At 71.4% G+C, this 44,879-nt stretch carries 43 protein-coding genes and 2 pseudogenes; 36 read left to right on the forward strand and 9 right to left on the reverse strand.

The genetic code is table 11. The features are described 5' to 3' along the window. A partial coding sequence (locus ACZ5SK_RS45585; RefSeq protein WP_361709609.1) for an RICIN domain-containing protein occupies positions 1 to 360 on the forward strand: 360 nt, incomplete at its 5' end. A 75-nt stretch (positions 361 to 435) separates the two neighbouring features. On the opposite strand, the gene ACZ5SK_RS45590 is transcribed toward ACZ5SK_RS45585, so the two are convergent. The 3 genes from ACZ5SK_RS45590 to ACZ5SK_RS45600 all read right to left on the reverse strand — a co-directional run bounded on the left by ACZ5SK_RS45590 (position 436) and on the right by ACZ5SK_RS45600 (position 4,450). Further along, positions 436 to 657, reverse strand: coding sequence for a hypothetical protein (locus ACZ5SK_RS45590; protein ID WP_334574568.1), 222 nt, complete (start codon positions 655 to 657; stop codon positions 436 to 438). A 206-nt stretch (positions 658 to 863) separates the two neighbouring features. Then, the gene (locus ACZ5SK_RS45595) at positions 864 to 3,974 is read right to left on the reverse strand and encodes a fibronectin type III domain-containing protein (protein ID WP_334574567.1); all 3,111 of its coding nucleotides are present in this window, start codon (positions 3,972 to 3,974) and stop codon (positions 864 to 866) included. Positions 3,975 to 3,982: 8 nt separating this feature from the next. After that, positions 3,983 to 4,450 (reverse strand): LysR substrate-binding domain-containing protein, encoded by a 468-nt coding sequence (locus tag ACZ5SK_RS45600; protein ID WP_443041186.1) that lies wholly within the window; start codon positions 4,448 to 4,450, stop codon positions 3,983 to 3,985. A 47-nt stretch (positions 4,451 to 4,497) separates the two neighbouring features. On the opposite strand from ACZ5SK_RS45600, the pseudogene ACZ5SK_RS45605 reads away from it, so the two are divergent. From ACZ5SK_RS45605 to hypE, 18 genes and pseudogenes are all read left to right on the forward strand, one after another. Next, positions 4,498 to 4,717 (forward strand): annotated as a pseudogene (locus ACZ5SK_RS45605) (Cif family virulence factor); the annotation flags it as partial. Positions 4,718 to 4,802: 85 nt separating this feature from the next. Then, on the forward strand, positions 4,803 to 5,117 hold the full coding sequence (locus tag ACZ5SK_RS45610) for a DUF6400 family protein (RefSeq protein WP_334574565.1): 315 nt from the start codon (positions 4,803 to 4,805) through the stop codon (positions 5,115 to 5,117). After that, positions 5,104 to 5,361, forward strand: a complete 258-nt coding sequence (locus ACZ5SK_RS45615; RefSeq protein ID WP_334574564.1) for a hypothetical protein — start codon at positions 5,104 to 5,106, stop codon at positions 5,359 to 5,361. The genes ACZ5SK_RS45610 and ACZ5SK_RS45615 overlap by 14 nt, the downstream gene beginning before the upstream one ends. A gap of 167 nt (positions 5,362 to 5,528) precedes the next feature. Beyond that, positions 5,529 to 7,310, forward strand: a complete 1,782-nt coding sequence (locus tag ACZ5SK_RS45620) for an enoyl-CoA hydratase-related protein (RefSeq protein WP_334574562.1) — start codon at positions 5,529 to 5,531, stop codon at positions 7,308 to 7,310. A gap of 62 nt (positions 7,311 to 7,372) precedes the next feature. Then, positions 7,373 to 8,461: an NADH-quinone oxidoreductase subunit B family protein gene (locus ACZ5SK_RS45625; protein ID WP_334574561.1), complete on the forward strand. Its 1,089-nt coding sequence runs from the start codon at positions 7,373 to 7,375 to the stop codon at positions 8,459 to 8,461. A gap of 85 nt (positions 8,462 to 8,546) precedes the next feature. After that, positions 8,547 to 10,331 (forward strand): nickel-dependent hydrogenase large subunit, encoded by a 1,785-nt coding sequence (locus ACZ5SK_RS45630; RefSeq protein WP_334574560.1) that lies wholly within the window; start codon positions 8,547 to 8,549, stop codon positions 10,329 to 10,331. After that, positions 10,328 to 10,840 carry a hypothetical protein gene (locus ACZ5SK_RS45635; RefSeq protein ID WP_334574558.1) on the forward strand — a complete coding sequence of 171 codons (513 nt, stop codon included), beginning with the start codon at positions 10,328 to 10,330 and terminating at the stop codon, positions 10,838 to 10,840. Before ACZ5SK_RS45630 ends, ACZ5SK_RS45635 begins: the two co-directional genes overlap by 4 nt. Further along, positions 10,837 to 11,469, forward strand: coding sequence for a DUF5947 family protein (locus ACZ5SK_RS45640; RefSeq protein WP_334574557.1), 633 nt, complete (start codon positions 10,837 to 10,839; stop codon positions 11,467 to 11,469). Before ACZ5SK_RS45635 ends, ACZ5SK_RS45640 begins: the two co-directional genes overlap by 4 nt. Next, positions 11,466 to 12,152, forward strand: a complete 687-nt coding sequence (locus tag ACZ5SK_RS45645) for a DUF6084 family protein (RefSeq protein WP_334574556.1) — start codon at positions 11,466 to 11,468, stop codon at positions 12,150 to 12,152. The genes ACZ5SK_RS45640 and ACZ5SK_RS45645 overlap by 4 nt, the downstream gene beginning before the upstream one ends. Continuing rightward, complete coding sequence (locus ACZ5SK_RS45650) at positions 12,149 to 13,594, forward strand: hypothetical protein (protein ID WP_334574555.1); 1,446 nt, start codon at positions 12,149 to 12,151, stop codon at positions 13,592 to 13,594. The genes ACZ5SK_RS45645 and ACZ5SK_RS45650 overlap by 4 nt, the downstream gene beginning before the upstream one ends. Next, on the forward strand, positions 13,591 to 14,133 hold the full coding sequence (locus tag ACZ5SK_RS45655; RefSeq protein WP_334574553.1) for a hydrogenase maturation protease: 543 nt from the start codon (positions 13,591 to 13,593) through the stop codon (positions 14,131 to 14,133). The genes ACZ5SK_RS45650 and ACZ5SK_RS45655 overlap by 4 nt, the downstream gene beginning before the upstream one ends. 11 nt (positions 14,134 to 14,144) lie before the next feature. Further along, positions 14,145 to 14,249 (forward strand): DUF6893 family small protein, encoded by a 105-nt coding sequence (locus tag ACZ5SK_RS45660; protein ID WP_443041185.1) that lies wholly within the window; start codon positions 14,145 to 14,147, stop codon positions 14,247 to 14,249. Positions 14,250 to 14,396: 147 nt separating this feature from the next. Continuing rightward, positions 14,397 to 14,792: a hydrogenase maturation nickel metallochaperone HypA/HybF gene (locus tag ACZ5SK_RS45665; protein WP_334574551.1), complete on the forward strand. Its 396-nt coding sequence runs from the start codon at positions 14,397 to 14,399 to the stop codon at positions 14,790 to 14,792. A gap of 3 nt (positions 14,793 to 14,795) precedes the next feature. Continuing rightward, the gene (hypB, locus tag ACZ5SK_RS45670) at positions 14,796 to 15,551 is read left to right on the forward strand and encodes a hydrogenase nickel incorporation protein HypB (RefSeq protein ID WP_334574549.1); all 756 of its coding nucleotides are present in this window, start codon (positions 14,796 to 14,798) and stop codon (positions 15,549 to 15,551) included. Then, entirely contained in the window at positions 15,548 to 17,938 is a 2,391-nt protein-coding gene (gene hypF, locus ACZ5SK_RS45675) for a carbamoyltransferase HypF (RefSeq protein WP_334574547.1), read from the forward strand. The genes hypB and hypF overlap by 4 nt, the downstream gene beginning before the upstream one ends. Positions 17,939 to 17,970: 32 nt before the next feature. After that, a complete protein-coding gene (locus ACZ5SK_RS45680) occupies positions 17,971 to 18,273 on the forward strand; it encodes a HypC/HybG/HupF family hydrogenase formation chaperone (RefSeq protein ID WP_079657814.1) in 303 nt (100 codons plus the stop codon). Beyond that, entirely contained in the window at positions 18,273 to 19,403 is a 1,131-nt protein-coding gene (gene hypD / locus ACZ5SK_RS45685) for a hydrogenase formation protein HypD (RefSeq protein ID WP_334574542.1), read from the forward strand. The genes ACZ5SK_RS45680 and hypD overlap by 1 nt, the downstream gene beginning before the upstream one ends. Then, positions 19,396 to 20,469, forward strand: coding sequence for a hydrogenase expression/formation protein HypE (hypE, locus tag ACZ5SK_RS45690; protein ID WP_334574541.1), 1,074 nt, complete (start codon positions 19,396 to 19,398; stop codon positions 20,467 to 20,469). The genes hypD and hypE overlap by 8 nt, the downstream gene beginning before the upstream one ends. 26 nt (positions 20,470 to 20,495) lie before the next feature. Here the strand turns inward: hypE and ACZ5SK_RS45695 are convergent, their stop codons facing one another. After that, positions 20,496 to 20,870, reverse strand: a complete 375-nt coding sequence (locus ACZ5SK_RS45695; RefSeq protein WP_361709660.1) for a hypothetical protein — start codon at positions 20,868 to 20,870, stop codon at positions 20,496 to 20,498. A gap of 159 nt (positions 20,871 to 21,029) precedes the next feature. Here ACZ5SK_RS45695 and ACZ5SK_RS45700 point away from each other — a divergent pair, with 159 nt between their 5' ends. The 3 genes from ACZ5SK_RS45700 to msrA all read left to right on the forward strand — a co-directional run bounded on the left by ACZ5SK_RS45700 (position 21,030) and on the right by msrA (position 23,696). After that, positions 21,030 to 21,743 (forward strand): GntR family transcriptional regulator, encoded by a 714-nt coding sequence (locus ACZ5SK_RS45700; RefSeq protein WP_334574537.1) that lies wholly within the window; start codon positions 21,030 to 21,032, stop codon positions 21,741 to 21,743. A 79-nt stretch (positions 21,744 to 21,822) separates the two neighbouring features. Next, a complete protein-coding gene (locus ACZ5SK_RS45705) occupies positions 21,823 to 22,989 on the forward strand; it encodes an NAD(P)/FAD-dependent oxidoreductase (RefSeq protein WP_468155858.1) in 1,167 nt (388 codons plus the stop codon). Between the two features lie 194 nt (positions 22,990 to 23,183). After that, positions 23,184 to 23,696 (forward strand): peptide-methionine (S)-S-oxide reductase MsrA, encoded by a 513-nt coding sequence (gene msrA / locus ACZ5SK_RS45710; RefSeq protein WP_334574534.1) that lies wholly within the window; start codon positions 23,184 to 23,186, stop codon positions 23,694 to 23,696. A 98-nt stretch (positions 23,697 to 23,794) separates the two neighbouring features. Here msrA and ACZ5SK_RS45715 read toward each other — a convergent pair whose 3' ends face one another. After that, positions 23,795 to 24,583: an IclR family transcriptional regulator gene (locus ACZ5SK_RS45715; protein WP_334574532.1), complete on the reverse strand. Its 789-nt coding sequence runs from the start codon at positions 24,581 to 24,583 to the stop codon at positions 23,795 to 23,797. 130 nt (positions 24,584 to 24,713) lie between these two features. Between ACZ5SK_RS45715 and ACZ5SK_RS45720 the strand changes: the two genes are divergently transcribed. From ACZ5SK_RS45720 to ACZ5SK_RS45730, 3 genes are all read left to right on the forward strand, one after another. Beyond that, on the forward strand, positions 24,714 to 25,673 hold the full coding sequence (locus ACZ5SK_RS45720; RefSeq protein ID WP_361709669.1) for a 5-dehydro-4-deoxyglucarate dehydratase: 960 nt from the start codon (positions 24,714 to 24,716) through the stop codon (positions 25,671 to 25,673). A gap of 144 nt (positions 25,674 to 25,817) precedes the next feature. Beyond that, entirely contained in the window at positions 25,818 to 27,155 is a 1,338-nt protein-coding gene (locus tag ACZ5SK_RS45725) for a gluconate:H+ symporter (RefSeq protein ID WP_334574528.1), read from the forward strand. Positions 27,156 to 27,205: 50 nt separating this feature from the next. Then, positions 27,206 to 28,537: an enolase C-terminal domain-like protein gene (locus ACZ5SK_RS45730; protein WP_334574526.1), complete on the forward strand. Its 1,332-nt coding sequence runs from the start codon at positions 27,206 to 27,208 to the stop codon at positions 28,535 to 28,537. On the opposite strand, the gene ACZ5SK_RS45735 is transcribed toward ACZ5SK_RS45730, so the two are convergent. Continuing rightward, entirely contained in the window at positions 28,534 to 29,415 is an 882-nt protein-coding gene (locus ACZ5SK_RS45735) for a LysR substrate-binding domain-containing protein (protein ID WP_334574524.1), read from the reverse strand. The genes ACZ5SK_RS45730 and ACZ5SK_RS45735 overlap by 4 nt on opposite strands. 71 nt (positions 29,416 to 29,486) lie before the next feature. Between ACZ5SK_RS45735 and ACZ5SK_RS45740 the strand changes: the two genes are divergently transcribed. From ACZ5SK_RS45740 to ACZ5SK_RS45750, 3 genes are read left to right on the forward strand one after another with little or no spacing between them, the layout of a single operon-like run. Beyond that, positions 29,487 to 30,692 carry a thiolase family protein gene (locus ACZ5SK_RS45740; RefSeq protein ID WP_334574522.1) on the forward strand — a complete coding sequence of 402 codons (1,206 nt, stop codon included), beginning with the start codon at positions 29,487 to 29,489 and terminating at the stop codon, positions 30,690 to 30,692. Beyond that, positions 30,689 to 31,384, forward strand: coding sequence for a 3-oxoacid CoA-transferase subunit A (locus tag ACZ5SK_RS45745; protein WP_334574520.1), 696 nt, complete (start codon positions 30,689 to 30,691; stop codon positions 31,382 to 31,384). Before ACZ5SK_RS45740 ends, ACZ5SK_RS45745 begins: the two co-directional genes overlap by 4 nt. Further along, positions 31,381 to 32,028, forward strand: coding sequence for a 3-oxoacid CoA-transferase subunit B (locus tag ACZ5SK_RS45750; protein WP_334574518.1), 648 nt, complete (start codon positions 31,381 to 31,383; stop codon positions 32,026 to 32,028). Before ACZ5SK_RS45745 ends, ACZ5SK_RS45750 begins: the two co-directional genes overlap by 4 nt. 128 nt (positions 32,029 to 32,156) lie before the next feature. On the opposite strand, the gene ACZ5SK_RS45755 is transcribed toward ACZ5SK_RS45750, so the two are convergent. Together ACZ5SK_RS45755 and ACZ5SK_RS45760 are read right to left on the reverse strand one after the other, a co-directional pair. Continuing rightward, a complete protein-coding gene (locus ACZ5SK_RS45755) occupies positions 32,157 to 32,897 on the reverse strand; it encodes a PDC sensor domain-containing protein (protein WP_334574517.1) in 741 nt (246 codons plus the stop codon). A gap of 43 nt (positions 32,898 to 32,940) precedes the next feature. After that, entirely contained in the window at positions 32,941 to 33,690 is a 750-nt protein-coding gene (locus ACZ5SK_RS45760) for a FadR/GntR family transcriptional regulator (RefSeq protein WP_361709679.1), read from the reverse strand. Between the two features lie 212 nt (positions 33,691 to 33,902). Here ACZ5SK_RS45760 and ACZ5SK_RS45765 point away from each other — a divergent pair, with 212 nt between their 5' ends. The 4 genes from ACZ5SK_RS45765 (at position 33,903) to ACZ5SK_RS45780 (ending at position 39,037) form a co-directional block, all read left to right on the forward strand. Continuing rightward, complete coding sequence (locus ACZ5SK_RS45765) at positions 33,903 to 35,420, forward strand: APC family permease (protein WP_334574515.1); 1,518 nt, start codon at positions 33,903 to 33,905, stop codon at positions 35,418 to 35,420. A gap of 79 nt (positions 35,421 to 35,499) precedes the next feature. Continuing rightward, positions 35,500 to 36,975, forward strand: coding sequence for an aldehyde dehydrogenase family protein (locus ACZ5SK_RS45770; RefSeq protein ID WP_334574514.1), 1,476 nt, complete (start codon positions 35,500 to 35,502; stop codon positions 36,973 to 36,975). Positions 36,976 to 36,977: 2 nt separating this feature from the next. Continuing rightward, positions 36,978 to 37,457, forward strand: a complete 480-nt coding sequence (locus ACZ5SK_RS45775) for a dirigent protein (RefSeq protein ID WP_334574513.1) — start codon at positions 36,978 to 36,980, stop codon at positions 37,455 to 37,457. Positions 37,458 to 37,486: 29 nt separating this feature from the next. Further along, positions 37,487 to 39,037, forward strand: a complete 1,551-nt coding sequence (locus ACZ5SK_RS45780) for a PucR family transcriptional regulator (RefSeq protein ID WP_468577909.1) — start codon at positions 37,487 to 37,489, stop codon at positions 39,035 to 39,037. 7 nt (positions 39,038 to 39,044) lie between these two features. Here ACZ5SK_RS45780 and gabT read toward each other — a convergent pair whose 3' ends face one another. Then, positions 39,045 to 40,421 (reverse strand): 4-aminobutyrate--2-oxoglutarate transaminase, encoded by a 1,377-nt coding sequence (gene gabT, locus ACZ5SK_RS45785; RefSeq protein ID WP_468577911.1) that lies wholly within the window; start codon positions 40,419 to 40,421, stop codon positions 39,045 to 39,047. Positions 40,422 to 40,627: 206 nt separating this feature from the next. Here gabT and ACZ5SK_RS45790 point away from each other — a divergent pair, with 206 nt between their 5' ends. From ACZ5SK_RS45790 to ACZ5SK_RS45805, 4 genes and pseudogenes are all read left to right on the forward strand, one after another. Then, entirely contained in the window at positions 40,628 to 42,133 is a 1,506-nt protein-coding gene (locus tag ACZ5SK_RS45790) for an aldehyde dehydrogenase family protein (protein ID WP_468417149.1), read from the forward strand. Further along, positions 42,130 to 43,275 carry a CaiB/BaiF CoA transferase family protein gene (locus ACZ5SK_RS45795; RefSeq protein ID WP_468577913.1) on the forward strand — a complete coding sequence of 382 codons (1,146 nt, stop codon included), beginning with the start codon at positions 42,130 to 42,132 and terminating at the stop codon, positions 43,273 to 43,275. The genes ACZ5SK_RS45790 and ACZ5SK_RS45795 overlap by 4 nt, the downstream gene beginning before the upstream one ends. A gap of 51 nt (positions 43,276 to 43,326) precedes the next feature. Beyond that, positions 43,327 to 44,505 carry an acyl-CoA dehydrogenase family protein gene (locus ACZ5SK_RS45800; RefSeq protein ID WP_334574504.1) on the forward strand — a complete coding sequence of 393 codons (1,179 nt, stop codon included), beginning with the start codon at positions 43,327 to 43,329 and terminating at the stop codon, positions 44,503 to 44,505. 94 nt (positions 44,506 to 44,599) lie between these two features. After that, positions 44,600 to 44,779: pseudogene (locus ACZ5SK_RS45805) on the forward strand (3-hydroxyacyl-CoA dehydrogenase NAD-binding domain-containing protein); the annotation flags it as partial. Positions 44,780 to 44,879 lie beyond the last annotated feature (100 nt).

A 44,879-nucleotide genomic window follows, 5' to 3' on the forward strand; every position in this document is an offset into this window, starting at 1 on the left:
GCGTCACGCGACGGCCCACCTCGAACGGCCCGAGGACATTACGGGCGAACTGCCGAGCAAGTCAGCCACCGAACCCCGCTGACGAATCGAGGCTACAGGCTGGTCAACCGCACGAACGGCATGGTCGCCGACGGCTGGGGCGCCACCGCCGACGGCTCCGCAGCCCGACAGGCCGCTTGGAACGGCGGCGCCAACCAGCAGTGGAAGATCACCCACCGGGGCGGCGGCAGCTACTCGATCGCCAACCGCACCACCGGCCTGGTCCTCGACGGCGGCGGCAACGTCGCCTCGGGTTCCGTCACCAAGCAGTGGACCTACGGCAGCAGCACCAACCTGCTGTGGACCTTCACGGCGCTCTGACGGTTCGAGCGGCGGGGTGACGCGGGGCAGACCACCGCGTCCCCTGCCCCTGCCGGCTCGTGCTCGGTCACTGCGCTACGGCATTTCCGTGGACACCACACCGCCGAGATTGCTGGGATCGGCTTCGAGAAACAGCTTCGCATTCTCAGCCGCCGAGCTCTCGGGTATCGGAGCCGGAGAGAAGACGGAAATGACTCCGACCCGCCCGTCGACTTCGGCGTTGAAGGTCCACCGGAACTGTCCCGATGCTTCGTCTATTCCCTTCTTCCCGGGCCTGAGTATGGTGACGGAAGGCATGTGATCTCCCAGAATAGACTTCAGGGAAAAACCGTACCCCCCATATCATTCGGCCGCCATTCGAGTTACGGCGAAACGATCCCCTGGGCCGGTTTCCGCGACTTCCGCAACCGGACCGCCCCGACCCATGAGGAACGGAAATCAAGGCCGAACTCGAAGAGGCGAACCAAGCCGGTGATCCCGAGACCGACAAGGTCGGTGCGCCGTCAGCTCGCGGCAGGCGCCGCCGGGCGGGCGCCGGGGACCGCCCCGTAACCCAACTGCTCGGGAGTGTCGCCGTCCGGGCCGTAGATCTGCACCCGGTAGTAGGAGGTGGCCCCGGCCGCCGCGGTGGTGTCCAGGTGGGACACGGCGGTGCCGGGCAGGGTCGAGGTGAGTTCGTCCCACACCTGGGTGGCGAGGTTCCAGCGCTCGATCGTGACCGAGGACGGCGCCGGGCACCAGTCGTTCTGGCAGGACCACGTCCAGGTGAGCAGCACACCGTCCGCGGAGCCGCTCGCGGCCAGGCTCATGGAGGCCGCGTAGCCGTCGCCCATCCACGGCAGCACCGCCGCCTCGGAACGCACCCCGGCGGCGTCCACGGCCACCACCGCGTAGTAGCCGTTGGAGGAGGGGTAGGGCGCGGCGGTGTCGGTCACGGTGGTGCCGGTCACGGGCTGGTCCTGGATCCGGGTGCCGGGGTTGGCGGCGTTGCCCCAGTACCGGTAGACCAGGTAGCCGGTGGCGCCCGGGACGGGCTGCCAGGACAGCACCGCGTGGTCGCCGTCCTGCCGCGCGCCGAGCCCCGCGGGCCGGTCGGGACGCGCGGTGCCTTCGGGGTACGGGCGCACCGCGCAGTCGTCGTCGGAGAATCCCGAGCGGCTCCCCGCCGAGTCCACGGCGACGGTCCGGTAGCAGGCGGGTATTCCGGCCGGTGCGCCGGTGTCGGTCCACTCCGGGGTCGTCGTCGCGGGGAGGTCGGCGGTCTTGATGTACACGGCGTCGGTCTCCAAGCGGCGCCAGACCTCGTAGCGGGCTGCGGTCGGGTCGTTGACGGACCAGGCCACCCGGATGCCGTCCGCGGTGCCCGCCGTGGTCGGCAGGTCGGGCGCCTGCGGGGCGGGGGCCGGCTCGTCGGGTACGTCGATCCAGATCGGGTCGCTGTAGCCGCCCTGGAAGTTGCGCACCGTCAGGCAGTAACGGGCTTTGCGCAACGGTTCGGTGTCCAGGTAGTAGGAGTCGGCTGTGTGGAAGGTGTCGACGCTCGCGCACCGGCTGCCGTACGTCGTGCGGAACAGGTAGTAGAGGTAGACCTCGGACGGTGGGGAGTCGTTCCAGTCGAGCAGGATGCCGCCGCTGTCGTCGCGGGTGGCGGTCAGCCCGGTGGGCGTGGACGGTTTGGGCGCCGGCGGGGGCAGCCGCTTCAACTGCACCACCGTGCCCGCGGAGCGGTTGCCCACCTGGTCCACCGCGACGACCCGGTAGTACGGGGTGGCGTCGGCGGCGATCGGGCCGTCGGTGAGGGTGCAGCGGACCTGCTGCTCGGTGTCGGGCACGGCGGCGCACTGGGGCGTGCGGGGGCTGCCGGCGTCGGTGAACGGACCGTCGGCGGTCGCGCTGCGGGTGACTTGGTAGCCGGCGAAGTCCCGCTCATGGCCGGGCAGGCCGTCGGTGGTCCAGGCCAGGGTGGCGGTGGTGCCGCCGTCGGGTGCGGTGACCTCGGGCGCGCCGGGCGCGGCGGGCGGGTCGGTGTCCGGCGGCACCGGGCGGCTGACGGCGACCGGCTCGGTCCAGGCCGAGTACGCGGGCGCGGTGCCGGCCTCGACGGTCCTGCCGACGGCGCGCACCCGGTAGTAGCGGGTGCCGCCCTCGGGCAGGTCGGTGTCGGTGAACTGCGACGGGGTGAGCGGTGCGCCGGCGCCGGCGCGCACGGTCCAGGGACCGGTGGCCGAGGAGGCGGACTGCACCTGGTAGCCGGCGGTCAGGCCGTGCACGGGACTGCCGACCGGGTTGTCGGCCCAGTCCAGCGTGGCGTTGACATCGCTCAGTTCGCCCTTGAGCCCGGTGGGTTGCCGGGGCGGGTACAGGCCGGTGTCGGGGCGGAGCGCCGAGGCGACGGTTCCGGCGTACTCACCGGGCTCGGTGGTCGCCGCGGCCGACTCGTTGCCGGCGGTGTCGACGGCCGTCACTCGGTAGTACGCGGTGACGCCGATCGGGGCGTCCTTGTCGGCGTAGGCGTTGTCCTGGACCACTCGGGCGTCGGCGCTCCTGATCCTGGCCCACGGGCCGTCAGGGGCGGTGGCACGGTACACGTGGTAGCCGGCGAACGAGTCCTGGGTGCTGGAGTCGTCGTCCCAACTCGGCCCCCAGCTCAGGTGGTTCTCGCCGAGGTCGTCGTCGGGGTCGGGCACGCCGTTGCCGTTGAGGTCGATGTCGCCGTAGCCGTCGGCCCCCAGGTCCTCCGGAGCCCGCGGCGGGGTGGTGTCGGCCGGGACGGCCGAGACGGCGGCCGATGCACGGGACTGGTTGCCGGTGCGGTCCACGGCGGTGACGGCGAACCAGTACTTGGTGCCGTTGCGCAGCCCGGTCGAGGTGAACGTCCTCGCGGTCAGCGGGCCGGAGCCGCTGATCCGGTGTGCGGTGTCCAGGGCCACGGGCGTGCTGGTGGAGCGGTAGACCCGGTAACCGGCCAGATCCGCCTCGGCGTTGCGGGCCCAGTTGACGGTGGCCCGGCCGTCACCGCGCACCGCGCTCAGGGAGGCGGGAGCCAGCGGGGCCACCCGGTCCGCAGTGGTCGGGGCAAGGTCGGCGGATATGTTGGCCGAGCCCGTGAAAGCCGCGTAGTCGACCCGCACGGTGTGCGTCCCGGCGGGCACGGTCACCTTGACGCTCGCGCGCTGGGTGGAGACGTAGTCGCGCCACAGGTTGACGTAGCGTGTGCCGTCGATCCAGACCCGGACGCCGTCCTGGGCCGCGGTCCGCAGCAGGAAGGGGCCGCCCCCGCCGAAGTCGCGGCGCATCGTCCAGCGGACGCCGAAGCGGTCGTCGGGCAGGGATAACCGGGCGGGGTGGCCCGTGCCCCAGTTCTCGTTGACGGAGGCGTCGCACAGTGACGCCCGGGGCGTGCCGGTGAGGGTGGTGTTGGGGTAGTAGTCGGCCTTCCACACCCCGTCGGAGCAGTTCACCGACGCGACCGGCACTGCGTCCGGCGGGGCCGTGCGGGGCGGGCCCTGCACGGTACCGGCGATGAGCGCGGCTCCGGCGGCGGTGACCGGCCACAGCAGTCGGAGTCGGCGCGGCGCGCGGACACGGGATTGCGGGGGAACGGGTCTGCCCATCGGGGGCGTCATCCTTCCTCAAATCCGGTGTACCACCGGCGACATGACGGCTCGTGGGGTCCACCGGGTGATCGCTTTCTGCCCCCGCGATGATGGCATGCGAACAGACATTCGCGTGCGAAATCGTGCAGAACTCGTGCAGAAATCGTGTGCGTATCGGTCTTCGAGGTCATCTCACTCGGCGTGCTGAGCCGGGTCGGGCTGGGCGAATGCCCGTCGGCTGTGCACGAGCAGTTCGCGCACCGACGGGTTGTGCGTGCTCTTCCGGACGAGGCGCTGAGGACCAGGACGCCGAGCCCGCGGACGGCGAGACCTGCCATGGCGTCCGCGGCGCTCGCCTCCAGCGCGATCGCCGGCCGCAGGCTCTGTGCGGCGCAGGCGCGGTCGAACACCGGGCGCAGGCCGGTGCCGGGTGACATGCACACGAGGGGGTGGGCCGCCAGGTCGCGCAGCGTGCCCCGGCGCTGTTTCGCCAAGGGGTGTCCGGCCGGAACCGCTGCGACGAGCCGCTCACTGACGATGGTCAGTGGGACGGGAGGCCATTCGTGCGCTGTGGGAGAAGGTGCCGGCCCACCGTCCCCGCTTCGAGCCGGAAGAGCCGCTGCCGACGCTGATCAGCGGCGATATCGCCGCTGACCTCGACGCCCCTCAGGGACGGGGCCGGCGCCCGGGCGCAGGTCGTCCGGCGCCGGCCCGACGGAAGCCGGCTCCGCGTGCTCGACCAGCCCGAGTTCGTCCCACCCACCGCCGACCGCGCGGCGGGGAAGGGCTGTGACTTCCCCCACCTGCTCTTGCCGGGCCGAGGAACGTGTACCTACGTTCGGTCGCATGTCCCCCCACGGCCGTGCCCTTCCTGACGAACCGGACGAACCCGCTGCGGCGAGCAGGCCCGCGGCCGACCGACCGGACACGCACCCGTTGGTCGATCTGGCCGTCGACCTGAGCTCACACGAAATGCTCCGGCGCGCCCATGTCCTGGCCGCACTCGGCTCCGACTGGGACCCCGTCGCCGCGCTACGCGGCGAGGAAGCGGCGTACGAGCTGCTCTACTCCGGCCTCAGCGCGGAGCAGCAGCGCATGTACGACGAACTGGTCTCGGCCGGTGTGCTGCCGCGGAGAGGGGGCGGCGATGCTGCCGCTTGACCCGCAGGCCGACGTCGGGCGTCGCGCCTGGGTGGCCTGCCCGAACTGCGGCGACCATCGCGGCTGCGCCACCTGCGAGCAGGGGCGCACCTGCTCCGAGCACTGGCGCTACCTGCTCTCCAACGTGGGCAGCCTGCTCCACCTGCAGTGCAGTTCCTGCACCCACATCTGGGCGCACGAGACCCACTTCGGCGCCACCCGCTCGCCCTGGGAACGGATCACCAGCGGTCTGCGACGACGGTGATCCTTCACCACGGCCGGCTCGGCGCGCCGGACAGGTGAGGCCGGACGGCGGATCGGTGCCCGCTTTCGGATGACCTCACCGTCTGTCGTCGAAGGCGACGAGCGGCCGCGGCCGAGGATCGCGATCGGCGGCCGTCCCTGCCTGCCGTTCGTCGTCCGGAGGCAGCCGTGCACATCCTGCTCCTAGCCAGCGCGTTCAACAGCCTCACCCAGCGCGTCCACGCCGAACTGCGCGACCGCGGCCACACCGTGGCGGTGGAACTCGCCCTGCCCGGCACCGTGCTGCCGGAAGCCGTGCGGCGCCACGCACCCCGGATCATCGTCGCGCCGATGCTGAAGACGGCGATCCCCGAGGAGGTGTGGTCGGCGTACACCTGCCTCGTCGTCCATCCCGGACCCGTGGGCGACCGAGGGCCGTCCTCCCTGGACTGGGCGATCCACGACGGCGTCGACCAGTGGGGCGTCACCGTCCTGCAGGCCGACGGGGAGATGGACGCCGGCGACGTGTGGGCCTGCGTGCCGTGCCGGGTTCCTGCGGTGTCCAAGAGCGAGCTGTACCGGGGCGAGATCGCCGACGCCGCGCTGGAGGCCGTCCTGCTCGCCGTGGAGCGCTTCGCCTCGGGCGCCCACGTTCCGCGCAGGCAGGACGCCGCCCGCACGTCCGAAGCCGGGCTGCGCCCGCGCCCGTACCTCGACCAGAGCGTCCGGCGGATCGACTGGGCCGAGGACCGCACGCAGGACGTCCTGCGCAGGCTGCGGGCGGCGGACTCGCAGCCCGGTGTGCTGGACACCCTGCTCGGCGGCGAGTGGTACCTGCACGGCGGCCACCCCGAGAGCGTGTTGCGGGGGCGGCCGGGCGAGCTGTTGGCCACCCGGGCCGGCGCGATCTGCCGGGCCACCAAGGACGGCGCCGTGTGGATCCCCGAGCTGCGGCCCCGGCGCGCGCCCGGACAGCCGCCCACGTTCAAGCTGCCGGCCGTGCTCGCCCTGGGCGACCGGCTGCCGCCGCTGCCCGAGCACGCCCTGCCGCCGCTGCCCGAGGCGCGGCACCGTACCTGGTCCGACATCCGCTACCGGGAGGACGGGCGGGTGGGCTTCCTGTCGTTCTCGTTCCCCGGCGGGGCCATGAGCACGCGGCAGTGCCGACGTCTGCTGGACGCCTACCGGGAAGCCTGCGCGCGACCCACGTCGGTGCTGGTGCTCGGCGGCGAACGGGACTTCTTCTCCAACGGGATCCACCTCAACGTCATCGAGGCAGCGGCCGACCCCGCCGCCGAGTCCTGGGCGAACATCAACGCCATCGACGATCTGGTCGAGGCCGTCCTGACGACGACGGACCGGCTGGTGGTCTCGGCGGTCGCGGGCAACGCCGCGGCGGGCGGGGTGATGCTGGCCCTGGCGGCCGACGAGGTGTGGTGCCGCGCGGGCGCCGTGCTGAACCCCCACTACCGTCTGATGGGCCTGCACGGCTCGGAGTACTGGACGCACACCCTGCCGCGCAGGGTGGGTCCCGCGACGGCCGGCCGCCTCATGAGCGAGGCGCTGCCGGTGAGCTCGGCGAGCGCACTGCGCCTCGGGCTCGTCGACCGGGTCGTCGACTGCGGTCCTGACGCCTTCGCGCGGGAGGTCGGCGACCTGGCGGCACGCCTGGCGTCCCTCCCGGCGACGGCGTCACGGATCACCGCGAAGAAGACGGAGCTGGACCGGCTGGAGAGCGCGACCCCGCTGGCAGGCTTCCGCGAGCAGGAGCTGGCCCGGATGCGCCGGACCTTCGAGGACCCGGACGCCCCGTACCACGCGCTGCGCCGTTCCTTCGTCCACAAGGAGCGGCCGACGTGCACCCCGCCGCACCTCGGTCTGTCAGCGGTTGCGCAAACCGGCCCGACCCCCTGTGCCGCCGACGTCACCGGAACGGCCCCCGCTGGTGTCTCGTCCCGGCCGAACGGCTGATACGAAGAAAGCGACGGCCGAAATGCAGGCCTTCATCCCTTACCTCCCCAGGAGGCGGTCCCATGACTGAGGCGACGCCGGACACGGTCGGCGCTGCGGACGCGGACGGCGCGCCCGCCGGCGAGACACCCACGATCCACATTCTCTGGATCAACGCGGGGCTGAGTTGCGACGGCGACTCGGTCGCCTTGACGGCGGCCATGCAGCCCAGCATCGAGGAGATCGTGCTCGGCGTGCTGCCGGGGCTTCCGAAGATCGCCGTGCACTGGCCGCTCATCGACTTCGAGTGCGGCCCGGTCGGCGGCTCGGACACGTTCATCGAGTGGTTCTTCAAGGGGGAGCGGGGCGAGATCGACCCGTTCGTCCTGGTCGTCGAAGGCTCCGTCCCCAACGAGGCGATCAAGCCCGAGGGCTATTGGTGCGGCTTCGGCGACAACCCGGAGACCGGCCAGCCGATCACCACCAGCGAGTGGATCGACCGGCTCGCCCCGAAGGCGCTGGCGGTCGTCGCGATCGGCACCTGCGCCACCTACGGCGGCATCCACGCCATGGCGGGCAACCCGACCGGTGCGATGGGCGTGCCGGACTACCTCGGCTGGGACTGGAAGTCCCACGCGGGCATCCCCATCGTGTGCGTCCCCGGCTGTCCGATCCAGCCCGACAACTTCTCCGAGACGCTCACCTATCTGCTCTACCAGGCGACCGGCGCCGCCCCGATGATCCCGCTGGACGACAAGCTGCGCCCGACCTGGCTGTTCGGGGCCACCGTGCACGAGGGCTGCGACCGCGCGGGCTACTACGAACAGGGCGAGTTCGCCCTGTCGTACGACTCGCCGAAGTGCCTGGTCAAGCTCGGCTGCTGGGGTCCGGTCGTCAAGTGCAACGTGCCCAAGCGCGGCTGGATGAACGGGATCGGCGGCTGCCCCAACGTCGGCGGCATCTGCATCGCCTGCACCATGCCCGGCTTCCCCGACAAGTTCATGCCGTTCATGGACGAGCCGCCCGGGGCCAAGGTGTCCAGCAGCGCCAGCGGAGCGTACGGCGCCGTGGTCCGCAAACTGCGGTCGATCACCGCCAGGACGGTGGACAAGGAGCCCAAGTGGCGCCGCTCCGGAGACCGGATCACCACCGGATACCGGCCCCCCTGGTGAGCGTCCGCTGCACGTGATCCGCTCCCCGCATCGTGCACCCCCCCCACCCACGTACCTCCCGCGCAACGAAGGGCACGGCACACAGATGGCACCGAAGACGAAGGCGGCCGGCGACGGCAGCGGCCTGGTGGAGATGGCCTGGGACCCGATCACCCGGATCGTCGGCAGCCTGGGCATCCACACCAAGATCGACTTCAAGCAGAAGCGGGTCGCGGAGTGCTACAGCACCTCGTCGGTCTTCCGCGGCTACAGCGTCTTCATGCGCGGCAAGGACCCCCGGGACGCCCACTTCATCACCAGCCGGATCTGCGGCATCTGCGGGGACAACCACGCCACCTGCTCGGTGTACGCGCAGAACATGGCGTACGGCGTGAAGCCCCCGCACCTCGGCGAGTGGATCATCAACCTCGGCGAGTCCGCGGAGTACATGTTCGACCACAACATCTTCCAGGAGAACCTGGTGGGGGTCGACTACTGCGAGAAGATGGTCAGGGAGACCAACCCCGGCGTCCTCGAACTCGCCGAGCGCACCGAGGCCCCGCACGCCGCGGAGCACGGCTACCGCACGATCGCCGACATCATGCGCTCGCTGAACCCGCTGGAAGGCGAGTTCTACCGCGAGGCCCTCCAGGTGAGCCGTTACACGCGGGAGATGTTCTGCCTGATGGAGGGCCGCCATGTGCACCCCTCCACGCTCTACCCGGGCGGCGTCGGCACCATCGCCTCCGTGCAGCTCTTCACGGACTACCTCAGCCGCCTGATGCGCTACGTCGAGTTCATGAAGCGCGTCGTGCCGCTGCACGACGACCTCTTCGACTTCTTCTACGAGGCGCTGCCCGGCTACGAGGAAGTGGGCCGCCGGCGGGTCCTGCTCGGCTGCTGGGGCGCGCTCAACGACCCCGAGTACTGCGACTTCACCTACGCCAACATGACGGACTGGGGCCGGCGCATGTTCGTCACGCCCGGCATCATCGTCGACGGCAAGCTCGTCACCAACGACCTCACGGAGATCAACCTCGGCATCCGCATCCTGCTGGGCAGCTCGTACTACGAGGACTGGCAGGGCCAGGAACAGTTCGTCACCCACGACCCGCTCGGCAACCCGGTGGACCCGCGCCACCCGTGGAACCAGCACACCATCCCCGCCCCGCAGAAGCGGAACTTCGACGACAAGTACAGCTGGGTCATGTCCCCGCGCTGGTTCGACGGCAAGGAACACCTCGCCCTGGACACCGGCGGCGGCCCCATCGCCCGCCTGTGGTCCACCGCCCTGTCCGGACTCGTCGACACCGGGTATGTGAAGGCCACCGGCCACAGCGTGGTCATCAACCTGCCCCGCACGATGACCAGGCCCGAGACCAGCTTCGAGTGGAAGATCCCGAAGTGGTCCAACGCGCTGGAACGCAACCGCGCGCGCACCTACTTCCAGGCCTACACCGCCGCCGTCGCGCTGCACTTCGCGGAGAAGGGCCTGGAGGAGGTCCGGGCCGGGCGCACCCAGACCTGGGAGAAGTTCGAGGTCCCGGACGAGGGGATCGGCGTCGGCTTCACCGAGGCGGTCCGAGGAGTCCTCTCGCACCACATGGTGATCCGCGACGGCAAGATCGCCAACTACCACCCGTACCCGCCGACGCCCTGGAACGCCAGCACCAGGGACACCTTCGGCACGCCGGGCCCGTACGAGGACGCCGTGCAGAACACGCCCATCTTCGAGGAGAACACCCCGGACAACTTCAAGGGCATCGACATCATGCGCGCCGTCCGCAGCTTCGACCCCTGTCTGCCCTGTGGCGTCCACATGTACGTCGGGGGCGGCAAGACGGTGAAGTCGATGCACGTACCCACCGGCCTGAGCGGACTGGGCGGATGAGCGCGCTCCCCTCGGCCGAGCAGACCGGGCGCCATGTCGAGGAAGTCCTCGACAGACTGGTCACGAGCGGCGACCCGGCCGCCGCCGCGGCCGCGGAGGAACTCGTCCGCTCCCTCATGGACTTCTACGGCGCCGGCCTCGCCCGTATCCTCCACCTGCTGTCCGCCGCGCCCGGCGAACCCACGGCACACCTCCTGCGCGACGAACTGGTCGCGAGCCTCCTCGTCCTGCACGACCTGCACCCCGAGGACCGCGACACCCGTATCGCCCGGGCCCTCGACAGCGTTCGGGAACACGATCTGGACGTCGTCGGCTTCGACGAGGAAAGCGGCGCCCTGACCCTGCGGGCGTCGGCTTCGGCGGGCGGCGGATGCGGATGCGGTTCCGGCGCGGGCGCCCGGGAGGCCGCCGAGGCGGCGCTGGCCTGCTTCGCGCCGGAGGTCAGGACGGTCGCGGTCGATCTGCAGCAGGCGCCGGCCCTGCTGCAGATCGGGACGAGGACCCGGTGACCGCCCCCACCGCCGGGCTGCGCCGGTTCCGCACCGAGCGTCCGCCCCGGCCCGAGCGCTGCGAGCTGTGCGCCCTGACCGTGACCGAAGCGGACCACCGCCACCTGGTCGACACCGAGAAACGCGCCCTGGTCTGTGCCTGCGCCGCCTGCGCGCTGCTGATGGCACAGCCGGGCGCCGCCGCCGGCCGCTTCCGCACGGTCCCCGCCCGCTACCTCACCGACCCCGCACATCGCCTCGACGAGAGCGCGTGGGACACGTTGCAGATCCCGGTCGGCGTCGCCTTCCTCTTCCGCAACGCGGCGCTCGACCGGCTCGTCGCGCTCTACCCGAGCCCGGCAGGCGCCACCGAGAGCGAACTCGAACCGGCCGCCTGGACGGAGGTCCTCGGTGGCAGCCGCCTTGCCGAGGTCCTCGAACCGGACGTGGAGGCGCTGCTGCTGCGCCGCGCCGACGGCCACTGCGAGTGCCACCTCGTACCGATCGACGTCTGCTACGAACTCGTCGGCCGCATGCGCCTGTTGTGGCAGGGCTTCGACGGCGGGGCCGAGGCCCGCGCCGCGCTGGACGCGTTCTTCACGGACGTCGCGCGACGCGCCCGGCCCGTGGACGAGGGGGTGCGGCCGTGACGGAGTTCTCCTTCACCTGCACGGGAGTGCGCGCCGACCGGTACGCCGCCGGACCGACCCTCGTCTTCCGGCTGCGGGTCACCGCCTCCGGCGGCATGCCCGTGCACGCCCTCGCGCTGCGCTGCCAGATCCGCATCGAACCCGCCCGCCGCGGTTACGCGTCCGCCGAGGCCGACTCTCTCGCGGACCTCTTCGGCGACCGCTCACGCTGGGGCAGCACCGTGCAGCCGGTGCAGTTCGCCCAGGTCTCGCTGATGGTCCCCGGCTTCACCGGGGAGACCGAGGCCGACCTCGTCGTGCCCTGCACCTACGACATGGACATCGCCGCGACCCGCTACCTCGCCGCCCTCACCGACGGCGAGGTCCCCCTGCTGATGCTCTTCTCCGGCACGGCGTTCACCGGGACCGGCGGCTTCCAGGTGGAGCCCGTCCCGTGGGACCGGGAGGCGGCCTTCCGGATGCCGGTCACCGCCTGGCGGGAGATGGTCGAGCAGCACTTCCCCGGCTGCGGCTGGATCCGGCTGCCGCGCGACGCCATGGACGCCCTCCTCGCCTACCGCTCCCGGCACGCCCTGCCCTCCTGGGAAGCGACCGTCGAGGCGCTGCTGGACACCGACCGGGCCGGCAGGCCCGCGCACGACCCGCTGCGCGCCCTCACCACCACCGGAAGGACCGATCCGTGACCGTGACCGCGTTCGCCCCCGAGACGGAGGAGCGGTTCGCCCTCGCCCGGCAGGTGGCCGACGCCGTCCTCTTCGAGGGCTACGTGCTCTACCCCTACCGGGCCTCGGCGGCCAAGAACCGGCTGCGCTGGCAGTTCGGGGTGCTCGTGCCGCCCGGCTGGGGCGCCGAGTGCGAGGAGCACGACTTCCAGCACACCGAATGCCTGATGGAACCGAAGGCGGGCGCGACCCTGTCGGTCGAGGTGCGCTTCCTGCACGCCCGACGGCGCACGGTGCAGCGGGCCCGGCCGGACGGCGGCTACGAAACGGTGCCCGAACTCCGCCTCGACGACCGGGTGTTGGTGCCCTGGGACGAGGGGGACGAGGAGCGCGTCGAAGTGGTCGCGTCGGTGGCCGAGCTCCTCGGCGACGGCGTCACGTATCCCTTCCGACGCCCCGCCCGCGAGGACACCGCACCGGTCCTGGACGCAGCCGGCCGCACCGTCGGCCGACTGATCCGGCGGTGCGAGGAGATCAGCGGGGCCATCCGGCTGTCCGCCCGCGAACTCGAGGGCCCCTACCGGACCGTGCGGCTGACCGCCGTCGTCGAGAACACCAGCGACTGGACACCCCCCGAGGGCCGCGGCGCCGACCGGGACGCGGCACTGCCGCGCTCCCTGGTGGCCACCCACCTCCTCATGGCCCTCAGCACCGGATCGTTCCTGTCGATGACCGATCCTCCCGAGTGGGCCAAGGGCGCGGTCGCCGCCTGCCGCAACCTGCACACCTGGCCCGTGCTCGCCGGCGAACCCGGCCGCGCCGACCTCGTGCTGTCCTCGCCGATCATCCTGGAGGACCATCCGGCCATCGCACCGGAGAGCCCCGGCGCGCTGTACGACGCCACCGAGATCGACGAGATCCTCGCGCTGCGCACCGCGGCCCTCACCGATGAGGAGAAACGCGAGGCCCGGGGCACCGACGAGCGGGCGGCCGCGGTGATCGAGCTGGCGGACTCGATGCCGGCCGAGGTCCTGGAGCGTCTGCACGGGGCGGTGCGCAGCCTGCGCGAGGCGACCGGCCCGGACCCCGCCGCCCCGGGCCCCGCCGCCCCGGAGGTCGGCTTCCCCGACGAGTACGGGGTGCCACGGCCGGACACCCCCTGGTGGGACCCCGCGAGCGACGCGGGCTTCGACCCGGCGCAGGACCGGGTGGTCGTGGACGGCCGGTCGGTGGGCAAGGGCAGCCGTGTCGAACTGCGCCCGGGCCTGCGGCACACCGACGCGCAGGACATCTTCCTGCGGGGCCGCACCGCGAGGGTCGAGGCGGTGCTGCACGACGTCGACGGCGGGGTGCACCTGGCGGTCACCGTCGAAGGCGACCCGGGCGCCGACATCCGCCGCGAGCAGGGACGGTTCCTGTACTTCCAGCCCGACGAGGTCACACCGCTGGAGGACGACGTATGAACCTTCCCCCGCCGACTGCCCCACGCACCCTCGTGGCGGGCATCGGCAACATCTTCCTCTCGGACGACGCGTTCGGGGTGGAGACCGCGCGCCGCCTCGCCGGGCGCGACCTGCCCGGACACATCGAGGTCATGGACATCGGGGTGCGCGGGATGCACCTCGCCTACCAGCTCCTGGACGGCTACGACACCGTCGTCCTCGTGGACGCCACGGCACGCGGCGAAACTCCCGGCACGCTGTACGTGATCGAACACGACGTCGGCGGCGGAAGTCCCTCGCCCGCCGCCCCGGCGCTGGACGGCCACCGGATGACCCCCGACGCCGTCCTGGCGCTGCTGGGCACCCTGTGTGCCGGGACCGGCGAACCGCCCCGCCGCGTGCTGGTCGTCGGTTGCGAACCGGCCTCGGTGGACGAGGGCATCGGACTCGGCGCGCAGGTGTCCGACGCCGTGCCAAAGGCCGTCCGGCTGATCGAAGAACTGCTGCGCACCGGCGAGCCGGCCACGGCGCAGGTCCTGACCGCTGAGCGTTCGACATGAGGAGAGACGGGATGAAGAAGATCGTCATCTGCGGAGCGGCTCTGGCCGCCATGGCCGCCGTCGTCGCCGAGCTGTTCCCCGACCTCAGGCGTTACCTGCGGATCCGACGGATGTGAACCGTGCATGCCACCCGGTGTGCCGTGCGGTTGCGTCGAACGGCGTACCTCGCACGCCGGTGACGGCGTGCCGGGCCCTGCGGACAGGGTCCGCACCCCTCTAATGAAGGCCGACCGAAGGCCGCCTGCGGAGGGACGGTGAAACCCGTGCACGAGATGTCCGTCGCGCTGGCCGTCGTCGACCAGGTGGCAGAGGCCGCCACCCGGGCCGGTGACGTCACGGCGGTGCGCTCGGTACGGCTCCAGGTCGGCGAACTGGCCGGCGTCGTACCCGATGCACTCGCCTTCTGCTTCGAACTGGCCTGCGCCGGAACCCTGCTGGAGGGCGCCGAACTGGTCACCGAGGCGGTTCCGGGGCGGGCCCGCTGCACGCCCTGTGCGCACGAATGGGCCGTCGGCATGCCGCCCCGGCTGACCTGCCCCGGGTGCGGCGGGACGCGTACCGACCTGCTCGCGGGCCGGGAACTGCAGATCCTCGACGTGCACTGGGAGGACGGCCCCCCGCACCCGCCCACCCGCGAACCGATCTCCGAGGAGCGCTGAACCATGTGCCGTGTCGTCGACCTGCGGCAGGCCGTACTCGCGAAGAACGACGTGAGCGCCCACGGACTGCGCACCCGCCTCGCTGCCCGGGGCACCGCGGTCGTCAACCTGCTGTCCAGTCCGGGCAGCGGCAAGACCGCGCTGCTGGAGCGCGAGCTGCTGCGGGCACGCGAGCGGGCCGTCCCCGTCGCTGCGCTGAGCGCCGATCTCGCCACCGAGAACGACGCGGCACGCCTGGCGCGTTCGGGTGTCCCGGTCAAGCAGGTGCTCACCGACGGACTGTGCCACCTGGAAGCGGGGATGCTCGCCGCGCACCTGGAGGGATGGCTGCCCGACGACACCCGGCTGCTGTTCGTGGAGAACGTCGGCAACCTGGTCTGCCCGGCCTCCTACGACCTGGGGGAGACGCTCAGGGTCACTCTCGCCTCCGTGACGGAGGGCGAGGACAAGCCGCTCAAGTACCCCACCGCCTTCGGTCTCGCCCACCTGGTCGTGGTCACCAAGACCGACATCGCCGAAGCCGTCGAGTTCGACGAGGACGCGTTTCGCGCGAACGTGGAGCAGGTCAACCCCGGAGTCGAGGTGGTGCTGACCTCGGCACGCCGGGGGCAGGGAGTCGGCGCGCTGCTCGACCGGGCGCTGGCCGCCGCCGACGGCGCCCCCGTCCACTCGCCGGTCATGGCCCGGCCACCCCGGCACCACGGTCACTCCCACGCGCACCCGGAGGTCACCGACGCCATGGCCCACACGCACCCGTGAGCGGTCCGCAGGCCCCGGCGGCCGTCGCCGAGAACACCCCGCTGCGCCGCCGGGTCACCGTTCGAGGAGTGGTGCAGGGCGTGGGCTTCAGGCCCTACCTGTACGGTCTCGCCACCCGACTCGCCCTGACCGGGCATGTGACCAACACGCCCGAGGGCGTCGTCGTGGAGATCGAGGGCGCCCCGGCGGCCGTCGGCCTCTTCTGTGACCGGATCGCCGCCCAGGCGCCCCCACTGGCCCGCGTCGACTCCGTCGACCACCAGGAGGTGCCTCCCGTCGGCGGCACCGCGTTCACCATCCTCGCCTCCCGCACCGACGGCCCGGCCCGCACCCTGGTCTCCCCGGACTGCGCCACCTGCGCCGACTGCCTCGCCGAGCTGGCCGACCCGGCCGACCGGCGATACCGCCACCCCTTCGTCAACTGCACCCACTGCGGCCCCCGCTTCACGATCGTCACCGGCGTGCCGTACGACCGGGCCGGCACCACCATGGCCGGCTTCGCGATGTGCCCCGACTGCGCCCGGGAGTACGCCGATCCCGCCGACCGCCGCTTCCATGCGCAGCCCGTCGCCTGCCCGGACTGCGGGCCGCGTCTGCGGCTGCTCGTCACCGAGGAGACAGGGGTCAGGAGTGCCGACGGGGCGGACCCGGTCGCCGAGGCCCGCGCCCTGCTGGCGCGGGGCGCGATCCTCGCCGTGAAGGGTCTGGGCGGCTACCACCTGGCCTGCGATGCCACGAACCAGGCGGCCGTCGGCCTCCTGCGCCGCCGGAAGGCGCGCGGCGACAAGCCGTTCGCCGTGATGGCCAAGGCCGCGGACGACGTCCGTCACCTCGTCCGGGTAAGCCCCGAGGAGCAGCGCCTGCTCGAAGACCGGGCCAGACCGGTCGTCCTCCTGAGGAAGCAGCCGCACCCGTCGTACGCCTCCAGGGACCCCCGGCCCGCGGACGCCGTCGCGCCCGGCAGTCCCGATCTCGGAGTGATGCTGCCGTACACGCCCCTGCACCATCTGCTGCTCGGCCTGCCCGGCGACCCGGACGGCCCCCGGCTGCTCGTCATGACCAGCGGCAACGTGTCCGGTGAGCCGATCGTCACCGACGACACCGAGGCGCTGGAGCGGCTCGCGCACCTGGCCGACGCCTGGCTCACGCACGACCGGCCGATCCATGTGCCGTGCGACGACTCCGTGGCCCGCGTCTGCGACGGGGAGCCGCTGGTGATCCGTCGCTCGCGTGGCTACGCCCCGTTGCCGGTCTCCCTCCCGCTGCCCGTGCGGCCGGCCCTCGCCGTCGGCGGAGACCTGAAGAACGCCTTCTGTCTGGGAGCGGGCCGACGAGCCTGGCTGTCGGCGCACATCGGCGACATGGACGACGTCGGCACGCAGCGGGCCTTCGAACGGGCGGCGGCACAGCTGGAGTCCCTCACCGGGGTGCGGCCGAAGGCCCTGGTCCGCGACCGGCATCCCGGCTATCGCTCCGGCCGCTGGGCCGACCGGAACGCGGCCGGCCGTCCCGTCGTGCGCGTCCAGCACCATCACGCGCACATCGCAGCCGCGATGGCCGAGCACGGCCTCGACGGCGCCCGGACGGTGATCGGTGTCGCCTTCGACGGCACCGGCCACGGCGACGACGGCGCCGTGTGGGGCGGGGAGTTCCTGCTCGCGGACTACGACCGCTTCACCCGCTTCGGGCACCTCGCGTACGTGCCACTGCCCGGTGGCGACGCCGCGGTGCGCCGGCCCTACCGCATGGCCCTGGCGCATCTGTGGGCGGCCGGGATCGACTGGTCCGACGACCTCGCCTGTACGACCGCCTGCCCGCCCGACGAACTCCGCCTCCTGGCACGGCAGTTGGAGCGCGGCCTGAACTGTGTCGGCACGTCCAGCATGGGCCGGCTCTTCGACGCGGTGTCCTCTCTCGCCGGGGTGTGCCACCGCGCCGGATACGAGGCGCAGGCCGCCGTCGAGCTGGAGGGCGCGGCTCTGCACGCGCCCGCCGAGGACACCACGGCGTACGCCTTCGCCCTCCACGCGTCGCAGGAGAACGGGGGCGGTGTCGTACGGGCCGATCCGGCGCCCGTCCTGGCGGCGATCGTCGGCGACCTGCGCGCGGGCGCCGGACCGGACGTCGTCGCGGCCCGCTTCCACCGGGGCGTGAGCGGCCTGGTGCACCGGGTCTGCGTGCGGGCGCGAGAGCGGCACGGACTGGACACGGTCGCCCTCACGGGCGGCGTGTTCGCGAACACCCTGCTGTCCTCGGCCTGTGCGGCCACCCTGCGCGACGACGGCTTCACGGTCCTGCGGCACCGACTGGTGCCGCCGGGCGACGGCGGCCTGGCGCTGGGCCAGCTGATGGTGGCCGCCCGCACCACTTCGACCCCCACCGACTGAGCGAACGCGCGACCGACAGCGAGGAGAGGCTCATGTGCCTGGCGGTACCCGGCAGAGTGCTGGACATCGAGGAGCGGGACGGCACCCGGATGGCCACCGTCGACTTCGGCGGCGTGGTCAAGGAGGTGTGCCTGGAGTATCTGCCCGACCTCCAGGTCGGCGAGTACGCCATCGTCCACGTCGGGTTCGCCCTGCAACGGCTGGACGAGGAGTCGGCCCGGCAGACCCTCGAACTCTTCGCCGAACTCGGCATGTTGCAGGAGGAGTTCGGCGACGCGTGGGAGATGGCGGCGACGGAGGCGGGGTTGGACCCGGTGGAAGAGGTGCGCAAGTAGTGAAGTACATCGACGAGTTCCAGGACCCGGAGCTGGCCCGTCGGCTCCTCGACGACATCCACGCCACGGTGACCAGACCGTGGGCCCTGATGGAGGTGTGCGGCGGACAGACGCACAGCATCATCCGCCATGGCATCGACCAACTCCTGCCGGACCAGGTCGAGTTGATCCACGGTCCCGGCTGTCCGGTGTGCGTCACCCCGCTGGAGGTCATCGACAAGGCACTGGAGATCGCCTCCCGACCGGAGGTGATCTTCTGCTCCTTCGGCGACATGCTGCGCGTGCCGGGAACCGGACGCGACCTGTTCCAGGTCCGCGGGGAGGGCGGGGACGTACGCGTCGTCTACTCGCCGCTCGACGCCCTGCGGATCGCGCAGCAGAACCCGGACCGCGAGGTGGTGTTCTTCGGCATCGGCTTCGAGACGACGGCGCCCCCCAACGCCATGACGGTCCATCAGGCCCGCAGGCTGGGCATCGCGAACTTCAGCATGCTGGTGTCCCACGTCCGGGTACCGCCGGCCATCGAGGCGATCATGTCCTCGCCGAGCTGCCGGGTGCAGGGCTTCCTCGCGGCCGGACATGTCTGCAGCGTGATGGGCGTGGGGGAGTACCCGCAGCTGGCGGAGCGCTTCCGGGTGCCGATCGTGGTGACGGGCTTCGAGCCGCTGGACATCCTCGAAGGCGTGCGCCGGGCCGTCCGCCAGCTGGAACGCGGTGAGCACACCGTCGACAACGCCTACGCCCGTGCCGTCCGACCGGAGGGCAACCCGGCCGCCCGGGCCATGCTGGAGGACGTCTTCGAGGTCACCGACCGTGCCTGGCGCGGCATCGGGGTGATCCCCGACAGCGGCTGGCGGCTGTCGCCGAAGTACCGCGACCACGACGCCGAGCACCGCTTCGCGGTCGGCGGGATCCGGACCGCCGAACCGGCCGAGTGCCGCAGCGGAGAGGTCCTGCAGGGGCTGCTCAAGCCGCACGAGTGCGAGGCCTTCGGCACCCTGTGCACCCCGCGCACGCCCCTGGGGGCCACGATGGTCTCCAGCGAGGGCGCCTGCGCGGCGTACTACCTCTACCGGCGGCTGGACATGCCCACCACCACGACGGTCCGGGAGGCGAGCCCCGTTGTCTGACACCACCGATCTCCCCGCCCTCGACGTCGAGGGGTGGACCTGCCCGGCGCCCCTGCGCGACCGGCCCCGGGTCGTCATGGGCCACGGCGGCGGGGGAGTCCTCTCCGCCGAACTGGTGCAGCAGATCTTCGCGCCCGCCTTCGGCGGCGAGGTGCTCGCCCAGCTCGGCGATGCCGCCGTGCTCTTGCTGGGCGGTGCTCGGCTGGCGTTCTCCACCGACTCCCATGTGGTCCGCCCGCTGTTCTTCCCCGGCGGCAGCATCGGCGACCTGGCGGTCAACGGCACCGTCAACGACCTCGCCATGAGCGGCGCCCGCGCCGCCTACCTCTCCTGCGGATTCATCCTGGAGGAGGGCGTCGAGCTGGACATGGTCACGCGAGTGTCCCAGGCGCTGGGCGCGGCCGCGCGCACCGCCGGCGTGGAGGTGGCCACCGGCGACACCAAGGTGGTGGAGGCAGGCCACGGCGACGGGATCTTCATCAACACGGCGGGCATCGGTCTTGTGCCGGCGGGCGTCGATCTGCGCCCTCAGCGGGTCGTCCCCGGCGATGTGGTGATCGTCAGCGGCGCCATCGGCGTCCACGGCGTGGCGGTCATGAGCGTGCGCGAGGGCCTGGAATTCGGAGTGGAGATCAAGAGCGACTGCGCGGCGCTGGGCGGCCTGGTGGACGCCATGCTCGCCGTCACCCCGGATCTGCACGTACTGCGTGATCCCACCCGGGGCGGTCTGGCCGCCGCGCTCAACGAGATCGCGCAAGCCTCCGGCACCGGCGTGCTCATCCGGGAACGCGACGTCCCCGTCCCGCCGGCCGTGGCCAACGCGTGCGCCATTCTCGGGCTGGACCCCATGTACATCGCCAACGAGGGCAAGCTGGTCGCCTTCGTCCCGCGCGAGCACGCCGACGCCGTCCTGGCGGCGATGCGCGCCCATCCTCTGGGTGCGGACTCCGTGATCATCGGTGAGGCCGTCGAGGCGCATCCCGGCATGGTGGTGTCCCGCACCGGCCTGGGGGGAACGCGGGTGGTCGATCTGCCGATCGGGGAGCAACTGCCGCGGATCTGCTGACCCGGGCCGTACGGGTCCTACACGTCCTACCGGTCCTGCGGGTCCTGCGGGTCGACACCGGTCGTGGCGGAAGCGTCCTTGGTGCCGCTCGGGCGCTGGGAGCGGCCCCTGCGTCCGGTGTCCCGCCTGCCCTTCTCGTCCGCGTCGCCGTACCCCTCGCCGCTTGCCCCGCCACTCTTGGCGGTGTCGCCGGGAACGGGCTTCGTCTCCTGGGGCGACTTCGTACGGCCGCGGCCTCTTTCGCCGGCCTGCTCAGCCGTACGGAAGGAACGAGGGGCGCTCGGGTTGTCCTGCTGGCGCGTCTCATCCACATCGGGCGACCAGCCGTGCTGTCCGGTGCCCTGGTGACGACTGGGCCCCTTTCCGTGCGGTGGCTCGGACGAACGTGGTTTCTTCGACATGGTCCGATCTGCCTTTTCATGGTCAGCGGGGACACCGGTCACGCGTGCCCATATTGAGGCAATTGTCTCTCCTTGTGATGTTTCCAGCATTTTTTGACCGCTTCCGGTTCTGCTGTCGAAACTATTGACCGGTCAATTGGCCGAATGTACGGTCGAAATGTGACCGTGCCGCTTTACGTACAGATCAGGCGAGAGATCGAAGCGAAGATCCGGGCCGGGGGTCTGCCTCCCGGTGCGCGGCTGCCGACCGAGAAGGACCTCTCCACCCAGTACGGCGTCAGCCGTGCCACAGCCCAACGGGTCCTCAACGACCTGGCCGAGGCGGGACTGGCGATCCGCCGGCGGCGCCATGGAACGTTCGTCGCGGACGTGCGGCGGCAGATCAATCTGCTCAACTTCGTCACCCCCGCCACAGCGGCGAAGGGCGTACCGGGCAGACACGAAGTCGTTTCCGCGCGGATCGTCAGGGCCGCCGACGCCGTCCTGACGCTTCCGGGCGCCCCGGCCGACACGGCCGTGGTGGAACTGGTCCGGCGCAAGCTCGACGTACGCGAGGAGCCGCAGTCCGTCGAGCGGCACGTCGTTCTCTTCGCGGCCGCCCCCGACCTGCTGAACGAGAACCTCGAAGACGTCGTCACCCTCCCGTATCTCCAGCGCAGAGGAGTGCCGATCGACGCGATCCGGGTGTACCTCGACCCGGTGAGCCTCGATGAGCACGACGCCGCCCTGCTGCACAGCGAGGTCGGAACACCCGCGCTGATGAGGCGCAGGGAGTTGCGGGCCGACGACAAAAGCACCGTCGAGGTGGTCACGACCGTCGTCCGTCCGGGAACCGCCGAGTTCTTCCTGGAGCTACCCGTCCCTGCCGTGTGAACAGCGTGGCCGCTGCCGCTGCCGCTGCCGCTGCCGCTGCGGCTGCTGCCGCCGCTGCGAGAAAGGATGTGTGCACACAATGAAGGTCATCATCATCGGCGCCGGCGTGCTGGGCGTGAGCGTCGCGAGGCAACTAGCCCTCGCCGGCGAAGACGTTCTCCTGGTCGATCGGTCGGGAGCCGGCACCGGTACGACCGCGACCACCTTCGCGTGGACCAACTCCAGCCGGAAGCCCGACCCGGACTACCACCGGCTGAACCTCGCAGGGATGCAGGAGCACGCCAGGCTGGCCGAGCAACTGCGCGGCGCGCGGGCGTACTTCCCCAGCGGGGCGCTGCAGTGGGCGGACGCCGCAAGCGAGCAGTGGCTCGCCGACAACGTGGAACGCCTGCGGACGCTGGACTACCCCGTCCACTGGGTCACGCCCGCCGAAGCGACGCGGATCGCGGGCGACCTCCGGATCCCGGCGACCATCACGGCCATCGCGCACTTCCCCAGCGAGGGATACGTTCTGCCGGAGCTCTTCGTCGACCGCTTACTGGCGGACGCCGAGCGGCACGGAACCACGTGTGTGATCGGCGAGGCCGTCGCCATCGACGACGGGCCTGATGGAGTGTCCGTCACCCTGGCCGGAGGCGAGGTCCGCAGGGGCGACCGGGTCGTCCTGGCGGCAGGCCGCTGGACGGAACGGCTCGCCGCGCGGGCCGGGATCGACATCCCCATGGTGACGGGCGCCGGGCGCGGGGCGCCTACCGTCGGTCTACTCGGGTACGCCACGTCGCCGGAAGTCGACCTGCGCTGTGTGATCCACAGCCCCGGCCTCAATCTCCGCCCTGCGGGCGCAGGGCATACCGTCCTGCAGGCTCTCGACCTGAACGCCGACGTCGATCCCGACGACCCCCCGTCCGCGGACGGCGACATGGCGCGCACCCTCGCCCGGCGGTTCTGCGCACTGCTGCCCGGCCCGAGCCGGGCGCCGAGGATCGGCCTGCGGGTCGGCCTGCGGTCATTGCCCGCGGACGGCCACACCATCGCCGGCTACGCCTCCGCGCAGTCCCGCGTCTACTGCCTCGTCTCGCACAGCGGGGTCACCCTGGCGCCGATTCTGGGCCCCCTGGTCGCGACCGAGATCACAACCGGCCAGGAGCAGGACCTCCTGCGGGCCTTCCGGCCCACACGCTTCACCGGCGCCGGGCGCTCCCACGCCGAGGTGGATCAACGCGCCACCGGACTGGGCGAGCAGTAGCCGACCGCCCCCACCGGGATCCCCCCGCGCGAGGAGATCTTGAAGAGGCCGCAGGACGACGGTGGGGCCTGTTGACGGGGGCGCGGAATTGTTGAGGCCTCTCATGTGCTGTTGTAGCCACAAAGGCAGAGACGCCGACGGTGTGCGAGCGATCATCGCCAAGGGCCGAGGCGACGGACTGAGAAGGAGCCGACATGGCAGCGCAGACGCAGCGAGCCGTGCTTGCGGGCGGATGCTTCTGGGGGATGCAGGACTTGATCCGCCGCCTCCCGGGCGTGACGGCGACCCGGGTCGGATACACCGGGGGTGACGTGGCGAACGCGACGTACCGTAACCACGGCACCCACGCGGAGGCCATCGAGATCCTCTTCGACCCCCAGAAGACCGACTTCCGCACGCTCCTGGAGTTCTTCTTCCAGATCCACGACCCGAGCACCAGGAACCGCCAGGGCAACGACATCGGCCTCAGCTACCGCTCGGCGATCTACTACGTCGACGACGAGCAGAAGCGGATCGCCGAGGACACCATCGCGGATGTGGACGCCTCCGGTCTGTGGCCGGGCAAGGTCGTCACCGAGGTGGAGCCGGTGGGGCCCTTCTGGGAGGCCGAGCCCGAGCACCAGGACTACCTGGAGCGTTACCCCGAGGGCTACACCTGCCACTTCCCGCGCCCGGGGTGGCGGCTTCCCGTCCGCGCGGAGGGCTGAACCACACCGCCGCCGGCGTGAGCGCGCGATCCGCGCGTGAGCGCCGGCGGTACCGCGACAGGCGCCGTCCGGGGGCAGATGCCGCCCGGAACGCAGCCTTAGCGCCAGTCGGGTGCGCCTGAGACCGGCGGTACATGAGTTTCGATCTTCGCTCGTATCTCCCGCATCACGGAGACGATGCGGACCTCGTGGTCCGGGGTCAGCCGGGCCACCGGGACCGAGCAGCTGACGGCGTCGGCGGCGGGTACGTCGTAGCGCAGGGCGAAGGCGAAGCCGGCGATACCGGTCACGGTCTCCTCGCGGTCGATGGAATAGCCGCGCTCGCGTACCTCGGCCAGGTCGGCCAGCAGCGCGGCACGCTCGGTGTGCGTGTTCCGCGTGAGGGCGGTCAACGGATCATCAGCGATGGGTAGTTCGTCGTCGGCGCGTTCGGCGAGCAGCGCCTTGCCGAGGGCGCCGGCATGGGCCGGGATGCGGCGGCCGACCCGGCTGATGGTGCGCAGGTACTCATGGGACTCGCGGGTGGCGAGGTAGACGACGTCCGGGCCGTCGAGCCGTGCCATGTGGATCGTCTCGCCGAGCGCGTCCGAAGCCTCGTCGAGATAGGGGCGGACGGCACGGATACGCCGGTCGCCGTCGAGGTAGCTGGTGCCGGTGAGCAGCGCGCGGATGCCGATGCCATAGAGGGAGCCGGTGGCGTCGGCGCGGACCCAGCCGCAGTCGACGAGGGTCTGGAGCAACTGGTACATGCTGCTGCGCGGCACGCCCAGGTCCTCCGCGAGCTGGTCCAGGCGCGAGGGCTGCTCGCCCCGGGCGGCGAGCAGTTCCAGCAGCGCGACGGTCCTGGCCGCCGACTTCACCCCGCGGACACCTTTGCCCTCCGACATGGGCCCATCGTAGATCCGCGTCTCGTGGATCCGAGTCAATCCGTGTCCGCACACCCATTGACCCCTCTCGTTCACGGACCTAGCCTCCATCTACATACATGGATGGCATCTGCATACAGGGACGGGATGTATGACAAGGGTCAGCGCGGACGTCGCAACGGTCACCCAGCGGCTCCGTGACGGAATGACGAACGGGGTGCTGTCCTTCCCCCTCACGAGCTTCCGGGACGACGGCGGCCTCGACCTGGACGGGTACCGCGCGTACCTGGCCGACCGATTGGCCACGGCGCCCGGCGCGGTGTTCCCGGCCTGCGGGACCGGAGAGTTCTTCTCGCTGGACGAGGACGAGTACCGGGCGGTGGTGAGGGCGACGGTCGAGGTCGCCGACGGGCGGTTGCCGGTGGTCGCGGGCATCGGCTACGGCTGGGCGCAGGCGCTGCGGTTCGCCCGTATCGCGGAGGAGGCCGGCGCGGACGCCGCGCTGGTGCTGCCCCACTATCTGGTCGCGGCCCCGCAGGACGGTCTGGTGGAGCAGTTGCACCGGATCGCCGCCGGGACCCGGCTGCCACTCATCGCGTACCAGCGCGGCCAGGTCACCTTCACCGCCGACGGCGTGCGCCGGATCGCACGGATCCCCACCGTCGTCGGCCTGAAGGACGGACACAGCGACCTCGACCGGCTCCAGCGCCTCACGCTGGCCGCACCCGACGGCTTCCTCTTCTTCAACGGAGCCGCGACCGCCGAGATCCAGGCCCGCGCCTACGCCACCGTCGGTGTCCCCGCCTACTCGTCGGCCGTCCATGCCTTCGCGCCCGAGATCGCGAACGCCTTCTTCGCCGCCCTGCGGGACGGGGACGACGCGGGTGTGACCACGTTCCTGCGCGAGTTCTACGTCCCGCTGGTCGAACTGCGTGACCGGGTGCCGGGCTACGCCGTCTCCCTGGTCAAGGCCGCGGCCCGGCTCCGCGGCCTCCCGGTCGGCCCCGTGCGCGCCCCGCTCACCGAGCCCGGCCCGACCGACCTCGCCGACCTGGAGAAGGTGCTGGACCACGGACTGAGCCTGGTCGGCGCCGTACGACGGTCCTCTTGACGGAGCCGGGCGGCCCTTGGCCGCCCCGGGCCGCCCCCCACCGGTCTTTCGCCTCGCCGCCCCATGCGCCGCCCCATGCGCCGGTGCGGCGACGCGGAGTCGGCGGAGCCTCCGACCGCCCCTACGGTTCAAGGGAGAACTGTCATGCCCCTGCTCGTAGTCGGGATCAGTGTCCTGATCCTGCTGCTGCTCATGACCAGGCTCAAACTCAACGGCTTCGCGGCCCTCCTGCTCGTGGCCGTCGGTGTCGCACTGGTCCGAGGCATCCCGGTGGCGACCATCCCGGACGTCCTCTCCGAGGGCATCGGGGGCCAGATCGGCGACACCATGCTCACCATCGGACTCGGCGCCATGGTCGGCCGCGTCATGGGGGATTCCGGCGCGGCGCAGCGGATCGCCGGCAAGCTCCTCGACGCCTTCGGCCCGCGCGGGGTCCAGGTCGCCATGGTGGTCACGTCCATGCTGATCGGCGTGACCATGTTCTACGAGGTCGCCTTCATCATCATCGTGCCCGTAGCGTTCACCCTGGTCAGGGTCACCGGGGCGAAGCTGCTGTGGGTCGGTCTGCCGATGTCCATCGCCCTGTCCACCATGCACAGCTTCCTGCCGCCGCACCCCGGCCCCACCGCCGTCGCCGCGACCTTCCACGCCTCCGTCGGACTCACCCTGTTCTACGGTCTGTTCATCGCGATCCCCGCCGGTGCGCTCATCGCCCTGGTCTGGCCCCGCCTTCCGTTCATCCGGGCGATGAACCCGTCCATCCCCAAGGGCCTGGTCACCGAGCGCGAGTTCACCGACGAGGAGATGCCCGGCCTCGGCTGGTCCCTGTCCGTGGCGCTCTTCCCCGTCGTGCTGATCGTGGCCGCCGCCGTGACCGACATGGCCACCTCCGCAGAGACCCCGCTCCTGCACACCGTCGCCTTCATCGGCTCCGCCCCGGTCGCGCTGCTGCTGACCCTGTGTCTGGCGGTGTGGGCGTTCGGACCGCGCATCGGCCGCAGCCTCGAGGAGGTCGGCGCGTCCTGCACCTCGGCGGCCCAGGCGATGGCGATGATCCTGCTGGTGATCGGCGCCGGCGGGGCCTTCAAGAACGTCCTCGTCGAAGGCGGCATATCCGACTACATCAAGGACGCCACGGACAGTTGGTCCATCTCGCCGATCATCCTCGCCTGGCTCGTCGCCGTCATCCTGCGCATCGCGCTCGGCTCGGCGACGGTCGCCGTCGTCACGGCCTCCGGCGTGGTGCTGCCGCTGCTGGCGGCCAGCGGGGTTCACCCGGAGATGATGGTGCTCGCCGTCGCCTGCGGTTCCATCGCGTGCTCCCATGTCAACGACCCGGGATTCTGGCTGTTCAAGGAGTACTTCAACCTTTCCGTCACCGAAGCGATCAAGGTCCGTACGTCCTATACGACGGTGCTCGCGATCCTCGGCCTGGGCGGCGTCCTCCTGGTCGAGTGGACCCTGGACGTCCTCAGCCTGTAACCCGACTGATCCATGGCAACTGCCCCATCACACAAGGGATTTGGCCCAGCATGAGCAGCCAGCCGACCGTCACCGAGTTCGCCGTCTACCCCGTCGCCGGCCGCGACTGCATGGAGCTGAACCTCTCCGGCGCCCACGGCCCCTACTTCACCCGCAACGTCGTCGTCCTCAAGGACTCCGAGGGCCGTACGGGACTGGGGGAGGTGCCCGGCGGCGAGAAGATCACGCAGACACTGCGGGACGCCCAACCCCTCGTCCTGGGTGCGAAGGTGGGTGACTACAAGCGCGTCCTGCGCGAGATCGGGGACCGGTTCGCCGACCGCGACGCCGGGGGGCGGGGCGCCCAGACCTTCGACCTGCGGACCACCGTCCACACCGTCACCGCCGTCGAGTCGGCGCTCCTGGACCTCCTTGGTCAGCATCTCGACGTGCCGGTCGCGGCACTCTTGGGCGACGGCCAACAGCGTGACTCCGTAAGGGTGTTGGGCTACCTCTTCTACGTCGGCGACCCGGACCGCACCGATCTGGAGTACGCCCGTCAACCCGACTCCCCGGTCGACTGGTACCGCATCCGGCACGAGGAGGCCCTGACCCCGGAGGCGATCGTCCGCCAGGCCGAGGCCGCCTACGACCTCTACGGATTCCAGGACTTCAAGCTCAAGGGCGGTGTCCTGGAGGGCGCCGAGGAGGTCAAGGCCGTACGGGCGCTGAAGGACCGCTTCCCCGCGGCCCGGATCACCCTCGATCCGAACGGCGCGTGGTCCCTGCGCGAGGCGATCGAGCTGTGCCGTCCCCTCCTCGGCACGCTCGCCTACGCCGAGGACCCCTGCGGAGCCGAGGGCGGCTACTCCGGACGGGAGATCCTCGCCGAGTTCCGTCGTGCCACCGGCCTGCCCACCGCGACCAACATGATCGCCACCGACTGGCGTCAAATGGCCCATGCCCTGGCTCTCCAGTCGGTCTCCATCCCGCTCGCCGACCCGCACTTCTGGACCATGCAGGGCTCTGTGCGCGTGGCGCAGCTGTGCAACGCCCTGGGCCTGACCTGGGGTTGTCACTCCAACAACCACTTCGACATCTCCCTGGCCATGGTGACCCACTGTGGGGCCGCGGCCCCGGGCGAGTACAACGCCCTGGACACCCACTGGATCTGGCAGGAGGGTCTGGAACGGCTCACCACCGCCCCACCGCGCATCGTCGGCGGCGAGATCGCCGTCCCGGACGCGCCGGGCCTGGGCGTCCAGCTCGACATGGACCGGCTTCTCGCGGCCCACGACCGCTACCAGGAGAAGGCGTTGGGAGCCCGCGACGACGCCGTCACCATGCAGTACCTCGTCCCTGACTGGAAGTTCGACAGCAAGCGTCCCTGCCTGGTGCGCTAGAACGCTGCACGGATGATGGCCACGGTGCGTGCCAGGTGAGGCTCCGAGCGGTCGGCGCGATGGGCGACGGCCAGTTCCACGCGTGCTTCGGCGCCGATCAGCGGTAGGTAGGCGACGCCGTCGAGCGTCAACGCGGTCACCGGTTCGGGCACGACCGCGACGCCGAGGCCGCCGGCCACGAGCGTCACCAGCGTCGAGGTCTCGCCGACCTCGTGGCGGATGTGCGGCTCGACGCCCGCGTCGCGCAGGAGCCCCAGGACGACGTCGTACATCACCGACCGGCGGTCGGCGGAGTGCACGATCAGGTCGGCGCCGGCGAGGTCTGTGACCCGCAACCGCTTTCGGCGGGCGAGGGGGTGGCCGGCCGGTACGGCGACGACGAGCCGGTCCCGGCGCAGGGTGTGCACGGTGAGGGAGAGATCGGCCGCCGGCGGTCGCAGCAGCGCGACGTCGATCGCGCCGGTGCGCAGCGCCTCGACCTGGTCGGGTGCGAGCATCTCGCCGCGGAAGGAGAAGTCCACGCCGGGAAGCTCCTCCGTGAGCCGGCGCGAGAGCGCGGGCAGGAGGCTGTACGTCGCCGAGCCCACACACCCGATCGCGAGGTGGCCCACCGAGCCGGCGGCGACGAGCCGTGCGTGCTGGGCGGCCTCGTCGACGTCGGCGAGGATCGCGCGCGCCCGCTCCAGGTAGGCCCGGCCGGCCTCGGTCAGGTCGACCCGGCGCGTGGTGCGGTGCAGCAGCTCGACGCCGAGCTCGGCCTCGAGCTGGCGGATCTGCTGGGAGAGCGGGGGCTGGGCCATGTGGAGCCGCTCGGCGGCCCGGCCGAAGTGGCGTTCCTCGGCCACCGCCACGAAATACCGCAGGTGGCGCAGATCCATATGTCGTCCATATCAATCGGCTCGGATATGCGTACTTCAGGATATCGCGGCCCGGTATTAGCGTCTGTGCCATGAGTGCTTTCATCTACGCCGCGACGCGGACGCCGTTCGGCCGCTTCAACGGTGCGCTGGCCGGCGTCCGCCCGGACGACCTCGCCGCCGCCGCGATCACCTCGACGCTCGCGAAAGTGCCTGCCCTGGACCCAGCCGCGATCGGCGACGTGGTGTGGGGCAACGCCAACGGCGCAGGCGAGGAGAACCGCAACGTCGGCCGCATGGCCGCGCTGCTCGCCGGCCTCCCGGTGAGCGTGCCCGGCACCACGGTCAACCGGCTGTGCGGCTCGAGCCTCGACGCGGCGATGACGGCCAGCCGGACCATCGAGTCCGGTGATGCCGAGGTGGTGCTGACCGGTGGCGTCGAGTCGATGACGCGCGCGCCGTGGGTGCTGCCCAAGTCGGCGAAGCCGTTTCCGGTCGGCGATGTCACCGCGGTCTCCACCACGCTCGGCTGGCGGCTGGTCAACCCGCGGATGCCCAAGGAGTGGACGGTCAGCCTCGGCGAGGCCAACGAGCAGCTCCGGGAGCGCTTCGGGATCTCCCGCGAGCGGCAGGACGAGTTCGCCGCCCGCTCCCACCAACTCGCCCACGCCGCCTGGGAGTCGGGCTTCTACGACGACCTGGTGGCGCCGGTGGACGGCGTCGAGCTGACCCGCGACGAGGGCATCCGGGCCGGATCCACGCCGGAGGTGCTGGCCGGGCTCAAGCCGGTCTTCCGCACACCGGAGCAGGGCGGCACCATCACCGCGGGCAACGCCAGCCCGCTCAACGACGGCGCTTCCGCGGTCCTGCTGGGCAGTGAGAAGGCTGCGGCCACGATCGGGGCCGACCCGATCGCCCGGATCGCAGGCCGCGGCGTGATGGCGCTCGAGCCGCAGGCCTTCGGCTATGCCCCGGTCGAGGCCGCGAACCGTGCGCTGGCCCGGGCCGGGATCGGCTGGGACCAGGTGGGCGCGGTCGAGCTCAACGAGGCCTTCGCCGTGCAGTCGCTCGCCTGCCTCGACGCGTGGAAGATCGACCCCGCCATCGTCAACCGGAAGGGCGGCGCCATCGCGATCGGGCACCCGCTGGGCGCCTCGGGCGGTCGCATCCTGGCCACCCTGGCCAAGGTGCTGCGCGAGACGGGGCAGCGCTACGGCGTCGCCGCGATCTGCATCGGGGTCGGCCAGGGCCTGGCCGTCGTACTGGAGAACTGCGACGTCACGGAGTCGGTCCGATGAGCCGGGCGGAGATACTCGAAAACGCCGACGCGGCGGTCGCCGGGATCGAGGACGGGTCCACCGTCCTCGTCGGCGGCTTCGGCCTGGCCGGGATGCCGTTCGACCTGATCGACGCGCTCATCCGGCAGGGCGCCAAGGATCTCACCATCGTGTCCAACAACGCCGGCAACGGCGACGTCGGACTGGCCGCGCTGCTGGCCGCCGGCCGGGTGCGCAAGGTGCTCTGCTCCTTCCCGCGCCAGGCCGACTCCTGGGTCTTCGACGACCTCTACCGCGCGGGGAAGATCGACCTGGAGGTGGTGCCGCAGGGCAACCTCGCCGAGCGGATGCGTGCGGCCGGCGCCGGCATCGGCGCGTTCTACTGCCCGACCGCGGTCGGCACGCCGCTGGCGGAGGGCAAGGAGGAGCGGGTGATCGACGGCCGTAGGTACCTGCTGGAGTACCCCATCAAGGGGGACTACGCGCTGATCGCCGCGCATACCGCGGACACGCTGGGCAACCTCGTCTACCGCAAGACCGCCCGCAACTTTGGGCCGGTCATGGCCACGGCCGCGACGACGACCATCGTCCAGGTCGGCGAGGTCGTCGAGCCCGGGAAGCTCGACCCCGAGGCCGTCGTCACCCCGTCCATCTACGTCGACAGGGTCGTCCAGGTGACGGCCCGTCACTACACAGTGCAGGGGGCACGATGACCACCACGCCCACCGATCACCGTCTCTCGATGGACGAACTGGCCGCCGTGATCGCCCGCGACATCCCGGCCGGCTCCTTCGTCAACCTCGGCATCGGCCAGCCCACCAAGATCGCCGACCATCTGCCGGCCGACTCCGGGGTGGTGCTGCACACCGAGAACGGCATGCTCAACATGGGTCCGAAGGCCGAGGGCGACGCGATCGACCCCGACCTGACCAACGCCGGCAAGGTCCCGGTGACCGAGCTGCCCGGGGCGGCGTACTTCCACCACGCCGACTCCTTCGCCATGATGCGCGGCGGGCACCTCGACGTCTGCGTCCTCGGGGCCTACCAGGTCGCCTTCGACGGCGACCTCGCCAACTGGCACACGGGCAAGCCCGACGACATCCCCGCCGTCGGCGGCGCCATGGACCTCGCCATCGGCGCCAAGGACGTCTACGTGATGATGACCCTCTTCACCCGCTCCGGCGAGCCCAAGCTCGTGCCGCGGTGCACCTACCCGCTCACCGGCGTCGGCTGCGTCAGCCGCGTCTACACCGACCACGGCGTCTTCGACGTCGGCCCCGGGGGCATACGGATCCGCGAGACGTACGGAGTCACCGCCCATGACCTCGGGGAGCGACTCGGCATCGCGCTGTCCTAGGGCGCTTGCCGCGCAGCCGCGTACCAGCCAATGACTCGGCGCCGCCCCCTTGCGGCGGCGCCGAGGACGGGGCCGCCGCCCTCCGTTCGGCGGCCCCGTCCTCCATGTCGTGCCGTGTGATCGGCACGTCAGCCGGCGGAGGAGGGCTGTACCCGGATCACACTCCAGTCGACCTCCGGGGTTCGCACGGTGGCGCGCTCCACCCCCGCCGTGTCGCTCAGCAGTTCGCGTGCGATCTCACCGACGGCCCAGGTCGGGGTGTTGGCGGCCAGTACCCGGCCCTCGCCGGTGATCAGCACGGCTTCGCCGCCCAGGTGCTTGAGCGAGGGGACGACGATCTGTTCGAAGGCGGCCACCGGGACGTCGGCCCCGACGATTCCGATGAATTCACCGTCCACGGTCAGCGGCCGGGTGAAGGTGAGGATGTAGAGGCCGGCGCAGTGCAGGTCGACGTACGGTCCCATGACGGTGCCGTGCCCTTCGTCGCGGGGGATCACGAACCAGGGCTTGAGGGCGTAGTCGTAGAAACTCTCGCTGCGCGGGTCGAGGTTCAGTCGCAGCGGCCGGGAGTGCTGTTCGTCGACTCGCTGCCACCATTCCATGTGGAAGGCGGCGTCGGCGAGGATCCCGGGTGCGGTGACCACGCCCGTGCCGTTGAACCTGTCCCCCTGCCGACGCAGGAGCGTGTGGATCGCCGGCCGCAGGGCGGCGAGGTCGCCGGTCGCCGGTTTCCTGCCCTTTCGCCTCGCCGCGGTGAGGCGTGCTCGCGCGTCGGCCTCAAGGACGGCCAGCGCCGAGTACACGGAGTCCACCGCGTCCCGGATGGAAGCGCTGCACCGGCCGATGCCGGTGGCTGGGGTGCTGGTCATCGCGTGCTCCGTCAAGGAGGGCGGCGTGGGGTTCGCCACCGGGTCAGGCATCGGTCAACCGTAGGTGTGTGCGTACCAGATGGCGGGCGCCCGCCACGGTGTGTTCCTCGGCCAGCCGGCGCGCCGTCGTCGCGTCCCCGGCCACGATGGCGACCAGGATCTCGTGGTGCTGGTCGGCGAAGGCGGTCGCGTCGGGTCCGTCCCCGTCCTGCAGCCACAGCAGCGGCCCGAGCTCCGCCTGCAGCCGGACCTCCAGCCTGGTCAGCCGCACGGACTGGGCGGCGACGGCCACCTCGATGTGGAAGCGGGCGTCGGCCTTGCGCCGCTCGGCGGGGGACTCGGCCTTGCGCAGCGCCGTGACCAGGTGGTCGAGGCTCTTGGCCAGATCGGAGGGAGCGCGCTCGGCGGCGAAGCGGGCCGCGGTGCCCGAGACCGCGAACTGTTCGTCGCCCAGGTCACGCAGCTCGGAGATGCCGAGTTCCTTCAGGCGGGCCTGGTGGATTCTGGTCAGTCCCTCCTCCGGACTGCGGATGAAGCTGCCGCCGTTGCGTCCGCGCCGGGTCTCCACCAGCCCCTGCTCGCGCAGGATGGCCAGGGCCTCGCGCACGGTGCCGTTGGCGACTCCGAGCTGGCCGGCGAGGTCACTCTCGCTGGGGAGCTGTTCCCCGTCGGCCATCAGACCGATGGTGACTGCCTCAGCGATACGGCGGACCACCATGTCCGCCCGTCCGGAGTCGCTCAGGGGTGTGAAGACGGCACTCATCACCGGTGAGCGGCCGTCCACTGCCGCCACGGTTCCTCCTTGAGGGGTTTGCCGATCCGTAATGAGGAGATCGACTTCAGGCTACCAGCGAAACCATTGTCCTTTGAACTTCAATGTAGTAGGTTTTCGCCACTCGCGACGCCGGAAGTATTCCGGCCCGTCGGCCTCCCCCTGGCCCCGGCCCTGGTCCTGGTCCTGCCGACTCCCGCCGCAGCAGCGTGTTTCCCTCAAGGAGCCCGTCGATGAACGACGCCACGCAGTCCCCGCCAGCCACCGATGACGCCGACGCCCAGCGCCTGGCCGCCCTCGGCTACGAGTCCGAGTTCAAGCGGGACATGAGCCTGTGGGCCAACTTCTCCCTCGGATTCACCTACCTCTCGCCCGTCGTCGGCGTGTACACCCTGTTCGCGGCCTCCCTGATGGCCGGCGGGCCGCCGATGATCTGGGCCTTCGTGATCGCGGGCGTCGGCCAGCTGCTGGTCGCACTGGTCTTCAGCGAGGTGGTCGCCCAGTTCCCGGTGGCCGGCGGGGTCTACCCGTGGGCCCGCCGGCTGTGGGGCCGCAAGTGGGGATGGATGACGGGCTGGATCTACCTCTTGGCGCTGCTGTCCACCATCTCGGCGGTCGCCTACGGCGCCGGACCGTACGTGGCCGCGGTGTTCGGCTTCGCCTCCAGCACCACGACGACGATCCTGTGCGCACTCGGGCTCCTCCTGCTCGCCACCGTCATCAACTTCGGCGGCACCAAGGTGCTGTCCGCCGTCGCCGTGTTCGGTTTCGTGGCCGAGATCATCGGCGCGGTCGTGGTCGGCGCCTGGCTGCTGATCGCCAACCGCCACCACGGCCTGGGCGTGCTCTTCCACGGCTACGGCTCCCAGGGCGACCACTCGTACCTCTACGCCTTCGCCGCCGCCTCGCTCATCGGCGTCTTCCAGTACTACGGCTTCGAGGCCTGCGGCGACGTCGCCGAGGAGGTGCCCAACCCCGGCCGGCGCATCCCGACCTCGATGCGGCGCACCATCTACATCGGGGGAGCCGCCGCGACGGCGGTGTGTCTCGCCCTCATCCTCTCCGTCAGCGACTTCGGCGCGGTGATCTCCGGCAAGGACGCCGACCCCGTGACCACCGTGCTCACCGACGCCTTCGGCAGCGACGGAGCGCGCGTGGTCCTGGTCGTCGTCCTGCTCTCCTTCATCTCCTGCGCGATGAGCCTGCAGGCCGCCGCCAGCCGCCTGACCTACTCCTTCGCCCGCGACCGGATGATCGCCGGCAGCCGCGTACTGGCGACGTTCTCCGAGCGGCTGCGCGTCCCGCCGTACGCCCTGTTGCTCGCGGCCGTTCTTCCCGGGCTGCTCATCGTGGGCTCCGCGTACTCCGCCGACGCCCTGGTGAAGATCATCTCCTTCTCCACCCTCGGCATCTACCTGGCCTTCCAGATGGTCGTCCTCGCCTCGCTGCGCGCCCGGCTGCGCGGCTGGCGGCCGTCCGGCGAGTACCGGCTGGAGCGCTGGGGATTCCCGGTCACGGTCGGCGCCCTCGTCTACGGCGTCGTCGCGCTCGTCAACATCAGCTGGCCCCGCACGCCCGGAACGCCCTGGTACGACAACTACATCGTGCTGGTCAGCGGCGTGGTCGTGGTGGGCGTGGGCGCCCTGTACATGGCCCTGGCCAAGCCGCACGAACGCGGCGACGCCCCGGCGGGAGACGCGCTGACCGCAGCGGACACGCATGAATCGTCCTCGTCGCCCGCCTCCGTCTGAGGCGCGTCAGCAGCCCGGTCCGCTTCTCATCCGTCCGCCGCGCGCCGCGCGACGGTGACATCCAAAGGTGGAGACCAGCATGTCCACAACCCTGCCCACGAAGGCACTCGTCGACGGCTCCTGGCTGGACGGCGGCGCGGGCACCTTCCCCGTGCACTCGCCGCAGTCCGGTGAGCTCCTCGCCGACGTCACCCGGTGCGACGTCGACGACGTCGAGCGGGCCGTCGCCGCCGCCCGCCGCGCCCAGCCGCAGTGGGCCGCCACGCCCCTCATCGAGCGGGTCAAGATCCTGCGCCGGGTGCACGCGCTGTTCGCCGAACGGGCCGAGGAGGTCGCCCGGACACTGACCCTGGAGATCGGCAAGACCGTCGCCGAGGCGCGCGAGGAGGTCATCGAGTACGCGGCCCCCGCCTGGCAGAAGGCCGGCGAGGAGGTGCTGCGGCACCGGGGCCTGTCGTTCCCCTCCACGCAGGAGCAGACGAACAACAAGCGGCTGGTCATGAACTACCGTCCGCTCGGCGTCGTCGGTGTGATCACCCCGTACAACTTCCCCACCGACATCTCCTCGATCGCGCTGGCGCACATCGTCGCCGCCGGCAACACGGCCGTCTGGAAGCCCTCGGAGTTCGCCCCGATCAGCTGTAACCAGGTGGCGGAGATCTTCACCGAGGCAGGCCTGCCCGACGGCGTGATCAACGTCGTGCACGGGTTCGGCGACGTCGGTGCGGCCCTGGTCGACCACCCGGATGTGGACGGCCTGTTCTTCACCGGCTCCACCGCCACCGGCGAGCGCATCGCCCGTGCCGCGGCCCTGCGCCCGCACCTGCTCGAACTCGGCGGCGACGGGCCCTTCATCATCCTTCCCGACGCGGACATCGACGCCGCCGTGGAAGCGGCGGTCAACGGCTGCTTCTACTTCGCGGGCCAGGTCTGCACCTCGGCGGAACGGCTCCTGGTGCACGAGGCCGTGCACGACGAGTTCGTCACCAAGCTGACCGCCCGTGCCGCCCAACTCCGCGTAGGCGACCCCGCGTTGGAGGGCACCGACATGGGTCCGGTGCGCAACGAGGGCAGCCTGCGGCGCATCGCGGAGCATGTGCAGGACGCCCGCGACCGGGGCGCCGAGGTCGTGCAGTTCGGCAAGGAGGAGGGCCTGTTCTTCCCGGCGACGATCCTCACCGGCGTCACCACCGACATGCGCATCGCCCAGGAGGAGACCTTCGGCCCGGTCGCCCCGGTCATCAAGGTCTCCTCGGTGCAGGAGGCCGTGGAGATCGCCAACTCCAGCGACCTCGGCCTGATCGCCTCCCTGTGGACCCGGGACCTGGCCACCGCCTGGCACGTGGGCGAGGCCCTGCAGCACGGCACGGTCAACGTCAACGAGACCAGCAACTACTGGGACCAGCTCGCCCCCTTCGGCGGCACCGGCAAGAGCGGCGTCGGCCGCGAACTCTCCGGGTGGTTCCTCGACACCTTCACCGAGTCCAAGCTGCTCGTCTTCGACCTGGGCGACGGCGAACTGCGCAACAACCGCCGTGCCGAAGGGGGTTGGTGACCATGCGGAAGTCCCGTCTCGCGGGAGTACTCGCCGCCACCGCCTGTGCCGTTCTCGTCGTCGGTGTCTCCGTCGCACAGGCCGGCGACGACACCTCACAGCACCACGGCCGGACGGCCGCGTTCACCGTGCTGGAACACGCCGACACCGACACGGTCGTCGACCTCGGGCCCCACGGAGACAGCATCGGAGACACGCTGGCCTTCGCAAACCCGGTCTACGACACGCACGGCGCCCAGGTCGGCAGCGACCAGGGTTCCTGTGTCCGGACCGAGGTCGGAAGGTCATGGGAGTGCAGCTGGACGACCACGCTGAAGGGCGGCTCGCTCGTCGTCCAGGGCCCGTTCCACGACACGGCCGACTCCACCCTCGCGATCACCGGAGGAACCGGGAAGTGGCGCGGGGCACGCGGACAGATGCACCTGCACGCCCGTGACGCCAAGGGAAGCGCGTTCGACTTCGCCTTCCTGGTGACGTACTGAGGAAATACCTCCACTTCTATAAGTAACGGGTGGTGAGTGCGGTGGGTGTGCCGCTCGGCTGGCTGACACGCCATCAGGACCTGCGGCTGACCGTGCTGGCGGGCCGGGACGGGCTGGACCGGGACGTGGTCTGGGCGCACAGCATCGAACTCATCGACCCCGCACCCTGGTTGAACGGTGGTGAGCTCGTGCTCACCACCGGGCTCCGGCTCGTGGCGGCCCCGGACGCCTGCGAGGACTATGTCGCCCGGCTCGCGAAAGCCCAGGTGGCCGCACTCGGCTTCGGAGTCGGCCTGTCGCACGAGCGGGTGCCCGAACCGCTCGTCGAGGCAGCCGAAGGGGCCGGGCTGCCGCTGCTGGAGGTCCCGTTGCCCACGCCGTTCCTGGCCGTCACCAAGGCCGTCATGGAGCGCCTGGCCCAGCAGCAGTACGAGGGCCTCGTCCAGGCCTCGCGCATCCAGCCGCGGATGACCCGCGCCGCACTGCACGGCGGAGCCCAGGCGGTGGTCCGTGAACTGGCCGTCTCCACCCGCACCGCCGTCGCCCTGCTGGACCACGAGGGGCGGGTGCGCGCGGCCCATCCACCGGGTGCCGGAGCAGCCGAGACCGCCCGCTTCGCGGGCCTCGGCGGCCCGGAGCGGGCGACGGCCTCGGCGAGCTGCGACCAGGACGGTGTGACGGCCGTGCAGCAGGTCCGCGTGGGACCGCGGGTCCACGGCCGCCTGGTGCTGGTCGCCGAGCGCACCCTGACGCCGGTCGACCACCTCCTGCTCGGGCACGCGGCGTCGCTGGTCGCCCTGGAGGCGGAGAAGCCCCTGCGGTTGCGCGACGAGCAGAACCACGTCAACGGCCTGTTCCTGCGCCTACTGCTGGACGGCACCGTCCCCGCCGCGGTCGCTCGGGAGCATCTGGCCGAGGCCGGCTTTCCCGTCCGCGACGGCATCCGTGTCCTCTCCCTGCGCGGCGGCAGTCCACGCCAGGCCCTGGAGGCCGTCGGGACGCAATACGCGGAACGCGGCCTGCCCGTGTTCGGCCGGGTGTACGAAGGCTGCGCGGCGGTACTCCTGCCGGCCGGCCACGCGGCCACAGCACACACGGTCGTGGCCGGCGCGCGGGCCGGGCTCAGAGGGCACCTGTCGGCCGGCCTGAGCGCCGCCCACGACCTGGCCGAAGGACCCGCCGCGTTGACGGAAGCCATGAACGCGGCGTCGGTCGCCCAGACACGCGGTGGCTGCGACGTGGTGCTCTTCGAGTCGTTGGCCGGCGGATTGCTGGCTGCCCTGCCGGAGACGAGAAGGGTCCTCGCGACGCTGGCCGAGACCCAGCTCACTCCTCTCGCCGCGCACGACACCGTGCACGGCACGGACCTCCTCGTGTCCCTGCGCGCCTTCCTGGAGCACAACGGCGGATGGGAGGCGGCCTCGGCGGCGCTCGGCGTGCACCGGCACACCCTGCGCAGCCGCATGGAGCGCGTGCGGAGCGTGCTGGATGCGGACCTCGACTCGGCCCATGTGCGCGCCGAGCTCCTGCTGGCGCTGTCCGCATGGCAGAAGCCCGATGACCGCGGGCATCGCGGCTGACGGTCACTCAGGCGGTGGACGCCGCTTCGCCGGCGATGGCGTCCCCGAGGACGGACAACCCCTCCTTCAGCAGGGCGTCGGGGATCGACAACGGCGGCAGGAACCGCAGTACGTTGCCGTAGCTGCCGGCGGTCAGGACGAGCAGCCCGTTCTCGTGGCAGCGCCTTGCGATGCGGGCGGCCAGGTCGGGAGCCGGGACACGGTCGCCGGTCGGTTCGACGAGTTCGATGGCGATCATGGCGCCCCGGCCGCGTACCTCGCCGATCTCCCGGTACCGGTCGCCGAGTTCGTGGAGGGCTTCGAGCACGGTGTCGCCGATCTCCCGGGCGCGTGCCAGCAGATCGTGGGCCTCGATCTCCTCGAAGACACCGAGCGCCGCCTCGCAGGCCACAGGGTTGCCGCTGAAGGTCCCGCCCAGGCCGCCGGCCGGCACGGCGTCCATCAACTCGGCGCGACCGGTCACCGCACCCAGGGGCAGCCCGCCCGCGAGCCCCTTGGCGGTGGTGATCAGATCGGGCTGGATCCCCTCGTGCTCGCAGGCGAACATCCGGCCGGTGCGGGCGATGCCGGCCTGGATCTCGTCGACGATCAGCAGGATGCCGCGAGCCCGACAGATACCGGCGACGCGGTTCAGGAATCCCGGTGCCGGCACGACGAAGCCGCCCTCCCCCTGGATCGGCTCCACCAGCACGGCGGCCACGTTCTCCGCGCCCACCTGCCGGTCCAGCAGGTCCGCCAGTGCGTAGGCGGCCTCCTCGGCGCAGTTGCCCGGGCCGGTGGGCCAGCGGTACGGGTATGCCATCGGCGCCCGGTGGACCTCGGGGGCGAAGGGGCCGAAGCCCTGCTTGTAGGGCTTGTTCTTGGCCGTGAGGCTCATGGTGAGCAGCGTGCGGCCGTGAAAGGCGTGGTCGAAGACGACGACCCCCGGGCGGCCGGTGGCGGCTCGGGCGATCTTGACGGCGTTCTCCACGGCCTCGGCACCGGAGTTCACCAGGATCGTGCGCTTCTCGCCGGGTACGGGCGCCAGCTCGTTGAGTTTCTCGCAGACGTCCAGGTACGACTCGTAGGGGTTGACCAGGAAGCAGGTGTGCGTGAACCGGCGCAGCTGCGCCGCCGCCCGCTCCGCCACGGCCGGGGCGGAGTTGCCCACCGTGGTCACCGCGATGCCGCTGCCGAAGTCGATGAAGGAGTTGCCGTCCGTGTCGACGATCACCCCACCACCGGCCGCCTCGACGAACACGGGCAGGGTCGCGCCGACTCCGGCCGGCACGAGACGGCGCTGACGGGCCAGCAGTTCACGGGAGCGCGGGCCGGGGATCTCGCTCACGATCCGCCGGACCTGCGCGAGATCGGGACCGCCGGCCGGGCGGGAAGCACCGGACATGAATCGTCCTCCGGGGTGTGCAGGGAATGGGAACGCCGAGCCAAGCACCGCCATTCGCGCACGGCCATGGACGGATCGGCGTGCTGTGAGCGTGGGGTGCGGGACATCTCGTCGAGTGCGCCGCGGTGGGGCAGGTGTCGAGAATGACCACCTCACGATCCCGAGCCGCCCCAGGCGGCGGGTACGGACGCAGGAAAGGAAGGCCGATGCCACAGAGTGCGGGCGCCAGTGCGACGACAACGGGACTGTCCCGGTCCGCCCGGTCGCTGCGCCATCTGATCGCGGGGGAGTGGCGGTCCGGTGACGGCGACGAGTTCCTCGACGTCAGCCCGGCACGCCCGGACGAGACCGTGGCCGTGGGCCGCCTCGCCCGGGACCGTGACCTCGACCAGGCCGTCAGCGCCGCCCGGGACGCCTTCCCCCGGTGGGCGGCCACCCCGCACCACGTGCGCGGCCGGATCCTCGACCGGGCCGCCGACATCCTCGACGCGCACGCCGAGGAGTGGGGCGGGGAACTGTCCTGGGAGGAGGGCAAGACCCGGGCCGAGGGTGTGGGCGAGGTACGGCGCGCCGCGGAGATTCTGCGGTACTACGCGAGCGACGCGTCGCGCCCCGTCGGCGAGGTGTTCGCCTCACCGCGCCCCGGCGAGCAGATCCATGTGACGCACCGGCCGGTGGGAGCCGTCGCCGTGGTGACTCCCTTCAACTTTCCTGTTGCGATACCTGCCTGGAAGATCGCCCCCGCCCTCGGGTACGGCAACACGGTGGTCTGGAAGCCGGCCGGCCTCGTTCCGCTCCTGGCCGTACGTCTGGCCCAGGCGCTGGTCGAGGCGGGGCTGCCGGAGGGGGTGCTGTCACTGCTGCTCGGCGACGGAGCCCTGGGCGGCCGTCTCGTCGAACATCCGGGCGTGGACGCGGTGACCTTCACCGGCTCGACCTCCGTCGGCCGGAGCCTGATCGCCGCGTGCGGCAGGCTGGCCCGCCCTGTCCAGACCGAGATGGGCGGCAAGAACGCGGCCGTCGTCCTGGCCGACGCCGACCTGGAACTGGCGGCCGGCGAGGTAGTGGCGGGGGCCTTCCGCTCCGCCGGCCAGAAATGCACCGCCACCTCCCGGCTCGTCGTGCAGGAACCGGTCGCCGACGAGTTCCTCGCCCTGCTGACCGAGCGGGCCTCGGCCCTGCGCGTCGGTGATCCGCTGGCGGAGGGCACGGACATGGGCCCCGTCGTCTCGCTCCAGGCCCGGGAGACGATCCAGCGGGCGGTGGACGCCGGCCTCGCCCGCCCCGGGGTGGACCTCCTCACAGGCGGCCGCCCCTACGACGACGACCGCATGGCGGGCGCGTATGTGCAGCCCACGGTGGTCGAACTCGCCGGGGAGGATCCGCTGTGGCGCGAGGAGCTGTTCGGCCCCGTGCTCTCGGTGCGCCGGGCCCGCGACCTGCACGAGGCGCTCGCGCTCGCCGACGACAGCGAGTTCGGGCTCTCCGCGGCCGTCTTCACCGACGATCTGCGCGCCGTGACCGCCGCCACCGAGCGGCTCGACGTCGGCGTGCTCCACATCAACTCCGAGACGGCGGGCGCCGATCCGCACGTTCCTTTCGGTGGAGCGAAGCAGAGCGCGTACGGACCCAAGGAACAGGGGCGTGCGGCACGGGAGTTCTTCACCCGGACCAAGACCGTGTACGTACGCGCGTCGGGAGCGGCGCGATGACGCCGGGGCCCCTGTCCGGCCTGCTCGTCGCCGACTTCGGACGCGTCCTGGCCGCCCCGTACGCCACCATGCTGCTGGCCGACCTCGGCGCCGACGTGATCAAGGTCGAGCATCCGGTCACCGGAGACGACACCCGGGCCTGGGGACCACCCCACGCCCAGGGCGAAGCGACCTACTACCTGTCCGTCAACCGGAACAAGCGCTCCCTCGGCCTCGACCTGCGCGACGAGCAAGATCTGCGTCGGGCAACGGAGTTGGTACGGCGGGCCGATGTCCTCTTCGAGAACTTCCGGCCCGGGACCATGGACAAGTACGGCCTCGGCCATCACCGGGCCCGTGAACTCAACCCCGGGCTTGTCTACTGCTCGATCACCGGCTTCGGGGCACAGGCGGGAGCCGCGCTGCCCGGCTACGACCTGCTGATCCAGGCCGTCGGCGGCCTGATGAGCGTCACCGGACCGGCCCCCGGGCAGCCCGTGAAGACGGGTGTGGCCCTGGTGGACGTCCTGACCGGACTGCACGCGGCGATCGGTGTCCTGGCCGCGCTGAGGCACCGCGAGACCACCGGGGACGGCCAGCACGTGCAGGTCGATCTTCTGTCCTGCCTGCTGTCCAGCATGGTCAACCAGACCGGCGGCTACACCCTGGCCGGCCAGGTGCCGGGCATCCTCGGCAACCGCCACCCGTCGATCGCGCCGTACGAGGTCTTCCCCGCGCAGGACCGGCCGCTGGTCATCGCCGTCGGCAACGACCGGCAGTTCGCCGCCCTGTGCCAGGGGCTGGACGCATCGCACCTGATCGACGATCCACGATTCGCCACCAACACGGACCGAGTCGCTCACGTCGACGAACTCGCCGCGGAGCTGGGCGAGTTGCTGGCCACGAGGACCGCGGCCGAGTGGTTCGACCGTCTTACCCCGCTGGGTGTGCCCTGCGGTCCGGTCAACGACCTCGCGCAGGCCTTCGACCTCGCCGAAACGCTCGGACTGGGGCCGCGCGCCACGGTCACCGGACCGGATGGCGCCCCACTCCAGCTGGTCGCCAACCCGATCGGCCTCTCCGGTACACCGCCCCGCTACGAACGCAGGCCGCCCCGGCTCGGCGAACACACCGAGGACCTCACGGCCTGGCTGGATTCCTGACACCGGTCACCGTCCCCGACAAACGATCACCAGCACCCCCTGGAGCACATGATGAGCGGCGGCAAGCCGATGAAGGACCCTCTTGACCTGATCGCCTTCTCCTCCGTCCTGACCGACGAGGAGCGCGAGATCCAGGCCACCGTCGCCAAGTTCCTCGCCGACCGGGTCCGCCCGCACCTCGGCGAGTGGTTCGAGAACGCCCACTTCGCCCGCGAACTCGCCCCCGAACTCGGCAAGTTGGGCGTGCTGGGCATGCATCTGGAGGGGTACGGCTGTGCGGGTACCAACGCGGTCTCGTACGGCCTGGCCTGTCTGGAGCTGGAGGCCGCCGACTCGGGCTTCCGCAGCTTCGTGTCCGTGCAGGGCTCCCTGTCGATGTTCTCCATCTGGAAGTGGGGCTCCGAGGAGCAGAAGCTTCAGTGGCTGCCCCGGCTCGCGGCCGGTGAGGCCATCGGCTGCTTCGGCCTGACCGAGCCCGACTTCGGCAGCGACCCGTCCGGGATGCGCACGAAGGCCGTCCGGGACGGCGACGACTGGATCCTGAACGGCTCCAAGATGTGGATCACCAACGGCGGCATCGCCGACGTGGCCACCGTGTGGGCGCAGACCGAGGACGGCGTCCGCGGGTTCCTCGTGCCGCGCGGCACGCCCGGCTTCACCACCCGGGACATCAAGCAGAAGATGTCCCTGCGCGCCTCCGTCACCTCGGAGCTCTCCTTCGACGACGTACGGCTGCCCGAATCCGCCCGACTGCCGCACGCCGAGGGTCTGCGCGGCCCGCTGTCCTGTCTGAACGAGGCCCGCTTCGGCATCCTCTTCGGAGCCGTCGGCGCCGCCCGCGACTCGCTCCAGTCGGCCATCGACTACGCCGACGCGCGCGTCCAGTTCGACCGGCCCATCAGCGCCTTCCAGCTCACCCAGAAGAAGCTCGCCGACATGAGCGTCTCCCTGGGCGGCGCCGCCCTGCTCGCCCTGCACCTGGGCCGCCTGAAGGATCAGGGCCGTATCCGCCCCGAGCAGATCAGCGTCGGCAAGCTCAACAACGTACGGGAGGCACTCGCCATCGCCCGCGAATGCCGCACGATCCTCGGCGCCAACGGCATCTCCCTGGAGTACTCGCCGCTGCGCCACGCCAACAACCTCGAGTCCGTGCTCACCTACGAGGGCACCAGCGAGATGCACACCCTGGTCATCGGTCAGGCGCTCACCGGCCGGGCGGCGTTCCGCTGACCCGCTCCAGGCCCCGGTTCCGGACGCGAAGCGCGGCCCTTACGCGTCCGGAACCGGACCCAGCCCGTCCAGCCCAGCCGGCGAAAGAACTCATATGACCCTGTCACCGTCTCCCCACCCGCCCTCCGCCCCGCAGCACACCACCGGCGCGGACATCCGTCGCGTAGGCGTGGTCGGAGCGGGCCTCATGGGCAGCGGCATCGCCGAAGTCTGCGCACGCGCCGGCCTCGACGTGGTCGTCAGCGAGACCGGCCCCGCATCCGTGGAAGCGGGCCTAGGCCCAATACCAGTGACTTAAGGGATCGGGTCCCAGCTTCGTGGGACCTTGGTCGGTGGGTTGATCGGGGCTGTGCGCCAGTGCGGGGCGATGGCCA

This window comes from Streptomyces sp. NPDC031474 (assembly GCF_055581185.1).

Coding starts and splice junctions, on each gene's coding strand:
- ACZ5SK_RS45590 (WP_334574568.1), bottom strand. CDS start 657: ATGCCTTCCGTCACCATACTCAGGCCCGGGAAGAAGGGAATAGACGAA.
- ACZ5SK_RS45595 (WP_334574567.1), bottom strand. CDS start 3,974: ATGGGCAGACCCGTTCCCCCGCAATCCCGTGTCCGCGCGCCGCGCCGA.
- ACZ5SK_RS45610 (WP_334574565.1), top strand. CDS start 4,803: ATGTCCCCCCACGGCCGTGCCCTTCCTGACGAACCGGACGAACCCGCT.
- ACZ5SK_RS45615 (WP_334574564.1), top strand. CDS start 5,104: ATGCTGCCGCTTGACCCGCAGGCCGACGTCGGGCGTCGCGCCTGGGTG.
- ACZ5SK_RS45625 (WP_334574561.1), top strand. CDS start 7,373: ATGACTGAGGCGACGCCGGACACGGTCGGCGCTGCGGACGCGGACGGC.
- ACZ5SK_RS45630 (WP_334574560.1), top strand. CDS start 8,547: ATGGCACCGAAGACGAAGGCGGCCGGCGACGGCAGCGGCCTGGTGGAG.
- ACZ5SK_RS45635 (WP_334574558.1), top strand. CDS start 10,328: ATGAGCGCGCTCCCCTCGGCCGAGCAGACCGGGCGCCATGTCGAGGAA.
- ACZ5SK_RS45655 (WP_334574553.1), top strand. CDS start 13,591: ATGAACCTTCCCCCGCCGACTGCCCCACGCACCCTCGTGGCGGGCATC.
- ACZ5SK_RS45660 (WP_443041185.1), top strand. CDS start 14,145: ATGAAGAAGATCGTCATCTGCGGAGCGGCTCTGGCCGCCATGGCCGCC.
- hypB (WP_334574549.1), top strand. CDS start 14,796: ATGTGCCGTGTCGTCGACCTGCGGCAGGCCGTACTCGCGAAGAACGAC.
- ACZ5SK_RS45680 (WP_079657814.1), top strand. CDS start 17,971: ATGTGCCTGGCGGTACCCGGCAGAGTGCTGGACATCGAGGAGCGGGAC.
- ACZ5SK_RS45695 (WP_361709660.1), bottom strand. CDS start 20,870: ATGTCGAAGAAACCACGTTCGTCCGAGCCACCGCACGGAAAGGGGCCC.
- ACZ5SK_RS45705 (WP_468155858.1), top strand. CDS start 21,823: ATGAAGGTCATCATCATCGGCGCCGGCGTGCTGGGCGTGAGCGTCGCG.
- msrA (WP_334574534.1), top strand. CDS start 23,184: ATGGCAGCGCAGACGCAGCGAGCCGTGCTTGCGGGCGGATGCTTCTGG.
- ACZ5SK_RS45715 (WP_334574532.1), bottom strand. CDS start 24,583: ATGTCGGAGGGCAAAGGTGTCCGCGGGGTGAAGTCGGCGGCCAGGACC.
- ACZ5SK_RS45720 (WP_361709669.1), top strand. CDS start 24,714: ATGACAAGGGTCAGCGCGGACGTCGCAACGGTCACCCAGCGGCTCCGT.
- ACZ5SK_RS45725 (WP_334574528.1), top strand. CDS start 25,818: ATGCCCCTGCTCGTAGTCGGGATCAGTGTCCTGATCCTGCTGCTGCTC.
- ACZ5SK_RS45730 (WP_334574526.1), top strand. CDS start 27,206: ATGAGCAGCCAGCCGACCGTCACCGAGTTCGCCGTCTACCCCGTCGCC.
- ACZ5SK_RS45735 (WP_334574524.1), bottom strand. CDS start 29,415: ATGGATCTGCGCCACCTGCGGTATTTCGTGGCGGTGGCCGAGGAACGC.
- ACZ5SK_RS45740 (WP_334574522.1), top strand. CDS start 29,487: ATGAGTGCTTTCATCTACGCCGCGACGCGGACGCCGTTCGGCCGCTTC.
- ACZ5SK_RS45745 (WP_334574520.1), top strand. CDS start 30,689: ATGAGCCGGGCGGAGATACTCGAAAACGCCGACGCGGCGGTCGCCGGG.
- ACZ5SK_RS45750 (WP_334574518.1), top strand. CDS start 31,381: ATGACCACCACGCCCACCGATCACCGTCTCTCGATGGACGAACTGGCC.
- ACZ5SK_RS45755 (WP_334574517.1), bottom strand. CDS start 32,897: ATGACCAGCACCCCAGCCACCGGCATCGGCCGGTGCAGCGCTTCCATC.
- ACZ5SK_RS45765 (WP_334574515.1), top strand. CDS start 33,903: ATGAACGACGCCACGCAGTCCCCGCCAGCCACCGATGACGCCGACGCC.
- ACZ5SK_RS45770 (WP_334574514.1), top strand. CDS start 35,500: ATGTCCACAACCCTGCCCACGAAGGCACTCGTCGACGGCTCCTGGCTG.
- ACZ5SK_RS45775 (WP_334574513.1), top strand. CDS start 36,978: ATGCGGAAGTCCCGTCTCGCGGGAGTACTCGCCGCCACCGCCTGTGCC.
- gabT (WP_468577911.1), bottom strand. CDS start 40,421: ATGTCCGGTGCTTCCCGCCCGGCCGGCGGTCCCGATCTCGCGCAGGTC.
- ACZ5SK_RS45790 (WP_468417149.1), top strand. CDS start 40,628: ATGCCACAGAGTGCGGGCGCCAGTGCGACGACAACGGGACTGTCCCGG.
- ACZ5SK_RS45795 (WP_468577913.1), top strand. CDS start 42,130: ATGACGCCGGGGCCCCTGTCCGGCCTGCTCGTCGCCGACTTCGGACGC.
- ACZ5SK_RS45800 (WP_334574504.1), top strand. CDS start 43,327: ATGAGCGGCGGCAAGCCGATGAAGGACCCTCTTGACCTGATCGCCTTC.